Raw genomic sequence first — 57,671 nt, forward strand, 5'->3', positions numbered from 1 at the left:
CTAGTTGCAGCATAGATGCTGTGTATGTAGAATCTATGGCTGGAATAAACAATCTAGAAACGTTAGCATCTAATGTTCGCTGCATCATTTCTGCTCTATCCTCATCGAAAGCTTCACTGTATAAATGCGTGTGTGTGTCTGTAATAATCATGGTGTAAAAATAGAAAAGTCATCTTGATTAGATGACTTTTCTATTGTTAATTTCTGTTTGTATTTACTCTAATTTATCTAATAAACGCTGTGCTTCTTTATAATCGTCTGCTCCTGCTGGAATTTGTTTTAATAACATAATTGATGCATCATTACTGTTTTGTTTTAATTTACTTAAAGCCGCATACCATAATGCTCTGTTTTTATAGGCAGATTGTCCATTTATTAATGCTTTTAATTGCGTATCTGCAATTGTAAAATTATCTAATTCTATATTTGTAATAGAATAATATAATTGTAGCTCACTGTTTTCCGGGTCTTTTTCTAGTACTTGCTTTAATAAGGTGTTGGCTTTTTTGTAGTCTTTATTATTAAATGCTTTTGTGGCTTCTATTAATGTTTTTACATTACCTCTAACTACCGTCATTGGTTCATGTGTGTTGTAATCTGTATATCCTGGTTTACTAAATACTTGATTGTATATAAATAAACCTAAAAACACAGCAACACTTGCTGCTATTGCAAACTGTCCTAATCTAAAGAATTTAGATTGTTTTGGTGTTTCGGTTTTAGTTTTTGTTGTTTTAAAATGTGTGTTTGAAATGCTTTCTAAATTATTTTTAAATGCAGATGTTTCAGCTTCATTTTCAAATTTATTTTTTAAGAATAGGTTTGCTTCTTTGTAAAGGTTAAAATTTTCGGCAAACACTTTATCTGTCTTCAAACGGTTTTTAAAAGCTAAAATTTCTGTTTCAGATAATTCATTATTTATATAGCTATCGAATAAAATATAGTCTTGATCTTCCATTTTAATTAATAATTAAGTTGTTTAAAATTAGGCGACTCTTGAACCAGTTTTGTTAACTGCCCAATACATAAAGATTTCTTTTTTCGAGCGTAAGCATAAGTTATACCTAAACTGGCTGCAACTTCTTCCATAGATTTTATTTTAAAAGTTGCTTTAATTAAATCTTTACATGCAGTACCTAATTTTTGAAACATCTCGTTAAATAAGGCCTGTTTTTCGCTAAATAAAGCAGTTTCCATTGCTAATTCATGAGCACTATCTCCTTTAGATAAAACTTCTTCATTTATTGTTACCTCCTTTTTATTGTTTTTTTTAAGAGTATTTAACCACTTACGCTTACAAAGCAGAAAAAAATAAGCATCAAAAGGACAGGTAAGTTGTAGTCCTTTATTTTTTGCCTGATTGTATATGGTAACTATAGTGTCTTGAACAATATCTTGAGCTTGGTCGCTGTCTCCACTATTTTGCTTTACATAATTAATCACTTTTGGCACAAATTTATTATAGATAGCTTGTATAATAAATGAGTTATTTTCTAATAAACCTTCTATATATTTTTGGTCTTCGTGAATTTTTTTATCACTCATAATGCCTTATTTCTCGGTTAGTTTCACACCAATTTAAAAAAACTTTAGAAAATAGAGGTAACAATTTTTAAATGGTTTTGATATAAGGTTGTAAAAGGCAAAAAGCCAGAAACAATAAAACAAACTTTTAATCAATAAACATTTAGAAATTATGAGAAATTCAATTTTAATTATCGCAACAGTAGTCTTTAGTTTTTTAACTGTAAATGCTACAAACTTAAAATCACAAGCTAACACAGTAACACGTGTAAACATTCACAAAGACGAAATTATAGAGGTTTTCGATTGGACTGTAAAAACTACAACCGGTGAGTTTTCTGGAACCGCAAGTTCTTTATTTGATGCTAAAAGAAGAGCAAATATAGTAGGACAAAATGCCATAGTAATAGAACAGAAAATTACAAACTACTTTATTTTAAAAAGTGAAATGCAATCTAATAACAATCGTGTTTTCTTTTGGGAAGTTAACACTGAAAAAGGATATGCAAAAGGATTTTCAAGCAATGAATTTAATGCAAAAAAAATGATGCATTTAGTTGCCAAAGGAGACATTACATCTTATCGAATAATTGAAAACAAGAAAAAATAAAACCCATTAACAAAATTATATAACTATAAAAATTAGAAATCATGAAAATTTTAAAAACAGTATTAGCGAGTTTATGTATAACAGCATTTACATTATTTACAAGTTGTGATACAGACGATAAATTTGAAAACACAACAACAGATCCAATTGTTGCAACTGCAGCAGCATTTAAAAACATAAAGCTTCAAGCTTTAGAAAACCAAACACAGTATTTTCAATTTGATGCAAACGATGGTAACATTAGTTTAACCTCTAATAATGGAGTACAAATTAATATAAATACAAATTGTTTAACCTTAAACGGAAACGCAACAACAGGAACAATAGATTTAGAATATGTAGAATTATTTGAAAAAGGAAATATGCTTACCACAAATAAACCTACAATGGGAACATTACCAAACGGCGACAAAGCCTTGCTTATTTCTGGCGGAGAGTTTTTTATTGAAGCTACACAAAACGGTCAAGTTTTAGACACCAGTTGTAACATACAATTAGTCGTTCCTTCTAGTTTAACTGGTGGCGCAGATAATGCCATGACGCTTTGGGAAGGCAATATAGACCTAGACGATAATCTAACTTGGGATGAAAATGAAGACCCAATAGGTCAAGATGGTGTTTTTGTTGAAGGTGGAGAATACTATGCTTTTTTAGGACAATTTGGTTGGTCTAATATTGATAGGTTTTATAATGACCCAAGACCAAAAACACTAATTCAAGCTCAAGCGCCTTTAGGTTATAACTTTGACAATAGTGCTATTTATTTATCTTATGATGGTGAAGACACTGGCTTAGCACAATTAGATACTTACGATGAAAATTTAAACCTATTTAGTGAGCATTATGGACAAATACCAATTGGTTTAGAATGCCATGTAATATTTGCAACCGAAGATAATGGTGTATGGAGATATGCCGTAAAACAAGTAACCATAGTAGATAATCATATAATTACATTTAATTATAACGAAACAACTACTGCTACTGAAGCACAATTTATAAACATAATTAATGCGCTACCATAATAATTAACACCTACTTAAGCGCAAAAGGTCAGGATTTAAAATCCTGGCCTTTTTTAATATAGTAAAAAAATAGGGTAACAAAATAGAAACTGTATTGATATAAAGGTGTAGGACATTAAAACACACTATTATGAATACTACAAAAAACATAAATAAACAGGAAGAAATAAAGGAGCAAATAATCTATTTTGCAATTAGAGTTGCCGTATTACTAACATTATTAGCATCGCTTGCATAAGTTTAAGAGTTATAAAATTTCAGTTTTGTATATTTATTTATCTATAACCAACGCTATTATGAAAAATTTCTACCTAAATTATATATTCTTTTTTATAAGCGTTCTAGCTTTCAGTCAAGAAAAAACAACGCAAGATACTTTACAACGTATAGCAACAATACAATACGAAATTAAAAACGACAGCGTACAGTTTTCATCTAAAACACCACCTTTAAACCAAATAGCTGGAGCACCAAAAGCTTATTATAAACACTTTTGGGAATTTGGAGATGGCGATTATAGTAAAGACGAAGCACCTAGTAAACAATATAAAAAAAGTGGCGAATATGAAATTAAATATTGGGCAACAAATATTTACGACACAGGAAAACCACCAACCACAAGACCCAAAAAAATAAAAGTAAATCAAGATAACCCAACCGCTAAAGCATCTGCTTCTATGAGTGAGGATTTAGAACTAATTAGAAATCGAGAAGCAGTACCAAACCAAGAAATGGTTATTGTAATGCGCTATAAAAATTATAAAGATTATACTACAAACGGAACTTTACATCTGTTTTTTAATGAAACAAAATACAAAGCAGATAATTTTAAACTTATTGACACCAGACTTTATAATGCCGAAAAAATAATTAATAATGAAGATTATGTGTTTTCAAATAAAATAAATAACGAAAAAACCTTTTATGCTTCTACACAAAACAATATAAATTTACTTAAAACGAAGTATAACGATTCTACCGAAAAAGAAAACCTAGAACTCACTTTAACCGAAGCAAAAAATACATACAAAAAATCTAGTAGTATTGAGTTTGAAAATATGAAGCCCAACGAAGAACGTAACATATTTTATACCTTTAAAACCACACCCGAAATGCTAAAGGACACAAGTGCCATAATTTCGGTTAGAAGTATTTATATTCCAGACAACAATTATAAAACACACAAGGTAAAAGACATGGAAATGGAGATTGTTACTTCACACGATCCTAATAAAATGTCCTCTAATGCAACCTTTTTAAATTACCGTTTAGTTCGTTTTAAAAGGCCAAAATTTAAAATAAAATTTCAAAATAATGGCGAAGGTCCTGCAACTACAATTAAATTGGAAACCGATGTTCCCGATATGTTTGATAAAACAACAATTAAAGTAGAAGACACCTATCCCAAAGTTCCAATTTGCCCAAAAACCGAAGTACAGTACAGTTGTATCGACACAACATACACCAAAACCCAAGCTATTTTTACATTTAAAAACATTTATTTACCTGGAAGCGAGCAAAAAAACGTAAAGGATTATGACTCTACTAAAGGCTTTGTAAAATACAGCCTAAAATTTGCTGATAATTTTCACAAGAAAAAAACAAAATCTAGAACAGCAATAATATTCGATAAAAACGAACCTATAATTACCAACTACTCCACTACTAGGTTTTTACCAGGCATATCAATTGGTGCAAAAGTCGGATATAATTTTTATAACGAATTAGAAAACTCTAAAGCATATTTTATTGGTGCTACATTATCCCCATTTAAATCTTACCGTTGGTACTGGCAAATAGAGCTATTAAACAGCTTTCATAATTACACAGGAGAAACAACAATTACAGAAACACTTGGCGATTTTGGAGCAGCTGGAGAACAGTTTATTAGAAGAACCACAACTACAAATACATTTGATAATATAGATTGGGCAATACCAGTTTTAGTAAGATATAATATTAACAACTACATAGGTTTAGGTGCAGGATTACAAGGCACAATTTCATTATCTGAAAAAAAAGAAAGCAATATATTAATACAAGATTTTGAGAATACGCAACCACCACAATTTCAATTTAATGAAGAGCAAAGCATAGAAAGTTCCTCTACTGCTTTTACCAATTTTAGAACCGGACTTTTATTTGAAGCAACAGTTGGCGCAGCCAGAATAGGCCCAAGTGCAGGCGCACGATATGTATTAAATTTTAAAGAGAATTTTAATTACTTACAGCTTTATGCTATTTGGAAGTTTTAATTAAAAGGACGTATTCTATATATATGAAAAACTTCTTAGTTGTTATTTGTTTCCTTTTTATTGTAAGTGGCTTTTCTCAAAATTTAGAAAACAATATTTACAATGCTACAGAGCTATTTAATAGTGAAAAAAATAACGAAGCTTTAAAAAATTTAAATGATGCAATTTCAATATTTGAAGCCAAACTTAGTACTGAAGATGAGTACATGGCATTTATATTTTTACTAGTTAATAAAGCCTATTATCTAAAAAGTAAAAGTCAAAATACTAATGCAATAAGTACATACGAAAAAGCCTGGAAACTCTACAAAAACAAAAATATAGCATCTTTTTTTGAGTATGATATTATAGAAAATTGTTTAAAACCTTTAGGTGTTTTATACAATAAAGTTGGCGATTACACTAGTTGCGAAAACATAACAAAAAACTATATCGCATTAGCTAAAAAAACAAATAACACGACTCAGCAAATAGCAGGAACTATAAATTTATCTAGACTTTACCAAACAACCAACAGACACCAACAAGCAATAGATATTGCAACGTATGGTCTAAATATAAATGGTACTAGCAAACAACAAAAAAGTAATTTAAAAAGACTAATTTCAAGAAGCCAGATTAGATTAAATAAAAAAGTTACAATAATAGACCGTATTATTTTTAGCTCAGATTTTTTAGGTAAACTAGAGGATAAAGAACTAGCATATGAGTTAGCAATGCAAAATCAAGATTACAAAGCTGCGCTAAAAGCCTTTAAAAGCATAAAGCACTTAAAAACAAGTAATTTATCTTCTGCAAGTGAATTGGCAAAACTATATTTAGAAGAGGCTCAAATTCATTATAAATTAAACAATTTTAACGCGGCAGAAAAAAACTTAAACCATGCATTAAAAACCTTATTAAAAAACTACAATCGACATTCAATACCTACAGAAAAAGAACTTTACCCAGAAAATGCATTCATTGGAGTTTTCGATTTATTAGCAACATTAGAAAGTAATCCTAAAAAAGCATTAGACTATTATAAACTAAGTTTTTATGTAAGCGATTTATTAGCAAAAAACACAACAACACAAGATGGTAAACTTATTTTACTAAATGAAAAAAGAAGCCGAAGCGAGAAATGTTTAAACTTACTATATAAACTTCAAAATAAAAGCGAAGACACTTACTTTACTACAGAAGCTTTAAAAATTTCCGAACGTTATAAAGCGTCTGTTTTAAATGATATTCTTGACAAAAAAGACTTATTAAAAAAACATCCTAAAGACTCTCTATTATTAAAGCAACAATCGCTTTTGCAAAAACAAGAACAACTTACTAATAGGTTAATTAAGTCGCCTTACAATTCAAACCCAAACCAAAAAAATAAAATTAGAGAACAACTCTCTTTTATAAATATTGATTTAAAAAAAGTAAATCAAGACATTGAAAACAAATTTACTACGCAAAACAAACCTTTAAATATCTCAAAATTAATTACAAAATTAGAGCAGGATAAAGCAAGTCTAGTAAACTTTTTTTATGGTAAAAAAGCAATTTATCAAATTATAATTTCTAATAAAGTAACGGTTTTTAACAAAATAGAACTTAGTAAAAATAATACAAATCTCATTAAAGAATTTATTTCATATTTCGATAATTCTTCAGTTATAAATAACAATATACAAGCTTACACTAAAAAAGCACTCGAGCTTTATAACTTGTTAAACTTAAACTCTGTTAGCAACCTAAATAACATATTAATAATTCCAGATGGCTTGTTAAATTTCATTCCGTTTGATGCTTTAATTACTAATAAAACCGAAAGTAAATCGTTTAATCAAATTCCTTTTTTTGTAAAAACACACACTACAGTTTACAATGCTAACTGCGCGCTATACCTTAATAATAATCCTAATATTATAAAACCTAAAGTTTTGGGCGTATTTCCTGTTTACAAAAGCACCAAATTCGAACTTCCAAATTCTGTAACCGAAGCTAAAAAAATTGAAAACACAATTAAAACTAAAATTTTAATTAATGAAAAAGCTACAAAAAATGCATTTATAAATAATGCAAATGCATTTTCAATTTTACATCTTTCAACGCATGGCACATCTGGAGATTTTTATACACCTGCTCAAATTTCTTTTATAGATACTGCATTTTCAACTAACGAATTGTACAAACTAAACTTAACAGCCAATCTTGTTGTTTTAAGTGCTTGCGAAACTGGAGTTGGCATGTTGCACCGTGGCGAAGGCGCTATGAGTATTGCTCGTGGCTTTCAATATGCTGGTGTAGAAAATACAGTTTACTCTTTATGGCAAATTAGCGATTTATCTACATCGCAAATTATGGCTTCATTTTACAAAAATTTAAGTAAAACCAATGCTATAAATTACGCTAATAGGCAATCTAAAATAGATTACTTAAATAACAATAAAATTACAAACATTAAAAAATCTCCATTTTTTTGGAGTGCTTTTAATTACTATGGCAGTTTTAATAGTGTTAAAAAAGATTATACATATATCTGGAGTATAGTAGTTATCTCTATTGTAATTATAGTACTTTTACTATTCCTATTTAAAAAGAAAAATGGAAAACGCACTTTGGGAATTCTTACTAGAAAAAGGATATAAAAAAATAAAACTTAAGCTTACAAAAACCAATCACTTTGAAATTAAAGCTAAAGTTAACGGTGTAAAAGGATTGTTTATTTTAGATACTGGCGCGTCTAGTAGCTGTATTGGTTTTAAAGACATTGAACGCTTTAAACTTGCAGCAAAAGACTCAGACATTAAAGCTGCTGGAGCTGGAGCTACAGATATGCTTACTCAAATTGCTAGTAAAAATACGATAATGATTGGTAGGTGGAAAAAAACTAAAGTTAATCTTGTATTGTTTGATTTAACACATGTAAATACCGCTTTAACAACTCATAATGCCAAACCTGTAAATGGAATAATTGGAGCAGATATATTAAAAAAAGGCAAAGCTATTATAGATTATAACAAGAAATACTTGTATTTAAAGCCAATTTAAAGTGTATTTTCTTACTTTTATATTACTACTTAAAATAAAACTCCCTAAAAATGAAAACTACAATTGTCATTGCTGACGATCATCCACTAATGCTTAGAGGTTTGAGCGATTTTATTGCTTCAAAAGGATATGAGATTCTTGGAAAAGCTGAAGATGGCCGAGCTGCTTATGCATTAATTGTTAAGCACAAACCCGATATTGCTATTCTCGATATTAGAATGCCTTACATGACAGGTCTTGATGTTGCTGAAGCTTGTAAAAAATACAACTTAAACACCAAGGTTATCCTTATTACTTTTGATAATGAAGAAGAGCTTTTTGATAAAGCAAAAGAATTTAATGTTTATGGCTATATTTTAAAAGAATTTGCAATTGAAGAAATTGAAAACTGTATAGAACATGTTAAAAAAGGTGAAGCTTATTTTAGTGAAGAAATAGCCTCATACCTAAACTCTAAATTAAAATATTCTAAATCTCATATTACAGATTTATTAACCAGAACCGAACTTAAAATAGTACAACTACTATCTGAAAATAAAACAAACCAAGAAATATCTGAAACGTTACAAAGCTCAATTAGAACAATTGAAAAACACCGAAGTAATATTACAAAAAAATTAAAGCTACAGAAATCTCATAATGCATTAATGCTTTGGGCCAATTTAAATAAAGAGCTTTTACAAAATTAAAACTGAAAAATATTAAAAATTGCTTTTTTCGCTTTTTTTAAAATTTATGTAATAACACCTAAAAACAAACAGATTTCAACTCAAAACACTGATTAACAAAATATTAGACTGTTTTTTGTGTGATTTTATTTTTTAAAAAAATACGTATTTATACGTATTTTTTTTTTGTCTAATACTCCTTATCTTTATAATGCTATTAATCAATTATATAGAGAGGCATATATAAGCTTTACATTTTAACCAAATGTAAAGCTTCTCTTTTTTTATAAGGGTATATATTTTTATTTACCCTAACAACTACAACACTCTTTTTCAATTTCTTTAATGTAATTTTTAATTTTTTGAATAAACTGCGCTTTTTATAAAAATAAAATTTGTAGAATGAACAAAATATTTCACGTTAAAACCACATCTAAACCAGTTATAAATGGAGGTTCAAGAGTTTCTAATTCAAATAACAAGCTTAAAAAAATACGTAGTTCTACGTATTTTTTTTAAGAATAATACTACTTACCTTTATAATGCTATTAATTAGTTCTTAGGGAGAATTATTTACAGAACTCTGCATTGTAATGGTGCAGAGTTTTTTTTACCACACAAAAAAACCTACTATTATGATCGAAGAAACAGAAACACAAAACAAAGCTTTTATAGTTACTATAATTGTTTTTGCAATCGTCATTATTTCAATCAATGTATTTGTAACCTTTTTTTAGTTAGTTATTGTATTTACAAGTACCTTTTTGAAATAAAAAAAGCGCAACTAAATAAGTTGCGCTTTTTTTATTTTATAGAGTTTAGTTATTAAAGCTCTAAAGCTCTTTTTATATCGTTATCCATTAATAACTCTGTTGGATTTTCTAATGCTTCTTTTACTGCAACTAAGAATCCTACACTTTCTTTACCATCAATTATTCTATGGTCGTAAGATAATGCAACATACATTATAGGTCTAATTTCTACATGACCATCAATTGCAACAGGACGCTCTACAATATTATGCATTCCTAAAATACCACTTTGAGGTGGATTAATAATTGGAGTTGATAACATAGAACCAAATACGCCACCATTAGAAATTGTAAAAGTACCACCAGTCATTTCATCTACTGTAATTTTACCATCTCTAGCACGTAAAGCTAAACGTTTAACTTCTGCTTCAACACCTCTAAAAGATAGGTTTTCGGCATTTCTAATTACAGGAACCATTAATCCTTTTGGACCAGAAACGGCTATACTTACATCTACAAAATCGTAAGTTAACATCTCTTTTCCATCAATCATAGAGTTAACTGCAGGATATAATTTTAATGCTCTAACTACTGCTAAAGTAAAGAAAGACATAAACCCTAAACTTACACCGTGCTTAGATTTAAATGTTTCTTTATATTCTTTTCTTAAAGCAAATATTGGCGACATATCTACTTCGTTAAAAGTAGTTAACATTGCTGTTGTATTTTTAGCTTCAACTAAACGCTCTGCTACTTTTCTACGTAACATAGACATTTTACTTCTAGAAGAACCTCTGTTTCCTCCTGTTGGAGTTCCCATAGAAGGTGTTGCTTTAACAGCATCGTCTTTAGTAACACGCCCATCTTTACCTGTTCCAGTTATAGATGATGCATCCATATTTTTTTCTGCTAAAATTTTCTTTGCTGCTGGACTTGCAACTCCAGAAGCGTAAGTTTCTTTTGCAGGATTTGGTGCTTTTTCGTGATTTTCTTTATTTGGTGCTGCTTTTTGATCTTTAGCTAAGTCTTGCTCTGCATCTTCATTTCCGCCTTCATCGCCACCTTCGTAAGTTGAAGATTCTGGAGCTTTTGCAGCGGTATCAATTAAACAAACTACTTGCCCAACTGCTACTGCATCACCTTCTTCGGCTTTTAATGTAATTGTTCCACTTGCTTCAGCTGGTAATTCTAATGTTGCTTTATCACTATCTACCTCTGCTATTGCTTGGTCTTTTTCTACATAATCACCATCTTCTACTAACCATTCAGCTATTTCAACTTCTGTAATTGATTCACCTGGCGAAGGTACTTTCATTTCTAAAATCATCGTACTGTAATTTTTTACTTAATGTCTTGTTATGACTTTTTGGTTTGTTTATTGCTTTGCTGGATACATTTGTAATCCACTAATTTTATTATTTTCATCTAATAGAAAAAAAACTTCTCCTGCTCCATTCTCGAAAGTCAAGCTATAGTTATGACCTGTTCTTACAATTTCTTTTAATTCTACTGTATTAATCTTCCCTAAAGCTTCTGCATTTACATTAGTTTTAAAGAAAGTTTTTGTTTTTTCTAAAGTTAATGTCTTTTGAAAGTTTGCATTTAGCATATTATAAATTGCTTTATAATCTTGTTGATTGTAGTTTTCTTGAAACTCTGAAACAACTTTTTTATAATTTGCCTTTTCTGTTTGCGCAAAACCTACTGAAAAACTTAAAATTGCTACTATTAATACTATTGCTTTTTTCATAATATTATGATTTATGCGAATTATCGCTGGTTATTTTTACTTTTATCAAATACGTAATCTATAACTTCTTGATGACGTTTTTTAGATCTTGTACTACTTCCTGCTGCTGGTGCTCCATAAGCTCTTCGCGTTGCTGCTCTAAATGTTTTTGCCTCGTCTAAGTGCATTAACATATGGCTATAAGCTCCCATATTTCTAGGCTCTTCTTGCGCCCAAACAATTTCATCTACATTAGTATAGTTTTGTATTGTTTTTCTTATTTCTTCTACTGGTAGTGGGAATAATTGTTCTATTCTTATAAATGCAATATCATCTCTACCTTGCTTATTGCGTTCTTCATCTAAGTCGTAATAAAATTTACCGGTTAACAATACAAGTGTTTTTACTTTGCTTGCTTCTACGGCATCATCATCTATTACAGTTTTAAAGCTTCCGTTTGCAAATTCTTCTACTGTAGAAACACATTTTGGATGACGTAATAAACTTTTTGGTGTAAAAATTATTAATGGTTTTCTAAAGTTAGATTTCATTTGTCTTCTTAACAAGTGAAACATGTTTTCTGGCGTTGTACAATCTGCAACATACATATTATCTTTTGCACATAGTTGTAGGTAACGTTCCATTCTTGCTGATGAATGTTCTGCGCCTTGACCTTCATAACCATGTGGCAATAACATTACCAAACCGTTTTGAGTTTTCCATTTATCTTCTCCTGCAGATATGTACTGGTCTAACATTATTTGTGCTCCATTACTAAAGTCTCCAAATTGCGCTTCCCAAATGGTCAATGTTTTTGGGCTTGCCATTGCATAACCATAATCGAAACCTACTACTCCATACTCTGATAATAGTGAGTTATAGATATAAAATTGACCTTGCGTATCGCTAATATTATTATGTAATATTATTTCTTCTTCGCTATCTTCAACTTTAACTACTGCGTGTCTATGAGAGAATGTTCCTCTTTCTACATCTTGACCAGAAATTCTAACATTGTAGCCTTCTTCTAAAAGTGTACCGTAAGCTAAATGCTCTGCCATAGCCCAATCTAGTTTATTTTCATCAAACATTGTTTGACGAGATTGTACTAGTCTTTCTATTTTACGTATAAACTTTTTATCTTCTGGTAGGTTAGATATAACCTTAGTTATTTTTTCTAACTCTTTTTGGGACACTTTTGTGTCTACAGTTTTCATCATTTCTACTTCATCTACACGAGTAAAATCTTCCCATACAGATTCCATAAATGGCGTTATAACTGTTTTATCTTCTTTTCTTGAAGCATCTAATTTTTCTTCAAGACTGTCTTTATAATTTTTTTCTAATTGTTTAACATGATCTTTACCAATAACACCTTCTGCAATTAATTTTTCGGCATAAATGTTTCTTGGGTTTGCATGCTTAGATATTGCTTTGTATAATTTTGGTTGTGTAAAACGTGGCTCATCACCTTCGTTATGGCCATATTTTCTATACCCTAGCATATCTATAAATACGTCGCGCTTAAACTGCATTCTAAAATCTAATGCAAATAATGTAGCATGTACAACTGCTTCTGCGTCGTCTGCATTTACGTGAAGTACAGGTGATAGTGTTACTTTACCTACATCTGTACAGTATGTACTTGATCTGGCATCTAAATAATTTGTTGTAAACCCAACTTGGTTATTTACAACTATGTGTATAGTACCATTTGTTTTATATCCATCTAACTGTGCCATTTGCACAACTTCGTATACTAAACCTTGACCTGCAATTGCAGCGTCACCATGTACTACTATTGGTAAAACTTTACTAAAATCGTCGCTAAAATCTTTATCTTGTTTTGCTCTTACAATTCCTTCTACAACTGCACCAACAGTTTCTAAGTGTGATGGGTTTGGAGCGATACTTAGTTTTATATCTTTTCCAGAATCTGTGCCTCTATGGCTAGTCCAGCCTAAGTGGTATTTTACATCACCATCAAAAACTTCTTCTTCATAATCTTTACCGTCAAATTCACTAAAAATATCTTTTGCACTTTTTCCAAAGATATTTGTTAATGTAGAAAGTCGACCTCTATGTGCCATTCCCATTACAAATTCTTCTACACCTAATTCTGCTGCTTTTTCAATTACAGCGTCTAAAGCAGGAATTAATGCTTCTCCACCTTCTAAAGAAAAACGTTTTTGACCAACATATTTTGTATGTAAAAAGCTTTCAAAAGATACGGCTTCGTTAAGTTTTTTTAAGATATGCTTTTTCTCGTCTGAAGAAAATTTAGGTTGGTTATCGTTAATATTTAACTTGTCCTGAATCCATTTAATCTCTTCTGGTTTTCTAATATACATATACTCAACACCAATAGAATCGCAGTAAATACGCTCTAGGTGTTTAATAATTTCTTCTAAAGTTTGAGAACCTATACCTAGAATTTCTCCAGCATTAAAAACTGTAGACAAGTCGTTTTTGGTTAAACCAAAATTCTCAATCTCTAAAGTTGGAGCGTATTTTCTACGCTCTCTAACAGGATTAGTTTTTGTAAATAAGTGACCTCTATTACGGTAACCATCTATTAGTTTTACAACCTGAAATTCTTTTTGAACATGTTCTGGAATTTGTGTAGAAACTCCTTCTACAAGTTCTCCATCCATGCCATAGTTTTCACTACCAAAATCGTAACCTTGAAAAAAGGCTCTCCAGCTTGGTTCTATAGAATCTGGGTTCTCTAAGTATTGTTCGTATAAATCAGCAAAATATGCTGTATGTGCTGCGTTTAAAAAGGAATATTTATCCATTATTAAGTATAAGACGTGTTCGCTTCAACAAATTTCATCAAAAATACAACATTCTCTAAAAATAGCGATGCTTTTCTTATATTTATGTCAATCTTAACATCTAATTATTGTATTATGAAGCACACTGCTGTTTTCCCATTAAAAATCGTTCTTTTTCTATTTTTAAGTTTCTTTTTTACGAATTTATCAATAGGACAAGCAAAAACTAACAAAAGTGATTTCTGGGAACATGTTCGTTTTGGTGGAGGTATTGGCTTAAGTACAGGAAATAATGTTTTTAGCGCCACTTTAGCTCCAAGTGCTATATAACAATTTAACGAAACTGTAGCTTTAGGCGTTGGTTTAAGCGGCACTTATTTTAGCAGAAAAAACCTTGTTAAGTCAACAATAATTGGCGGTAGTTTAATTGGTTTAGTAAACCCTATTAATGAAATACAATTATCGGCAGAGTTTGAACAAAATAATGTTAGCCGAAATTTTGACAATCCAAATTTAATAGATGACAACTATTGGTCTCCTGCTTTATTTTTAGGTGCTGGATATCGCACTAGAAATGTAACAATTGGTATTAGATACGATTTGCTATATGATGATAATAGAAGTATTTATGCAAATGCTTGGGCGCCTTTTGTAAGAGTTTATTTTTAAAACATTTAGCTACTGTATTTGTTTCTAAACCACACTTTTTGCCATTCGCGTTTTAGTATTAAAAAAGAAACCTGTTCGGCTAAAACCAAAGTATCGTTACCGTCTAATTTTTTAATTTTAGATTCTGGAACATCAATTATATATAATAAGTTTAAATACTCTGTAAATTTTTCCTGAATTAACTTATAAACTATTTCATGAAGCATTAACTTTAAACTAGTAGGTAAAATATCTTCGTTAAAATCCAAATCTATATTAGCATATAAAAAGTCTTTGTTTAACTGGTATATTAGCTTTTTATATAAATCTAATTGGTTTGCTTCTTTTATTAAAGCTTCAAATGTTGTTGGTAGCTCCATACTTGATATTTCTGCATAAGCAGAAATTAACTTTACTTCTATTAAAGTTTATTTATTACAATATAATATAGGTAACAAAATTATACTTTTCTTGTCATTAGTGTATTACCAAATTGTTTTAAAATGGTTTTCTTTTCTTCTGAAATATTCAACGTTTCAAGAACTGCAAAAGCTTTATTTGTATAGTTTTCTATTTCTGCTTGTGTTGCTTTGGCCGCTTCGCTTTTTACAAAAAACTCTTTTACTGTCTCTATTTTATCGTCATTATCTTGTAGGTTAACAGAAAACAGTTGCTCTATTTGTTTCTTTTCTGAAGTTTCTAAATTTTCAATAGCTTTAAGATATAAGTATGTTTTTTTATTTTCTATAATATCTCCACCAACTTGTTTACCAAAAGTTTCTGGGTTTCCAAAAGCATCTAAATAATCGTCTTGCAATTGAAAAGCTATACCTAATAATCTTCCAAAATTGTATATTCCGTCTTGATCTTCATTAGAAGCTTTTGCTACAATAGCTCCCATTTTCATAGCGGCACCAACTAAAACGGCTGTTTTATACTCTATCATTTTTAAATACTCACTAATAGTAACATCGTCTCGAGTTTCAAAATCAACATCATATTGTTGTCCTTCACAAACCTCTAGAGCTGTTTTACTAAATAGTTTTGCTAAAGCTTGAAACGTTTTAGAATCGTAATTCTCAAATAACTGATATGCCATAATTAGCATAGCATCTCCAGACAAAATAGCTGTATTTACATCCCATTTTTCATGAACAGTTTGTTCTCCTCTACGCAATGGAGCATCATCCATTATATCATCATGTACTAAAGAAAAATTATGAAATACTTCTATACTTAAAGCAGCATCTAATGCTTTTTTATAATCATAATTAAAAACCTCTGCAGTCATCAATGTTAAAACAGGACGCAATCGTTTTCCTCCAAGTTTTAATATGTAATCTATTGGCTGGTATAAGTTTTTAGGTTCTCGAATTTTAGAAAACGTTTCTAAATATTCTAAAAAAGCATTTTGGTAATATAAGGTATTTTGCATCGCACAAAAATAGTGTAAAAAGCCAAAATAACTATATGCAATTTTAAGACAATGTTAAGAAATCGTTAAAACTCAGGAAACTTTTATTGTTTTTAAAGTTTCCGTAAGTATATTTGCATAAAATTATGAAAGAAAAAATTATAAATAAATCGGCAGAGCTTTTTTTAAATCTAGGATTTAAAAGCGTTACTATGGATGATATTGCTAACGAGCTAGGCATATCTAAAAAAACCATATACCAACATTTTACAAACAAAACCAAGCTAGTTGAAGAAACCACATCGCAAATGTTTGATAAAATTTGCGAAGGTATAGATTGTATTTGCAATACTTCACCCAACCCTATTGAAGAGCTTTATCAAATAAAAATGTTTGTGATGACATTTTTAAAAAACGAAAAAACATCACCTCAATTTCAATTAAAAAAATACTACCCGCAAATACATAACAATTTACACCTAAAACAATTTCAAAAAATGCATGTTTCTGTAAAAAACAGTATGCAAAAAGGCGTTGACACAGGTTTATTTAGAGAAAACATAGATGTAGATTTTATTTCTAGAATGTATTTTAATGGCATGTCTGGTATTAAAGACCAGAATATTTTCCCAACAAACATTTTTACTATGGAATATTTAATGGAAAACTACTTAGAATACCACTTAAGAGCCATTTGCACCAATAAAGGACTACAAACACTTGAAAAATTTATTAATAAAACCAACCTTAACTAATGAAAAAACTATTAATAGCATATAGTTTAATAATAACATCTATAGCTTATGCTCAAGAAACTCCAACAAGTTTCTCTCTACAAGAAGCCATAGATTATGCAATAGAAAATAACCGAGACTCTAAAAATGCTGCATTAGATATTTTGGCTGCCGAAAAGCAAAAATGGGAAACCACAGCAATAGGACTTCCGCAATTGAGTGCTACTGTAGATTACCAAAACGCATTAAAACGTAATATTTTTGTATTTGGAGACCAAATAATTCAAGTAGGAACAAAACACACTTTAACCGGTACTGCAACTTTAAGCCAGTTATTATTTGATGGCTCTTACTTAGTAGGGTTACAATCTGCAAAAGTATATTTAGAAATATCTAAAAATGCAAAAACAAAAACAGATCTAGAGGTAAGAAAAGCTGTAATAAACGCATACGGAAATGTTTTACTAGCAGAAGAAAGTATTGCTATTTTACAACGTAATATTGATGTTTTAGAAAAAAACCTAAACGATACAACTAAAATTTTTGAAAACGGATTAGAAGAAGAAGAAAGTGTTGAGCAATTAAAAATAACATTATCAAGTGTTAAAAGCAATCTTAATAACACTACACGTTTAAAAGATTTAGCATACCAAATGTTTAACTTAACTATTGGAAAACCAATAAACGAAACCACTGTTTTAACAGAAGATTTAGATGCTTTAACACTAGAAAATATTAACCTTAACCTATTAGACACAGCAAATAACGTTGAAAACACAATAGATTATAAAATTGCTAAAAACAATAAAGTATCTCAAGAGCTATTAGTAAAACTAGAGAAAAGTAAAGCCTTACCAAGTTTAAATGCATTTATAAATGGTGCATATACAGGAAATAGAGAAACATTTAGTTTTACCAATACAGATAAAAAATGGTATGGCTCTTCTATATTTGGTGTGAGTTTAAACATTCCTATTTTTAGTTCTGGTATGAGAAGTGCTGCCACACAACGTGCAGAAATTAACTTACAAAAAGCCGAAATTAGTCTTACCGAAACACAACAAATGTTAAGCCTTGAAATAGAATCTGCCAAAAGTGACTACCAATTTGCAATTGAAGATTACCAAAACAAGAAAGAAAACTTAACACTTGCTGAACGCATTGAAAACAAAAATCAAACTAAATTTTTTGAAGGTATTGGCTCTAGTTTCGAGCTACGCCAAGCACAAACTCAATTATATACAGCACAACAAGAATTGCTTCAAACGATGTTAGATGTAATTACAAAAAAAGCAGAATTAGAAACACTTTTAAACACAACCAACTAATCAAATTCACAAAACAATAATCATGAAAAATATAATAACACTTTCTTTTTTAGCTATTTTATTAGCCTCTTGTGGAGGAGATAAAAAAAATACTGTTGAAAAAGTAATAGAATCTAATAACCTAGAAAACATTCGTACCAAGAGAGCAGAATTGGTAACAGAACAAGATGCTATACAATCTAAAATAAAACAATTAGATGCAAAAATTAAAACTTTAGACACTACACAAAACGTACCTTTAATAACAACTTTTAAAGCTAAAGAAGAAGTATTTAATCACGTATTAGAACTTCAAGGTAATGTTACAACAAAAAAACTTTTAACAATTACACCAGAGTTTAGCGGTATTTTAACTAATGTCTATGTTAAAGAAGGACAAAGAGTAAGCAAAGGACAAATTTTAGCTAAAATTGATGATGGCGGTTTAAGCCAGCAGTTAGCACAAGTTAAAATACAATCTGCCTTATCTAAAACCACTTTTGAGCGTCAAGAAAGATTATGGAACCAAAAAATTGGTAGTGAGATTCAATACCTTCAAGCCAAATCTTCTTACGAAGCACAACAAGAAGCTGTTAACCAATTACAACAGCAAATAAACAAAACTACTGTTAGAGCTCCATTTTCTGGAACTATTGATGATGTCATTACAGAAAAAGGTAGTGTTGTTGGCGCTGGACAAACACCCTTAATGCAAATTGTAAACTTAAGCGATATGTATATTGAAACAGATGTACCAGAAAGCTATTTACCATTTGTAACTAAAGGTAAAGACGTAACTGTAGAGTTCCCAGTTTTAAACAAAACAATAAACACACAAATACGTCAAGCTGGAGATGTTATAAATGCAGCAAACCGTACTTTTAAAGTAGAAATAGGTGTACCAAACAAAAACAAAAGCATAAAACCTAATCTAACAGCAAAACTTAAAATTAACGATTACACTAACGAAAAAGCCATACTAATACCACAAAGCATTATTTCAGAAAATGCAGAAGGAGAACAGTATGTATATGTTGTTAAAAACAAAAAAGAAAACGACCAAGGCACAGTAAATAAAATCATTATTAAAACTGGAAAAACTCAAGGTGATGTTATAGAGGTTTTAGAAAATATTGAAAGTGGTGCAGAACTTATTCAAGAAGGAGCACGTAGTGTTAAAGATGGACAAACAGTTAAAGTTATAAACTATTAAACCAACAAATAATGACTAAAAAGAAAAAACAAGTCGATAATGAATTTGGTTTATCATCGTGGGCAATTAATAACAAAACCACAATGTATGTTTTAATTGCAGTAATTTTTTACTTAGGAATTTCTGCCTTTTTCGATATGCCAAGAGAAAATTTTCCAGAAGTAAACGAAACCAAAATATACGTTAGCTCTATATATCCTGGAAATACAGCCGAAGACATCGAGAAATTAATTTCAGACCCGTTAGAAGATAAATTAAAAACAGTTAGTAATGTTGTAGAAATTACCTCAACATCTCAAGAAGACTACTCTATGCTTATTGTAGAGTTTGATGATGGTTTAACTGTAGATCAAGCAAAACAAAAGGTAAAAGATGAAATAGACACAGAAACTTCTGGTGAAGACTGGCCAACTTTTAATGGTGCAAAAGTAGAACCTGATGTTTTTGAATTAAGCCTTTCTGAAGAAATGCCTATTCTTAACATCAATATATCTGGAGATTATCCTATTCAAAAATTAAAAGAATATGCAGAATACCTTCAAGATGAAATTGAAAACCTTCAAGAAATAAAAAAGGCAGATATTCGAGGCGCTCAAGAAAAAGAAGTTGAAGTCGCTGTAGACATCTATAAAATGATGGCCGCAAAAGTTAGCTTTAATGATATTATTGGCGCCATTAATAACGGAAACCTTACCATGTCTGCAGGTAATTTAAAAGCCAGTGGACAGCGTCGTACTATTAGAGTTTTAGGAGAAATAGAAAAACCTTCAGAATTAGAAAACTTTGTAGTAAAAGCAGAAAGCGGAAAATCTATATACCTAAAAGATATTGCTAGTGTTAGTTTTAAAGAAGAAGACAAAACAACATTTGCCAGAGAATTTGGAGAACCTGTAGTAATGTTAGACGTTAAAAAACGTGCAGGAAAAAATATGGTTGCTGCAGCAGAACAAATTCAGGTTATTGTTCAAGATGCAATAAAAAACACTTTTCCTCCAGATTTAAATGTTACTATTACTAATGATCAATCTTCAAAAACCATTGGCCAAGTAGACGATTTAGTAAACAATATTATTTTTGGTGTTATACTAGTTGTTACGGTTTTAATGTTCTTTTTAGGGTTTAAAAATGCCTTATTTGTTGGTTTTGCAATACCTATGTCTATGTTCATGTCGCTAATGATTTTACAATTATTAGGACAAAGTTTAAATACAATGGTACTTTTTGGTCTTATTATGGGACTTGGTATGTTAGTAGACAACGGTATTGTAGTTGTTGAAAACGTATACCGTTTAATGGAAGACGAAGGCATGAATAGAGTTGAAGCTGCCAAAAAAGGAATTGGAGAAATTGCATTTCCTATTATAATCTCTACAGCCACAACAGTTGCAGCTTTTATTCCTTTAGGCTTATGGCCAGGTATTATGGGTGAGTTTATGAAAATTCTACCTATCACTCTATCTGTTGTATTAGGGTCATCTTTATTTGTAGCTATCTTTTTTAATTCGGTATTAGTTTCAAAATACATGACTATAGAAGATAAAAATATGCCATTAAAGCAAATTATTAGAACATCAATTATCGTTGCTGTTTTTGGTATTCTTATTTTAATATTTGGTGGCGCATATAGAGGCTTAGGTACAGTAATGATTTTTACTGCAATTATGCTATGGGCATACCGTTTATTTATTAGAAACTGGGCAAACAGCTTCCAAAACAAAGCATTAGTTAAATTAGAAAATTGGTATGAGCGCAAACTACGCACCGCTTTATCTGGATGGAGACCTTATGTTTTAAGCATAGGAACCTTTTTACTGCTTATCGCTGCATTTGCTGCATTTGGCATCTCATTAAGTGCCAAAAGAACAAAAGTTGAGTTTTTCCCAGATAACAAACCAAACCAAATAATTGTTTATATAGAGTATCCAGAAGGTACAGCTATTGAAAAAACAAATGCTATAACTAAAGAAATTGAGCAACGTGTATTTAAAGTACTTAACCAAGACCAATACGTAGATAATGGTTACAACTATTTAGTAGAAAGCACAGTTTCTCAAGTTGGTGAAGGTGCAGGAAACCCTCAAACCGATGGTGGATCTGCAGCTGAAATGCCACATAAAGGTAAAATTACAGCCTCTATGCGTGAGTATAAATTTAGAAGAGGAGAAGACAGTGAATTACTTAGACAAAAAGTACAAACAGCTTTAGTTGGCATTTATCCAGGTGTATTAATTTCGGTTGAAAAAGATGCTAATGGTCCACCTGCAGGATCTCCAATTAATATTGAAATTGAAGGTGAAGACTATAACGAGCTTATTGTTACTGCCGAAAAAATGCGAGAATTTATTAACACTAAAAATATTGCTGGTATAGACGAGCTAAAAATAGATGTTAATAAAGACAAGCCAACTATGAAGGTTACCATAGACAGAGAAAAAGCTGGAGAATTAGGTATAAGTGCAGCACAAGTTGGACAACAACTACGTAATTCTATTTTTGGTGCAAAAGCCGGAATTTACAAAGAAGACGGTGACGATTTTGATATTTATGTGCGTTTTAATGAAGAAAATAGATACAATAAAAGTGCTCTATTTAATCAAAACATAACTTTTAGAGACAATACAGGACAATTAAAAACCATTCCGGTTTCAGCAGTAACAAAATTTGAAAATAATTCTGGTTTTAGTGCAATAAAACATAAGGACACAAGACGAGTTGTTACTGTTTATTCTGCCTTAGCTCCTGGCTATACAGATGCGGCAGCCATTGTTAGCCAAATTCAAAATGAAATGAAAAGCTACGAAGGTTTACCTAAAGGCATTAAAATTGATTACACAGGACAAATAGAAGAACAAAATAAACAAATGGCATTTTTAGTTGGAGCCTTTTTTACAGGACTTGGTTTAATATTTTTTATATTAATATTCCAATTTAACTCGGTCTCTAAACCTACTATTATCATGATTGCCATCTTCTTAAGTTTTATTGGTGTATTTGGTGGTATTGTAATTTCAGGTAGCTCATTTGTTATCATGATGACTATGGTTGGTATTATATCTCTTGCCGGAATTGTAGTAAACAATGGCGTTGTACTATTAGACTACGCACAACTACTTATAGATAGAAGAAAAGCAAAATTAGATTTAGATGAAGACGAGTACTTATCTGATGCTGATTTATTTGAAAGTATTGTAAATGCAGGAAAAGCGCGTTTAAGACCTGTTTTATTAACTGCAATTACTACTATTTTTGGATTAATACCATTAGCAATAGGTTTAAATATTAACTTCTTTACATTATTTGCAGATTTAGATGCAAACATTTACATGGGTGGAGATAATGTTGTTTTTTGGGGACCACTAGCCTGGACAGTAATTTATGGCTTACTTATAGCAACATTTTTAACTTTAATTATTGTACCAATATTATTTTTCTTGGTTACAAAATTTAAAATGTGGCTTCGTATTAAGTTTTCTTCAGAAACAAAAGAAGACATTGTTGCAACCGAAACTGTAGTAGAATCATAAAAACGCAGTTCAATAATTAAAAAAAAATCCGAAGTTTTAACTTCGGATTTTTTTTTTACAATTTATAATTTTATTCATTTTCAGATAATGGTACAGGTAATGTATTATAAATAACATCTCCTGCTCTATCAATTGGAAGTGTATTAGATAATCCAAACCTTCTTAAATCAAACATCCTATGGTTTTCACACCATAAAGAGTATCGTCTTTGGTTTAACAACTCTGTAGTTAATGAAGCATCATCCATTCCTCCGGTATAATTTGCCAATCCAGCAGCATTTCTTATTACATTTAAAGCTGTTACTGCATCTCCAGGATTACTATTTAACATACTCGCTTCTGCATACAAAAGAATTAGCTCTTCATTTCTTAAAATATCTATAGATGAAGTACTTGAAGCATATAAACGCGTTTCGTAAGCGCCAACTAAGTCATCTTGAGATACCGTTGGGTCTGGCCTAAGTGCAGTTTTATTAGCAACTCTTGTGTCTCCTGGCTCTGCATCATTAACCCAACTATCGTGAACAATAATTTGGTCTCCGTTGTTTTGATTATCAACTGTTGTAGATTGCAATTTAAACAACCCATTTAAAGCATCATTTCCTCCTGTTGCAAATAAGTGCTTTGGACCAATGTTTAAATCTCCCATAAGATCAAAATAAGAATCACCTAACGCTGTAATCGCTGCGCCGCCATCTCCAGCATAAACCGCAGCCATTGCCGCTACTGCTCTATTATATTGAGCAAAGCTTGAAGCATCATTAAACCCAGTAAAACCATCACTTAGGTTAAATAAAAATGTTGCGCCATTTAAATCTGTATTAGCTTCATTTAACATAGTTCTAATTTCTGCTAAAGCTTCATCTTTTTCTAAAATAGGTCCTAAATTATTTTCATCTGCAACATCTACTCTAGCTCTATCATAAGACTTCACCATTTGTATTAACTCATAAGCTATCATTGTTTTTGCAAAACCAATATAACCTCTTCTTTCCTCATCTATTATCGCATTAGAGTTTGTGGCTGCATTTATTAGCAAATTTGCATTTTTAACACAACGGTAACTTCCATTCCATTGCGAGGTGCTATAAAATGAATTATTATCTAAACCTATACCATTTTTCCCTAATAAATCTCCTGTATTTCTAGGGTCTGCATCAAATAAATACAATTCTCTTGCCATAGTTCCGCTTGAAGTGGTTTCAATTGCAATACCGTTTCTCGCGGCCGCTTCAACACCAATAACTAATTCATTTAATTGACCAATTGTAGCATTAGACTGAACGCCGTCTACACTTGGCCCATTAGGATCTACTTGCTCATCAAAAGTACATGACGAAAACAGTGCTGTTATTGCAATAATACCTATGTAAGGTATTTTTCTATATATATTTTTCATATTCAATTTTTATTAAAAGTTAACATTTAAGTGTAGGTAAAACTGTTTTGCACTTGGAAAAGGGGATACTTCAATACCACTTGATAATCCTGCACCACCGTTTACAGACACTTCTGGGTCGTAACTACTATAATCTGTTATTGTAAAAACATTTCTACCAGAAACACCTAGCTTAATACCTTCTATATTTCCACCTAAAAGTTTTTCTACAGTTTTAGTTGGGAATCTATAATACAAAGCAACTTCTCTAAGTCTCAAATAACCTGCATCTTCAACAAAACGTAATGCATTTGTTGGAGAATCTAAACGATCTTGACCTTCTTGGGTTTCTAAATCTGGAGTAGTTTGACCTAAATCTGTTAAAAATCTTGATAAGTTTAAGTTATCACCACCTTGTTTAAGCTGAAATAAAAACGAAAAGTCTATTTGCTTAAATAGTGTTAAATTATTACTCCATGACATTTGAAAATCTGGCTCTACATTACCTACTTGCTGTAATTCTCCATCTATATTACCTACTAATTGTGTTACAGGCTGTCCCTCTTCTATATAAAAAGTTCCTAATCCTGTACCAAATCCTGCTCCTGGCTGTGCAAATGCAGGTACATCTAACCTTGTAATTTCTGAAGTGTTTTTATAAAACTGTAATCGAGAATTCCATGTTGCATTTTCACCTCTTAATATATCACCTGAAAGCGCTAACTCAATACCTGTATTTTTTAAATCTGCAAGGTTTGTTCTTTCTTGTGTAAATCCTGAAGAACCAGGAAGCGATCTCGTTAAAATTAAGTCTTCAACTTGTTTATTATAGTAAGTTGCCTCTAAGTTAATACGATTATTTAATACACCTACATCAAAACCAATTTCAAATTCTTTTGCTGTTTCTGGTTTAATATTAGGATCTCCTTTTAACCCTGCTAATGTTTGACCAACTGGACCACCAATAGTTGTACTTGCATAACTAGTAAAAGTAGATCCAAACTGTGCTGGGTTTCCTGTCTCACCGTATGCTGTTCTAAACTTTAATTGGTTTATAGCATCTACATTCCAAAAATCCATATTAGCAATGTTAAGTGCTAAAGATGCTTTTGGGAAACCAAAAAATTCATTAGGATCTCCATTTCTTGTAGATTTATCTAAACGATACCCTAAAGTAGCAATTATTTGATCTTTATAATTACCTTCTACTTGTGCAAACATTCCAAAGTCTTTTTCTTCTGAACGTGTTTGAAAAACATTTTGTACTGCAGAATTATCTACACTGGTTTGATTTGCCAATAAACCTGCACCAGTAGTTAAAACATTATCACGGTCTTGATATAAATATGTTATACCTGCTTGAGTTGTTAATCCTAAATCCCCATTTGCTAATGCATCATTATTCCATACTGCAACAGCTTGAGAGTTAAATTGTGTAAAGTCATTATTACCTATCGCTATAAATCCTGGGTTTTCTGGATCTGGATGAGATTGGTGTGTTTCTGGCACATATACATATGTAGAGTTAGACAAGTAATCTACACCTCCACTTAAAACAAACTTTAATCTGTTTGTATCTGTATTAAGTATATTGGTTTTTAAAGTCATACCTTGTATAAATCTATTATTAGAATCTTCATTTTTGGCTTTATCTCTAACAAAAACTGAATTTCCACTATAATTTGGATTATTTGGATAATTACCATTTGCATCTGGATATAAATTAACCCAAGGACGCGTAAAAGCTAAAGCATAACCATAACTTAATCCACCTTCATTTTCATTACCGGTAAAAGATCTACTAGAATTACTTCTTACATAATTACTTGTAGAAGTAAAACTAAATGTATTTGAGATTTCATGATCAATATTACCACGAATAGAAAAACGATCGAATCCTGTATTAGCTATTATACCTTCTTCATCGCGATAACCTGCACCAATAAAGAATTTTGTTTTTTCATTACCACCACTACCACTAATACGAGTGTCTGTAATTAATCCTGTTTCACCATAAATTTCATCTTCATAGTCATACAAACTACCACGACTAGCTATTACTGCTTCATATTTAGCTCTTTCTTCAGGTCCAAAAGTATCTTCTACAGACTGTGCTGTCCAAGGACGCATACCTAATGGGTTTGCAATTGTATTAAAACCAGTATCTTGACTAAAGTTAATTTTAGTTTTTCCACGTTTTCCACGTTTAGTTGTAATAATAATAACTCCGGCATTACCTCGTTGACCATAAATAGCTGCTGCAGACGAACCTTTTAAAATCTCCATATCTTCTATATCGTTTGGATCTAAATCTGCTAATCTATTTGCTCCATTTTCTTCATTTGCTGCATTTGCTCCAGAAGCTAAACGTAATCCTGAAGGAATTTCAACATTATTAATATAAACACCATCTACAATTATTAAAGGTTGGTTATTACCATTAATAGAAGAAATACCACGCAACCTTACTGCAAAACCACCACCTGGAGCACCAGAAGATGATGTAATATTTACACCTGTAACTTTACCGTATAATGCACCATCTACAGTAGTTTGACTGGTTGTACCCACTAATTCTTTAGAAGATACAGAAGACACTGCATTTGCGAGGTTTGACCTCTTAATACTTGTTCCTAATCCTGTAATTACAACCTCATCCAAAGAGGTTGTTGACTCTTGAAGCGTAACATTAACAGTTTCTGGTTGATTAATTATTTGCTCAATAGAGGTGTAGCCCAAAGAAGAGATTTCTAATGTTGCGGGAAATCCTGCTATATCTAAGCTAAAATTTCCATCAAAATCTGTTGTAGTACCATTTGTTGTTCCTTTAACAATCACGTTTGCTCCAACCAAAGGCATACCTGATGCACCATCTGTTACTGTTCCTGTAATGTTTTGCCCTAATACTAAAAAAGGGAAAAACAACAATAAAAACATTAATGTTTTTAGAGATAATGTTTTACTCATAGTTTATAATTTATTTTGGTTTGTATCATACTAATATCTTAATAAATTTTAAATAAATCATAATTTTTTTCTAAAAAACAGTTAAAAAAAAATAGTATTACCACGTAACAACAGTTTTAAATGCATTTTTAAAAAAATAAGACGAAGTATAAATATGTATTATATAACAGATGTTAAAAAAAATAACTTCCTTAAATTTGTAGCCTAAAAAAGCACATCATGTATAGAAGTCACAATTGTGGAGAATTAACTACTAAACACATAAATACAGAAGTCACCTTATCTGGTTGGGTTCAAAAATCGAGAGACAAAGGTTTTATTGTCTGGGTAGATTTACGTGATAGATACGGTATTACACAACTTGTTTTTGATGAAGAAAGAACTTCTAAAGACATGCTTGAGAAAGCTCAAAGTTTAGGTCGCGAATTTGTTATACAAGTTAAGGGCACAGTTATAGAACGTGCATCTAAAAATCCTAATTTACCTACAGGAGATATTGAGATTTTGGTTTCAGAATTAATTATTTTAAACGAAGCGCTTCTTCCTCCTTTTACAATTGAAGACAAAACTGATGGAGGTGAAGATATTAGAATGAAATACCGCTACCTTGATATTAGACGTAATCCTGTAAAAGAAAGTTTAATTTTTAGAGCTAAAGTAACTCAAGCTGTTAGAAACTATTTATCTAATGATGGTTTTATAGAAGTTGAAACGCCATATTTAATAAAATCTACACCTGAAGGCGCAAGAGATTTTGTTGTCCCTTCTAGAATGAATGAAGGTGAATTTTACGCCTTACCGCAATCGCCTCAAACATTCAAGCAATTGCTTATGGTTGGTGGTATGGATAAATATTTTCAAATTGTAAAGTGTTTTAGAGACGAAGACTTGCGCGCAGACAGACAACCAGAATTCACACAAATAGATTGTGAAATGGCATTTGTAGAGCAAGAAGATATCTTAAATGTTTTTGAAGGTTTAACAAGACACTTACTTAAAGAAGTTAATGGTGTTGAGATTGATAAATTTCCTCGTATGCTTTATGATGATGCTATGCGTTTATATGGTAACGATAAACCAGATATTAGATTTGGGATGGAGTTTGGAGAACTAAACGAAGTTACACAACATAAAGAATTTGGTGTTTTTAATAATGCAGAATTAGTAGTTGGTATCGCTGTACCTGGAGGAAATAGTTATACACGAAAAGAAATAGACAAATTAATAGATTGGGTTAAACGTCCTCAAGTTGGCGCTTTAGGTATGGTTTATTCACGTTGTAATGACGACGGAAGCTTTAAATCTTCTGTAGATAAATTTTATGATCAAGAAGATCTAGCAAAATGGGCCGAAGTCACTAGTGCAAAACCAGGTGATTTAGTTTGTATTCTATCTGGAGACAAAAATAAAGTACGAGCACAACTTAGCGCATTACGTATGGAATTAGCAGAACGCTTAGGCTTAAGAGACCCTAAAGTATTTGCTCCTTTATGGGTAATTGATTTTCCATTATTAGAACTTGATGAAGAAACAGGACATTACCATGCAATGCATCATCCATTCACTTCTCCAAAACCAGGTCAAATAGAATTATTAGACACAAAACCAGGAGAAGTTAAAGCTAATGCTTACGATTTGGTACTTAATGGCAACGAAATTGGCGGAGGATCTATACGTATACATGATAAAGCAACACAAGCAATTATGCTTAAACACCTAGGGTTTAGTGAAAAAGAAGCCAAAGCACAATTTGGTTTCTTAATGGATGCTTTTGAGTATGGCGCACCACCACATGGCGGTTTAGCCTTTGGTCTAGATAGATTAGTTGCTATTTTAGGCGGCCAAGAAACTATTAGAGATTTTATTGCTTTTCCAAAAAACAATTCTGGTCGTGATGTAATGATAGATGCTCCTGCACCTATAGACAGTGAACAGTTAAAAGAATTAAATTTAAAACTTGATTTGTAGTTTACACCTTTAAATCAACTATTTACAAACTAATCCCGCTTTTTGCGGGATTTTTTATTAGCTTAGATTTATGAATCGAAAAAAGGTATTTAAAACAATTGGAATAGCACTTTTAACTATTATTATTTCTATAACAGCTATAACTACATACGCCTATTATACATACCAAAATAAGTTTAGTGTTGAAAACAAACCATACAAAAACTATATTGGCTATATAGACCAAAACAATAGTTTACTTAATAATAAATTTAAACTTTGCGGAGATGGTTTTATACAAAAAACATACAACGGTGCAGGCTTAGAAGCTTATTATATAAGCAAAAAACATTTTAGAGATCAGGTTGTAGAGAAGTTTAACAAAAAGAATAAATATAATGACTCTGGATATTTAAACTTTAGGTTTTTAGTCAATTGCGAAGGAAATGCAGGATGGTTTGAAATTATTGAAATGAATTTAGATTTAGTTGAATCTCCACTAAATAAAAATTTAGTAAACGAGTTATTAGCTTTTACATCTAATTCTAAACATTGGAATATTTTAAAATATAAAAAAGATAATACACCATACAATTACTATAATTACATATCATACAGAATAGAAAATGGAAAAATCACTGAAATTATACCTTAGTTTGGTTTGCCTATTGGTGGTATTTTCTTGTAATAAAACTACTAATTTAACACCTACCAAAAAAAGAGAACAAGCCGAAAAAAAATATAAAAAAGCAATACAATTTATGCAAGGCTCGACACCGTTTCAAAATGGAATTGCAGAAGCTGTTGCCATAGATTCTACCTACGAAGCTGCCGTATACGAATTATCTGTAGCAGATTTAAAAAGAGGACTACCAAACAAATGGCTACCACAATATAATAAAGCAGTAAAATTAGATTCGGCAACTAGAATTCCTTGGCGTGGCTATCTATATTTATGGTTTTACAGAGACTACAAAAAAGCCATTGCAGATTTTAATGCAAGCGACACTTTAACACCAAATTTTATAGACGCTCCACAAGGTCACAGTGTAGATTATTGGCGAGGTATTGCATATCTAGGTTTAAACGATTATAAAAAATCTAATGCTTATTTTGAAAAACACATCGCTAAAGAAACTAAAGAATTTGGAGAAGATTATGTAGATGTCACTGCATTTCTATACAATGGTATTTCTTATTTTGAAGCTAAAAACTATAACAAAGCAATTTTAAATTTCGACAAACAGTTAGAGTACTCCCGAAATTTAAGTGCAGATGCAAAATACTATAAGGCTAAAATTTATTTAGCTGAAAATAAAAAAGAAAAAGCTTTAAAAACTATAACCGAAGCAATAAATGATTTTAATCAAGGCTATAACAACAAAAGAGCTTATGTAGAAACATTAAGACAATTGTATCTCGAAGATTTAATAGAATTAAAAGAAGAAATAATTAAATTTTAAATAATTAAGCTTTATTACTCTAAAGCAAGTAATTAAACATGCCTAAAAAAACACCTTTAAAACGTTTTTTAATTTGGAGATACAAACATATCTCTGAAAAAAACTTCACCTTTATATTAAGTGCTATTGTAGGCCTTTTAGCTGGTTTAGCTGCAGTAACTTTAAAAAATATTACGTTTACAATACAAAAGGTTTTAAATAGCGCTATCATTAATTCACAAAACCAATTATACTTTATTTTACCCGTAATAGGCTTACTACTTGTCTATCTATTTGTAAAATACATTTCAAAAAAACCTCTAGAACACGCCATACCTTCAATATTATTTTCTTTATCTCGTAAAAGCGGTTTTTTAAGACGTTCAAAAATATATTTTCCATTAATAGCTGCACCACTAACTGTTGGTTTTGGTGGATCGGTTGGTCTGCTTGGCCCTGCTGTTTCTTCAGGATCTGCAATAAGTTCTAATTTAGGAAGGTTATTTCATATAAACAGAAAAACAAGAACACTACTTATTGGTTGTGCAGCGGCAGGAGCTATTTCTTCTATTTTTAAATCACCAATTGCTGCGATAATTTTTGCTGTAGAAGTTTTTAGTTTAGATTTAACATTTGTTTCCTTATTACCTCTACTTATAGCTTCGGTTTCTTCTGTCATTACATCGTATTTCTTTTTGGGAGACGATTTGCTTTTCAATTTTAATTTTTCAGATAAATTTGAAATAAATGATATTCTGTTTTACGTTGTTTTAGGTATTGGCACAGGCTTCGCGTCTATTTATTTTACAAAAATGTACTTTGCTATTTTAAAATTTTTTGATCGTTTTAAAACCGCATTTCAACGTTTAATTATTGGAGGTTTAGCTATTGGCATCATGCTTTATTTTATTCCTCCATTATATGGTGAAGGTTTTGTTTTTATAAATAATTTATTAGCAGACAAACATATTTTAGCCTTAGGCAAAACACCTTTCGACGCTTATAATGATAATATATGGGTCATTATTGCACTTCTTTTTGGAATAACTATTTTTAAAGCTGTTGCAATGACAACCACATTTGCTGCAGGCGGAGTTGGTGGTATTTTTATTCCTACTATGGTTATGGGTAGTGCACTAGGAAATGTTGTTGCCAAAGTAATTAACAACATTGGTTTAGGCTTTAATGTTAGCGAAACAAACTTTACGCTAATTGGTATGGCAGGATTAATTGCTGGCGTATTACACGCGCCATTAACAGCTATATTTTTAATTGCAGAAATTACTGGTGGTTACGAATTATTTATACCGTTAATGATTGCTGTAGGCATATCGTTTAGCATAAAAAAAAGTGCAATAGACTATACTATTTACACAAGAGAACTAACCGAAAAAGGACAGCTACTAACTCACAATAAGGACCAAAACGTTTTAACTTTAATGACTCTAGATTCTATAATTGAAAGTCATTTTGCTGTTTTACATCCTAAAATGACTTTAGGCGATATGCTGCACGAAGGTGTCGCAAAATCTACCAGAAACTTATTTCCCGTTGTAGATGAAAATAAAAAACTAGCAGGTATTATTTTGTTAGACGATGTTAGAGAAATCATGTTTGACCAATCTCTATATAATAATACTTTAGTTGAATCCTTAATGCACAATCCTCCAGATAAAATAATTTATGGAAAAGATTCTATGCAAATAGTCATGCAGAAATTTCAAGATTCTGGAGCATGGAATTTACCTGTTATTAAAGATGAAAAATATGTTGGCTTTGTATCCAAATCTAAACTTCTTACAGCTTACAGAAGACAGCTTATTAATGTTACTACTTAAATTTTAAATTGATTAATTTTGAAAAAAATTAAATAGAAATGAAATATATAATTTGGTTCTTTTTTATAGCATCTTTCTTATCTGTAATTTGTGGCTTTATGCTTGATGTCGCTTACTCTCAAAAACTTATAGGTTTTGGCGTTTTAGCATTCTTTTTTATTGTAATCCCTTTATTTTCGTGGCATAGATGGAAAGACAAAAACCCTAACGATTACTTATTAAACAAGGAAAATTTAGATAAAATGCGTGAGCGTGAAGGCGATAAACGACGTTAATTTAAATTTCGTTTTTCTATAAAAAAACGTTTCATTAAACTAGAAGCTTCTTTGGCTAATATTCCTCCTTCTAATTTTGTTTTTGGATGTAGTTTGGTTTGTAGATTTATACAACCTCTTTCTTCATCTCTTGCTCCATAAACTATTTTAGAAACCTGACTCCAATACAATGCTCCTGCACACATTTGGCATGGCTCTAAAGTGACATATAGAGTACAATTTTTCAAATATTTTCCTCCTAGAAAATTTGCTGCTGCTGTTATTGCTTGCATTTCTGCATGAGCAGTAACATCATTTAATAATTCTGTTAAATTGTGAGCTCTAGCAATAATTCTATTTTCAATTACTATCACCGCTCCAACAGGAATTTCTCCTTTATCGAAAGCAACCTCAGCTTCTTGAAGTGCTTTTTTCATAAAATAATTATCGTCGTAAGGGTTTATCATATTATAAAAATAAAAAAAAAGACTGCTTAAAAAAGCAGCCTTTCAAAAATTATTTAAAACTGATTTTAATTTTTAATTATTTTGTCATTTGTTATAATATTCTCTCCTTTAATCGTTAGAATATACATTCCTGATTGTAAAGCATCTATATTAATATTTACAAAATCTCTAAGCTCAACAGTTTGAGTTAAAACTTGTCTACCATTAATATCTGTTAGAGTTACAACTACTTCTCCAAAGTTCTTTTTAGAACTTATATTAATTTCATTGTTTGCTGGGTTTGGATATATAGAATATTGACTCTCTAAATTAAACTCATCGACACTTAATGTTGTACAGTTTTGTAATGATGGAGAAGAAGGATCTGGCATAGTAAAATCTTCAACCTGATCTGTTCTAGACGAAAAAGTTCCTTGACTTGCATTTACACCTAATCCTCTTGCTGCAAAAACCTCCCAAATTAAACATTGATCTTCACCTCCAGTAGTCGCAAAGTCTGCTGCTAATAACGCATCACGCCCATCTACAAAACCAGCACCACATACTTGCATTTTTAAACCATCTAAAACCAACTGCATAACTTTATTATTACCACCTGTACCATTATAGATATCAGAATCAAAACCATATTTATCGATATACTTCCATGTTAAATCCCATAATACTGTTCCCCAAACTGTACCTATACCATGCGGCTGAGAAATTGCTGCTGTGTTATTAGTATCTGCATAAGTCAAAGGGTTTGTAGTAGTATCTGTACTATAAGGAAAAGGCCTTATACCTTGACCATCTACAGGCTGAGTTATTGCGTAAGTTCCAATACCTCTTGCATCTGTACTCAAGTCTGTACTTGTCATTGTGATCATTAATCCAAACCAGTCTGACCAACCTTCACCCATTTGTTCTGCATTACTTAAGCAACCTGTACTTGATGGACCACCAGCTAATCTAGAAGATATGCCATGCCCATACTCATGTGCTACAATTAAATTATCTAAGCTTCCATCTCTTTGAAATGGTGGTGCCGCTACCAATGAAGCGTTAACAGTTTCGCCGTTATTTAAGGCTGCTACAATAGATTGCCCATCTGAAAAGCCAATCATTATAGAAGGTATTGAAACTTGATCTCCCACAGCTCCTCCACTCATGGTTATAGGGTCTGACAAAACATTATTTACAACTATAACACCTATAGCTCCTTCATTTTCAGCACTCAAAACTTTAAAACCGAACTCACAATTGCCTCTAAATATAACTGCTATCTTCCCTTGCAAAGCACTTCCATTAATAATTGTGTCACAAGCATCATTTGAATCTGAACTAACACCTCCAGAATTATCATCAACAACTAAGGCTAAATCTGCTGTTAATGGGTTGGGCGACAATGGCGATCCAAATGTGGAATTTGTTGCCGTATAGTTCCCTGAAACAGATGAATTATTTATAGTTAGAGGCTGACCCGCAGAGCCAACAGCAGACCACAAAAACATAGTCATTACCGGATTACCTCCATCAGGAGGTGTTCCAAATGTAGCATTATTTAAACCACTACCGTCTTGTCCATCTGCAAAAACATAATCTCCAGGAACACCTCCATTCCCATAGTTATTCTCTTGAAAATTCCCACTAACCTCATCAAAACCATATTGATACCATATATCATGCATTACATTATTTATATAAAACAAGTTTGTTAAAGACACATCTTGATACCCTAAAGGCTCCTGGTTTGGATTGAAAGGAAAATTAAAATTTAAAGTCGCTCCTCCATCAGTCGAATAACCCGTACCATCATCTCCATTAACATCTTCTTGAACATAGACATTATTTCCCCTAGTAATTGTAAATTCTGCACCTAATGCACTATCTGTATCATGCCACCCGAAAGGGGATGCTACAATATTTGACGGATCTATAACTAACTGAATATTGCCATGATTAGGACTCTCTATTGGAAGAGGAAATACATTATATTGAGAACCATCTAGCATAGAAGCAGTTTCTTGCTTAAACAAATTAATTTGCTTAGTATTTGAATGATTATGGTTTTCATGATTTGAACCTCCAAAATCACAAGATACAATCCAATTATATGTATCCAAAACTTCACCTGTAACAGCATCTACTCTTACGCTATACCAGTTTTTTCCATCATTAGTTCTAATACTTAAATTCCAAGCTAATTTTAAGCTCCCATCTTCAACTTTTTGATATACTAACTCTACTGGAATTTCGTCTTTAGAAACACCTCCATTGGTAAACAAGTGCTTATTGTTCTGACTATTAACAGCTTGTAAATTATTAACTACTCCTAAATTATACTTAACAGCAACAGATTCTATAGCTGTTTGAGGGGTAATTGAAACATTTACTGTATTAATTTTAGAATTTAAATTAGCAACAAATGCATTTGCAAAATAAAAAACTCTATTGTTTTTTATTGCTACACTAGATATCGCATTATAAATATTTACACCTTGATATGCTTGGTTTAAATACACATGATCAACCTCTGTCTTTTTAGAAAAAAATACATCACTAATATTTATATCTGAAATATCACTAACTTGTAATCCATAGTTACTTCTTTCTAGTTCTAACCAATTTTCTATAATTGACCCATATTTATTTTCGATTAACTTATTTTGTCCATATCCAAATTGCATGCATAAAAGCAAAATGAAGAAACTAAATGTACATTTGTAATCCTTTTTCATAATTTTTTTAACAAAACTTTTATAATAAGTCTCAAATATAAACATTACTTACACTTTTTATAATTAAACCTTGAAATAATTGTAGTTTTCTTGAGGAATACCCTATAATTTTAATAATTTTACATCCTTTTATTTTTATATGTCCAAGTCGATTTTAAATACTATAAATTCTATTGATTCCATAAGGCAATTGCATATTGACGACTTGCTCTTTTTAACTAAAGAATTAAGACTATTTATTATAGAAGCTGTAGCCACTAAAGCAGGACATTTAGGTGCTAGTTTAGGTGTAGCTGAACTTACAATCGCTATACATTATGTTTTTAACACTCCAAAAGACCAAGTAATTTGGGATGTTGGACACCAAGCTTACGGACATAAAATTTTAACAGGGAGAAAAAATGTATTTCACACCAATAGGCAGTTTAAAGGTATCAGTGGTTTTCCTAAACGCGATGAAAGTGAATTTGACACTTTTGGTGTAGGCCATTCATCAACATCAATATCTGCTGCACTTGGCATGGCTATAGCCGCTAAATTAAATAACGATTTAAATACCAATCATATTGCTATAATTGGAGATGCTTCAATAGCAAGCGGTATGGCTTTTGAAGGTTTAAATCACGCAGGTGTAACTAATTGCAATCTACTAGTTATTTTAAATGATAATACTATTGGTATAGACCCTAGTGTAGGTGCGTTAAAACAATATCTTACAAACGTAAAAAAAGGAACTCAAAAACAAGATAATATTTTTGAAGCATTAAATTTTAATTATTCTGGCCCTATTGATGGACATAACTTACCGCTTTTAATTTCAGAATTAGAGCGGCTAAAGCGTGTAACAGGTCCAAAATTTCTACATGTTATTACTACTAAAGGTAAAGGATTACGACAAGCAGAAGAAAACCAGATTACCTATCATGCTCCTGGAAAATTTGATGCAAAAACTGGTGATTTATATATTGAAGAAAAAACAATACAAGCTCCAAAATTTCAAGATGTATTTGGACATACAATTGTTGAGTTAGCTAACAAAAACAATAAAATTATAGGTATTACTCCTGCAATGCCAACAGGAAGCTCATTAAAATTTATGATGGAAGAAATACCCGATCGTGCTTTTGATGTAGGTATTGCAGAACAGCATGCTGTAACTTTTGCTGCCGGAATGGCTACCAAAGGCATGGTTCCTTTTTGCAATATTTACTCTACATTCCTTCAACGTGCTTATGACCAAGTTATACATGATGTTGCATTACAAAAATTACCTGTAATATTTTGCTTAGATAGAGCTGGAATTGTTGGAGAAGATGGCGCTACGCATCACGGTGTTTTTGATATAAGTTATTTACGCTGTATACCTAATCTAATTATTTTCGCTCCTCGAAATGAAATTGAATTAAGAAATATTATGTACACTGCCCAATTTAATTTAAAACAACCTATAGCAATTAGGTATCCTCGCGGACGTGGTTCTATTATTAACTGGCAAAAACCTTTTTCTAAAATTAAAATTGGAACCGGACAAACTTTAAGAGAAGGTAAAAAAGTAGCTGTCTTATCTATAGGTACTATGGCGATAAATATTGAAAAAATTATAGAAAACACTAAATCATTAAGCAGTATATCGCACTACGACATGAGATTTATTAAACCGCTAGACAAAAACTTATTGCATCAAGTTTTTAAATCACACAAAACAATTGTTACTATTGAAAACGGAACTATAAAAGGAGGTTTTGGAAGTGCGATATTAGAATTTGCAGCAGAAAATAACTATAAAAACGATATTTATGTAAAAGGAATTCCTGATATTTTTATTGAACATGGTACAGTTAGTGAATTACTTAAATCTATAGGCTTAGACAATAATTCACTAAAAGCTTTTTTAGTTAAACTACTGTCTAAAAACTAAATCCTTTAATTTTCTTGTATTGTAATATTGCTTGGCTATCACTAAGTAAAGAAATGTAATGACATACGCCTAACAAACGCTCGTATAAACTCTCTTGGTTTATTTTTATAGTTTTGGGTAAGCCTTTTAAAATAAGCTCATCATAATTAGAAGCTGTATTATTATAACAATTATTTACTGCAATAGTATATGTCTCTAACAATGTACTTAATACACCATAACCTGCAATTTCTTTATCTACAACTTCTGTAGATTTATATATTTTATCTATACTAAGCTTTATAATATCATTTATTTGGGCTTCATATTTACTCCTATCTAATAACGCTTCATTAAATACACCAGATAAAATTGCTTCTTCATGTTTCATAAACATTTCAACAGCTTCATCTATTAAAGATCCTATAGCTAAAGCTCTTAAATAACTAACACGATCTTCTTTATTTGAAAGCACTTGATATTTTTCGGTTTTAATTTTATCTCTAACCAAATTAATTAAATACTCTAAAGCAAAGGCCTCTGGTATTAAACCTAAATTAATACCGTCTTCAAAATCAATAATTGTATAACAAATATCATCTGCAGCTTCGACTAAAAAAGCTAAAGGATGTCTTGCGAAACTTATATTTTTTTCACTTCTTTTTTCTAAACCTAATTCTTGAGCAACTTCTAAAAAAGATTCTCTTTCGGTTTGAAAAAAACCATATTTTTTATCTGCTATATGGCTTGTAGGCTTTTTAGGCAAAGATTCTTTTGGGTATTTTGTAAACGCTCCTAAAGTTGCATAACTTAATCTTAAACCTCCAGCTCTCCCTTTTCTGCTTTGTGTTACAATTTTAAATCCGTTAGCATTTCCTTCAAAATCACATAAATCCTGGTACTCCTTATTATTTAAATCATTTTTAAAATCCTTTCCTTTTCCAGATTTAAAAAACTCTCCAATTGCTTTTTCTCCAGAGTGTCCAAATGGTGGATTACCAATATCGTGTGCTAATGCTGCTGCTGCAACAATAGCTCCAAAATCATGAGCTTGATAACCATGAATTTCATGCAAATGTGGATGTTTCTCTAAAATTCTTTGACCCACGCGTCTTCCTAAAGAACGCCCAACAACACTAACTTCTAAACTATGTGTTAATCTTGTGTGCACAAAATCGGTTTTAGACAAAGGAATAACTTGTGTTTTATCCTGTAGACTTCTAAATTCTGATGAAAAAATTATACGGTCGTAATCTACCTCAAACCCTAAACGTGTTTCATCTTGTTCTTTTCGTAATCTCTTATTTGTATCACCAAAACGTTTTAAAGACAATAGTTGTTCCCAGTTCATTTTTAAGTTTTAATATAAATGCAAGATATAAATTTCAATGTTAATTTAATGTTTCGAATTAACAAAAACTCTTTCTCTTTGGTAACATTACACTAACGTTTTAGTGAAAAAGGTTTAACCCTAAATTAACCTAAACTTTACAACATGTAACTTTCTTTGCACCGAGATTTTAAACTAAAACAACACACATAAAAAACAATACAATGAAAAAATTATTATTATCTGCATTAGCAGTAAGCGCTTTAGCATTCACAGGATGTATTCAAGATGACGACACTCCTATTGTTGTAGAGGAAACTACAATAATAAATAACAACAACTCAGAAGATGGTTCTAGCGATGACTGTATAGTAAAGTCTGGAGGAATTGCTATTGATGAAACTTGGACTGCAGATAAGTGCTATATATTAGATAGAAAAGTTGTTGTACAAGAAGGTGTAACTTTAACTATTATGCCGGGAACTATAATTAAAGGTAGAGCAGGTACAGGATCTTTATCTTCTGCATTAATCGTTGCTAGAGGAGGAAGATTAGTTGCAGAAGGTACTGCTACAGAGCCAATTATTTTTACTTCTGAAGCAGATAATATTGAAATAGGATCAACTTCTGGTACTAACTTAAATGAAAATAATATTGGTCTTTGGGGTGGTATAATTGTATTAGGTAGAGCTACCGGTTCTTTTCCTGGAAACGTAAATGAAGTTCAAATAGAAGGAATTCCTGCAAGTGATTCTTTTGGACTATACGGTCCTGGTGACGATCCTGCTATTGATAATGATGACTCTGGAATTTTAAGATATATTTCTATTCGTCACGGTGGTTCTTTATTAGGAGAAGGAAACGAAATTAACGGTTTAACTCTTGGATCTGTTGGTAACGGTACAGTTATAGACAATGTTGAAGTTATAGGAAACAAGGATGACGGAATCGAGTTTTTTGGTGGTACTGTTGACGCTTCTAACTTATTAGTTTGGGCTCAAGGAGATGACGCTATCGATGTTGACCAAGCTTACTCTGGAACAATTAGTAATGCTGTAGTTATATTAGGAGATAACTCTGACCATGCTTTAGAAATTGATGGACCAGAAGGATCTATTAATGGAACATGTACTTTAACAGACCTTACTTTAATTGGTAATGGTGCAATTGGATCTGAATATGCAGATTATAGAAGTAACACACAATCTATTACTAATAACGTTTACGCTTACGGATTTGGAGATTCTTCAGATGTAGAATTAGATAATGATGGAGTTGCAACTAACTATAACAATGGTTTAGTAACATTTAACAACTGGGAAATTGCTTTACCATCTGGTGTAACTGCTGTAGAAGATATTTTTGTAAATAAAGCAACAACTGTAACAGTTACAGGATTTGGATCTGAAGCTACTGCTGTAACAGAAGGTTCTCAAACTACTGGAGCAAATACAGCAAACCTTAACTGGACGTATGCAAATACTGCTGGTGGATTAGGATTCTAATAAACAAACCTTTAAAAACAGAAAATGCTGCTCATAACCTACTAATGGGTGTGAGCAGTATTTTTTTTAATTATAAACTTCAAAATGAAAAAAATAACAAAAATACTTTCATTAATCCTACTTTTTGCTACTTCTATTTCCTTTGCTCAAACTGGAAAAGTTGCAGGAAAAGTAATTGATGGTGAATTTAATGATGTGTTATCTTTTGCAAATATTCTAGTAAAAGGTACTACTACTGGTACCACTTCAGATTTTGATGGTAATTACCAATTAGAGTTAGATGCAGGAACATACACACTTGTATTCTCATTTGTTGGTTATCAAACAACCGAAATTAGCGATGTAGTAATTACTGCAGATGGTGTTACAGATTTAACTGTAACATTAAACGCTTCAGAAAATGCGTTAGACGAAGTTGTTATTACTACAACAGCGAAACGTAATACAGAAAGCGCGTTATTAAATATTCAAAAAAAATCTGTTGTAATGCTAGATGGGCTTTCTGCTCAAAGCATTAAAAAAACAGGAGCAGGAGACATTGCTGCCGCTGTAAAAAGTGTACCAGGAGTATCTGTTCAAGGCGGTAAATACGTATATGTACGTGGTCTTGGAGATCGTTACACAAAATCTATTTTAAATGGTGTTGACATTCCTGGTTTAGATCCAGATAGAAATACAATACCAATGGATATTTTTCCTACTAATATTATTGACAACGTAATTGTATTAAAATCTGCTTCTGCAGAATATCCAGCCGATTTTACTGGTGGTATTGTTAATATTGTTACCAAAGATTTCCCTACAAAAGCAGAGTATTCTCTGTCTGTTGGTGCTTCTTATAATCCAGATATGCACTTTAAAGACAACTACTTATCTTACGAAGGAAGTAATACCGATTTCTTAGGCTATGATAACGGACTTAGAAATAGAAAAATAAATCGATACCAACCAATTCCTGGTACATTTGAAAACAAACAACTATTAACTAGTTTAACAAAGCGCTTTAACTCACAATTAGGTGCAGACACAGAAACTAGTAACCCTAATTACAATTTTGGATTTACTTTAGGAAACCAATACGATGTTGGAGAAACTAACCGTATAGGTTATCAAGCCTCTTTTTCTTACAAAAACAATACTAAGTTTTATGAAGACAGAGAAGATGGTGCTTATATAAGAAACCGTTTTGATACTTCTGTAAACGAATTAGGTATAAATAGAACCGTAAAAGGATCTTCAGGTATTAATGAAGTTTTAATGAATACATTATTAGGGCTTACATTTAAAACTGAAAATTCAAAGTATAAATTAACAGGATTACACATTCAAAATGGAGAATCTACTGCTGGTAAATACGATTTAGTAATTAGTGAAGATAATGCTGGTGGTGGTTTATTAAATGCTACGGGAGATGAGCTTACTTATACTCAAAGGTCTATTACAAACTTATCATTAGCTGGTGAACACACATTAGATTCTAACTCAGGATGGAAAATGGATTGGGTATTCTCTCCGTCTTTTTCATCTGTTCAAGATAAAGATCATAGAGCTACAGCATTAAGAATTGTTGATGTTGGAGATGATATACAATATCAAATAGATCCAAGTTCTGTTGGAAACCCAACAAGAATATGGAGAAACCTATCTGAAGAAAGCTGGGTAGCAAATGCTAAACTTGAAAAGAAATACGAACTGTTTAACAGGCCTGCACAATTAAAATTTGGTGGTGGTTACACATTTAAATATCGTGATTTTAATTCTGATCAATATTTATTTGAAACAACTTCACCTAATGTTTTAAATGGTGATGTAAATACTATTTTAGCTGAAGAAAACATTTGGACTCCTGCAACAGGTACTGGAACTTACTTAGATCCTAACAATATTTTTCAACCAGAAAACTCTTATGAAGGTGAATACAATGTAGCATCAATGTTTATTTCAAATGAATTTAATGCAACTGAAGCTTTTAAAATTATTTTAGGTTTAAGAACAGAACAATTTTCATTATTCTATACAGGTGTAGTTAATGAAGAAAATGTAACTGGAATAAAAACTATAGATGAGTTTGATTTCTTTCCTTCTGGAAACTTAATTTATGCGCTTACAGAGCAATCAAACTTAAGAGCTTCATACTCTCGTACAACCGCAAGACCTTCTTTTAAAGAAGCTTCTACAGCACAAATTTTTGATCCTATTACAAATAGATTTTTTATTGGAGGTTTAAACAATAACACTTTCGATTCTGTAAGACCAACATACATTAACAACTTTGATGTGAGATATGAGTGGTTTAGAGAAAAAGGACAAATGATTGCTTTTAGTGGATTTTACAAAAGCTTTACAGACCCTATAGAATTAACGTTTTTCCCTCAAGCACCTAAACAACTTACAGTTGCTAACTTAGGAGATGCTACAGTAATTGGTGGTGAAGTAGAGTTTAGACAAAATTTAGGATTTATTTCTAATGGATTCGAAAAATTTAAATTCAATGCAAATGTTTCTATCATTAGCTCTAAGTTACAAATGACAGATCAAGAATTTAACCGTAGAGTAGCAAATGCAAGAGATGGAGAAACTATTGATGATACTAGAGATTTACAAGGTCAATCTCCATACCTAATTAATGCTGGTTTAGATTATAATGATGATGACAAAGGATTTAGAGCTGGTTTATTTTATAATGTTCAAGGAAGCACACTAGAAGTTGTTGGTACAGGAGATATTCCAGATGTATACACACAACCCTTTAACAGCTTGAACTTTACTTTAAACAAAACTTTTGGTAAAGACAATAAGTCTGCAATAGATTTAAAAGTAAATAACATTTTAGGAGATAAGAGAGAAAGTTTCTATGAATCTTTTGGTGCAGAAGATCAAATATTCTCTTCTAGAAACCCAGGAACAGAAATATCTTTAGGTTATTCGTATAAGTTTTAAAAAATAAAACTCAATTAATAAAAAAAAGCGCTTAGATATATCTAAGCGCTTTTTTTGTTTTATACAATAAGAGATTGTTAGTTATTATCTGCAACTCTATCTTTAGTTTGCCACTCACTAACATTAGCAATAGCATTATTAATATAATCTACTTCTTTTAAAGTTTCGTTATTCCAAAAAAACCATTTACCAACTTTTACTCCATTATTATAAGTACCTGAAGCAACTTTATTACCTTGAGCGTCAAAACTTGTCCAAACACCTTGTAGCTTATTATTCTTATTAAACAAACCTTTTTGAGCTACTTCTCCATTATCATGGTAAAAAGTTGCTTCGGTTTGATCACCGTTTTTCTCAAATTTAGGTTTAACTTCTTGTGCGTATGTTATAGTAAATGCCAAAAGCATTAAAACTGTTAAAATATTTCTCATCTTCTTTGGGTTTTATTAATATTATATTTACAAATATAGCTAATATTTCACAATAAATAAACATTTACGTAACATTAAATTTACATTAAACCTGTAATTAATTGATTTATAGTGTTTTAGTGTTTTAATTTTAACAAATAATTAGACACTAATTAATAAATAAACACTCCTGGTCTACGTTTGTTTGCCTTTAAAAAAATCAAAAAATGAAAAGAACATAACATTAAATTAACATCGCGTTGAATTAAAAATATGAAATTTGTTTTTCTGTAAACTAAACACATTCAATGGAAAACTTATATCTGTTTATGATAATTGCTTTAGCACTTTTAGCTATTGCAGATTTAGTAGTTGGCGTTAGTAACGACGCTGTAAACTTCTTAAATTCAGCTATTGGCTCAAAGGCAGTTTCATTTAAAACAATAATGATTGTTGCCAGTATAGGTGTTGCCGTTGGAGCCATATTTTCTAGTGGATTAATGGAAGTCGCTAGAAAAGGAATTTTTAATCCAGATCAATTTGTATTTAGTGAAATCATGGTTATTTTCATGGCCGTAATGATTACGGATATCTTACTATTAGATTTCTTTAACTCAGTTGGTATGCCAACTTCTACAACAGTATCTATTGTTTTTGAGTTATTAGGAGCCGCAGTTGCTGTTGCTTTACTAAAGGTATGGGAAGCTAACGAAAATACTTCAGATTTAATAAACTATATTAACACATCGAAAGCTACAGAAATTATTATAGGAATACTAATATCTGTCGTCATTGCTTTTTCAATAGGAGCTATAATACAATGGATTACCAGAGTTTTATTATCATATAACTTTCAAGAAAAATCGGCTTGGGTTGGTGCGCTTTTTGGAGGTGTTGCACTATCGTCTTTAACCTATTTTATTTTTATAAAAGGTATAAAAGGAACTCCTTTTGCAGACGATACTTTTAGCTTTACTCAAGGTTTAACGATTAAAGATTATTTAGAAAGTCACGTTTTAAACATTGTTGCAATTAGCTTAGTTATATGTACAGGTATTTCATTTTTATTAATGACTGTTTTAAAACAAAACATATATAAAATAATTATACTAGTTGGTACTTTTGCTCTAGCACTTGCGTTTGCTGGTAACGATTTAGTAAACTTTATAGGTGTACCAATTACTGCTTTAAAATCGTATGAAGTTTGGCTAGCCTCTGGTGTACCTGCCAATGAATTTGGTATGTCTTTTTTAGAAGGCAAAGTCTCTACACCATCATACCTTTTATTTATTGCAGGAATGATAATGGTTGCAACATTATGGTTCTCAAGTAAAGCAAAAGACGTCGTAAAAACATCTATAGATTTATCAAGCCAAAGCAGCACTAAAGAACGTTTTAAGCCTAACTTTTTATCAAGATCATTTGTTAGATTTGCTGTATTAGCCTCTCAAGCTACAGCCTATGTTTTACCAGAAAAAATCCAGGCAAAAATTGAAAAGCAATTTAAACAACCAGAACTTTTACCTTCTGAAAAAGAAGAAGCGCCTGCTTTTGATTTAGTTAGAGCAGCTGTTAATTTAATGGTTGCAGCAGTGCTAATATCTATAGCTACTTCAATGAAATTACCATTATCTACAACCTATGTCACATTTATGGTTGCAATGGGAACCTCTTTAGCAGATCGTGCTTGGGGAGCAGAAAGTGCTGTATATAGAGTTGCTGGAGTTATAAATGTTATTGGTGGCTGGTTTTTTACTGCTTTAGTTGCATTTACAGCTGCTGCTATTATTGCATTTTTGTTAAGTTGGAATGTAAAAGTAATGACTCCTATTTTATTACTATTAGCCATTATATTATTAGTAAGAAATTATATAGCACATAATAAAAAAGCTAAAGTTTTAAAAGCTGAAGACACTTTAACAAAAGCCGAAAGCAGCTCGGTACAAGGTGTAATACACGAAAGCGCATCAAATATTGCTAATGTTGTAAAAAGAGGAAATAGAATTTATTCTAACGCTATAAACGGTTTAGCAAAACAAGATTTATCATCTTTAAAAAAGAATAAAAAACAAGTATCTAAACTCTCTAATGAGGTAGATGATTTAAGAGATAACATTTTCTATTTTATTAAAAACTTAGATGAAGCTAGTGTAAGCGCAAGTAACTTTTACATAAATATATTAGGTTATCTTCAAGATATGGCACAGTCGTTAGAGTATATCTCGAACACAAGCCATAAACACATACATAACAACCACAAAAAATTAAAATTTAGCCAAATAAAAGAGCTTAAAGAAATTGATGAAGCTTTAGAAAGCTTGTTTATTGATATAAAAACAGCTTTCGATTCTCACTCTTTCGAACAAATTGGTAAAATTTTAAATAGAAAAATTGAAGTATTTAGCTTTGTAAAAGACAAAATTGCAAAACAAGTAACACGAACACGTAGCGAAGAGTCTAGCCCTAAAAACACAACTTTATATTTTGGGTTACTATTAGAAACTAAAGATTTATTAAACGCTACTATGAACCTTTTAGAAGAGTACCATAAAGCTCATGATAGCTCTGTACCGCCAGCAAAAATCTCTACAGAAGAAGAATAACCTTTTATTTATACAAAAATTAAAAGCCTCGCAATGTCGAGGCTTTTTGCATTTAAACGTTAAAATAAACATAAAGTCGACTTTAAAAAAGTCTATATAAATAGTGTAGCCGTAATTAAGTATAGATTATAAACTAAAATATCCAATATGAAAAAAATTTCAATCTTATTTGTTTCAGCAATTTTATTATCAAGCTGTGTTTCAAAAAAGAAATACGTAATGCTAGAACAAGAAAAAGGTGAAGTTGTTAGTGAACTAACAAAAACCAAAGTAGAAAAAGAAGAACTTGAATCTAAATTTCAAGCTATACAAGAACGTGTTGACAATTATAATTCTAAAATAAATTCTTTAACACAAGATATAGACGGTTTACAAAAAGATAACGATTCTAGATTTACTGTTTCTACTAGTGGCACAATGACTTCTAATCTTACAGAACGCCAAATGCAAGAAACTTTAGCTAAAGTAGACCCTAATAAATTAAGTCAAGCGAAAACACTTAAAGACTCTATGAATTTAGCTATACAGTACAACTTAAATAGAGTAATAGATACAAGCTCTTTAAATGAAGACGAAGACATCACTGTTAGTATAGACGAAACTGTAGTAATGATTTCTATAAGTGATAAAATGTTATTTAACACAGGAAGCTACAGAGTAAGTAATAAAGCTAATGATATATTACAAAAATTGGCAGATGTTATAAACTCTGAGCCAAGTATTGATGTTATGGTTGAAGGCCATACAGATTCGAGAACTATTAGTACTCCAACATTAAAAGACAACTGGGACTTAAGCGTATTAAGAGCAACATCTGTAGTAAGAAAATTACAAAATGAATACAGTGTATCTCCAGAAAAATTAATTGCATCAGGACGTAGTAGTTACCAACCACTTACTGCTAACGACACTAAAGATGGACGATCTAAAAATAGACGTACACGTATAATTCTCCTCCCTAATATTGATAAGTTTTTTGCCCTTATGGCATCAACAGATTAATATTATAGACTATATATATTTCTTTAAGCATCTCGACAGAGGTGCTTTTTTTATTTTTAGTAATTTGTAAAAAATTAAAACATGAAAAATATATTTAAAATAGCCATAGTCCTTTTTACAGGATTAAATTATGCACAAACATTAAATGGCGAGCAGCTATTAAACCAAGCTATAAAATACCACGACCCTAGCAATAAATGGGAGCATTTTAAAAGCGATTTAAATGTTACAATGAAAATGCCTAAAGGTAAAGAGCGTAATAGTAAAATAACTATTAATTTACCAGAAGAGTACTTTAAAATAATTGCTAAAAGAGACACTGTAACCTCAACATATATTATGGAAAAAGGCAAATGCATTATCTCTAATAATGATTCGATTCGTATTGCGAATTTAAAAGAAAAGCCCAAACGTTCGCATTGCGAAATGACAAGCTTATATAAAGATTATTACACCTATTTATATGGCTTGCCAATGAAGCTAAAAGATGAAGGCACAAACTTAGCAGAAACAGTAGAGAAAAAAACCTTTAAAGGTAAAACGTATTTGGTTTTAAAAGTCACTTATAATGAAACTGTTGGTAGTGACGTTTGGTATTTTTATTTTAACCCAAAAACCTATGCAATGGAAATCTATCAGTTTTTTAAAACAGACGATTCTGGCAAGTTAAAAAAAGATAGTGGAGAATATATTTTACTTACCGAAGAGGTTGAGATTAATAATATAAAATTTCCTAAAAACCGTGCTTGGTATTATAATAAAAACGATAGCTATTTAGGTACTGATTACTTATCAAACTAATTATTTTTATTCTATAAAAAAAGCATCCTTTTCAGGATGCTTTTTTCAATAACACTTATTTATAATCCTACATTGTAGGCTTATTTCTTTTTTTAAGAACCACACATTAAGCAATCGTCACCTTCAGCTTCTTTAGCTTGTGCAATTAATGCTTTCATTTCTTCTGCACTCATTGGCGTACCTTCTGCAGTTTCAGTTTCAGTAGTTTTCTTTGCAAACTTCTCAGCTGTTTTAGCTGCTGTTTGTTGCTTTTGTGCAACACCATCATTATCTACAGCTACTTCTTTTGTTACAGGCGCTGCTTTTGTAGCTCTAGAAATAGTTACTTTTTTAGCATCTACTGCACTTTTAGTACGTAAGTAATACATTCCTGTTTTTAAACCGCTTTTCCATGCATAAAAGTGCATAGATGTTAATTTAGCCATAGTTGCACCTTCCATAAACAAGTTAAGAGACTGAGATTGGTCTATAAAATAACCACGTTGTCGTGACATATCTATAATATCTTTCATAGATAGTTCCCAAACAGTTTTATAAAGATCTTTAATATCTTGAGGAATGTTTTCTACATGTTGTATAGATCCATTAGCTCTCATGATTTCATTCTTTAAATCCTCGTTCCAAAGTCCTAAATCTACTAAGTCTTCAAGTAAATGTTTGTTTACAACAATAAACTCACCAGATAATACACGACGTGTATAAATATTAGACGTGTATGGTTCAAAACATTCATTATTTCCAAGAATTTGAGATGTAGATGCTGTAGGCATTGGCGCTACTAATAACGAGTTACGCACACCATGTTTAGCTACTTGTTTACGTAATTTTTCCCAATCCCAACGACCGCTTAAAGTATCTTCTTGAATATTCCATAAATTATGCTGGAATTCGCCTTTACTCATTGGTGAACCTTCGTAAGTTTGGTATGGTCCATCTACTTGCGCTTCTTCCATACTAGCTGTTACTGCAGCATAATATAGTGTTTCAAAAATATCTTGATTTAATTGTTTTGCTGCATCACTTGTAAATGGCATACGTAATTTTATAAACGCATCTGCTAAACCTTGTACACCTAAACCAACTGGTCTATGACGAAAGTTAGAGTTTTCTGCCTCTTTTACAGGATAGTAATTTCTATCTATTACTTTATTTAAATTCTTTGTCACACGTTTTGTTATACGGAAAAGTTCTTTGTGGTCAAACTCACCATTTTTAACAAACATTGGTAATGCTATAGACGCTAAGTTACATACAGCTACTTCATCTTCTGAAGTATACTCCATTATCTCTGTACATAAATTTGAAGAACGAATAGTTCCTAAATTCTTTTGGTTAGACTTACGGTTTGCTGCATCTTTATACAACATGTAAGGCGTACCTGTTTCAATTTGAGATTCTAAAATTTTCTCCCAAAGCTCACGTGCTTTAATAGACTTTCTTCCTTTTCCTTCTGCTTCATATTTTGTATAAAGCGCTTCAAATTCTTCTGAGTGTACATCGCATAATCCAGGACATTCATTTGGGCACATTAATGTCCATTGTGCATCTTCTTGTACACGTTTCATGAATAAATCTGGCATCCACATAGCATAGAATAAATCACGAGCACGTAACTCTTCAGCACCATGGTTTTTCTTTAAATCTAGAAAGTTAAAGATATCTGCATGCCATGGCTCGATGTACATAGCAAAACTTCCTTTTCTTTTTCCTCCACCTTGATCTACATATCTTGCAGTATCGTTAAATACTTTTAACATTGGTACAATACCATTACTGGTACCATTTGTTCCTGCTATATAACTTCCTGTTGCGCGAATATTATGTATAGATAAACCTATTCCTCCAGCAGATTGTGAAATTTTTGCTGTTTGCTTTAAAGTATCGTAAATACCATCTATACTATCGTCTTTCATGGTTAATAAAAAACAAGATGACATTTGCGGTTTTGGTGTACCAGAATTAAAAAGTGTAGGTGTTGCGTGTGTAAAATACTTTTTAGACATTAACTCGTAAGTCTCTAAAGCAGCGTCTAAATCATTAATATGAATACCTATAGATACTCGCATTAACATGTGTTGTGGACGCTCTGCTATTTCTCCATTAATTTTTAAAAGGTATGAGCGTTCTAAAGTTTTAAACCCAAAATAATCGTAACCAAAATCGCGATTATAGATAATAGCAGAATCTAACTTCTCCTTATTTTCCATAATTACATTATACACCTCATCACTTAATAATGGTGCTTTTTTACCTGTACGTGGGTTTACATACTGGTATAAATCTGTCATTACATCACTAAACGTTTTTTTAGTGTTTTTGTGTAGGTTCGATACAGATATTCTTGCTGCTAAACGCGCATAATCTGGGTGTGCAGTAGTCATTGTTGCTGCTTGCTCTGCAGCTAAATTATCTAGTTCACTAGTTGTTACACCATCATACAATCCATCTATTACTCGCATTGCCACTTTAATTGGGTCTACAAGTTCGTTTAGTCCGTAACATAATTTACGTACTCTTGCCGTGATCTTATCGAACATTATCGGCTCTTTTCTTCCATCTCTTTTTAATACAAACATACTCTACACATTTTTTAGGGTTTCCTGAAAATCACCAAATTCAGGAAGGTTAATTAATTACTTAGACACTAGTAAAAAACTGATTAATAGCTAGTTAAAATTTATTACTGTTGTAATATTGAAATAAAATTGGCAGTCTTAGTTACACCTATAATACAGAAAGCATTATAGATTATTTAAAAAAACAATTCTATATATTATTTTTTGTTATTTGATTCTAGAAATCGTCTGAACCAAAATCGTATTTATTTTCTTCTTCTTCTTTGTTTAAAACACCTGCTTTTTGGTATTCAGATACACGTTTTTCAAAGAAGTTTGTTTTTCCTTGTAGCGAAATCATATCCATGAAATCGAATGGATTGGCTGTACCATATTCTTTTTCACAGCCTAAGTCTTGAAGTAAACCATCTGTTACAAACTCTAGGTATTGTGACATTAGTTTAGAATTCATTCCAATTAAACTTACAGGAAGAGACTCTGTAATAAACTCTCTTTCAATATTTAAAGCATCTACTAAAATCTCTCTAATTCGTTCTTTTGGAACTTTATTAATTAAGTGATGCTCGTGTAAGTGTACTGCAAAATCACAGTGCATACCTTCATCTCTAGAAATCAACTCGTTAGAGAATGTTAAGCCAGGCATTAAACCACGTTTTTTTAACCAAAATATTGAACAAAAAGAACCAGAAAAGAAAATACCTTCTACTGCTGCAAAAGCAATAAGGCGTTCTGCAAAACTTGGAGATTCTATCCATTTTAATGCCCATTCTGCTTTTTTCTTAATGGCAGGAAATGTTTCTATTGCATTAAAAAGCATTGCTTTTTCTTTTTCATCTTTTACGTAAGTATCAATTAAAAGTGAGTAAGTTTCACTGTGTATGTTTTCCATCATGATTTGGAAACCATAGAAAAATTTTGCTTCACTGTATTGTACTTCGTTTACAAAGTTTTCTGCTAAGTTTTCATTTACAATTCCATCACTTGCAGCAAAAAATGCTAACACGTGCTTTATAAAATAGCGTTCGTCGTCTGTTAATTTACTTGACCAATCTGTAAGATCTTGGTGCAAATCAATTTCTTCTGCAGTCCACATACTTGCTTCAGATTTTTTGTACCATTCCCACAAATCGTGATGTTGTATTGGGAAAATTACAAATCTATCTTTATTTTCTTGCAAAATTGGTTCAACAGCTTGAGACATAATATCTATTTTATTATAAAAAATTAAATGTAAATTTAGTTATTCTTGGGACTAACAAAGATTAGAATAAATCTATGATTTTAAAAGACAGAAAGCGGTAAATGTCATCAAAGTTTTTAACATCGATTGTTGAAATGTGGACTTACAAGTGACGTTTATTGACTTGAAAGCTTTTCAACAAATTAATAACTTTTTAGAGTTTTAAAAACTGAAAAAAACATCTGTTTTTTCCATTATTTTTATGTATTAGGAAATAAAAAATGGAAATTTTGTACAAACAAAAAAGGGAAAACAAAATATTGTTTACCCTTTTTAAAAGTGGTTGATTAATAGCATAATCTTTTTAAAAGTGATTCCCTTAATATCACTTTTTGATTAGAGTAAGAAATTAAAACTAACACTATAAATATACTCAAGAGCATTTTTTTATTAGACTCTAAATGTATAGTTGGTTGTAATTATTGTATAAATGGTAACAACCTAATTTATGCTTTAAAAAAAACTAATCACACAGTATTAGATACCAATTACACATAAACCATAAAAAAGTCTATATTTAGTTTTATCTTTATTATATAATACACCTAAAAATATGCTTAAAGCCGTAATAGTTGACGACGAACCTAAAGCCATTGAAGGCCTAAACTGGGAGCTTAACAATTTTAGCGATACTATTAAAGTTGTTAGAACTTTTTCTGAACCAGAAGAAGCTCTTGCTTATTTAAGTAAAAACATTCCAGATTGTTTGTTTTTAGACATACAAATGCCAACTATGGATGGTTTTCAATTTTTAGAAAAATTAAACAATACAGACATTGCAGTCATAATTACTACTGCTTATGATGAATACGCTATTAAAGCCTTAAAGCACGAAGCTTTAGATTACCTTTTAAAACCTATTGATAGTGACGACTTAGAACTAACAATTTCTAAAATAAAAAAATTTAAATCTAGGTTAATAAGTAGCGAAAAACTGGAAGATATACTTATAAACTTCACCAATAATAATAACAAGAAAAAAATAACTATTAATACAGATGGTAAACTGTTATTTTTAAGTATTGATGATATTGTTTTTGTAGAGTCTGATGGTAATTACAGTACTATCTTTTTAGAAGACAACCAAAAAGTATTAGTTACAAAAAAGCTAAAAGAAGTCTATGCCTTGCTTCCTGAAGATTCTTTTTTTAGAATTCACAACTCATACGTAATAAACCTAAGTAAAATTAAAGCATTTTTAAAAACCGAAGGTTACGTTGTAATGGAAACCAATCAAAAAATTCCTGTTGCAAGACAACGTAAGTCTAGTTTTTTAGAAAAATTATAAAATGATTTTTAAAAACCTATCACATATTACTTTTTGGATAATAGTTCTAGTTATTTGTTGTTGTACAGCACAAGTAGTCAACTCCCAGGAAAAAGAAACAGGTTTCTCTGTTTTTGCAGATAGTATAATTAAAGTAAACCATAAAAATTTTGGTGATTTAGAGTATGCTATTTACAAAAACAAAAACGACACAACTAAAATGCGAACGCTTGCTACAAAAAGCCAACAGCAAAACTATCCTCAAGGTCAAGCCTTTGCAAATATTATGCTAGGCAACCAATACCGAAACACCTCTAATTTCGACAAATCTAAAACGCTATTAAATAACGCATTAGTAATTTCTAAAGAAAACAATCTGCCAGAATTTGAAATAGTAAGTCTTAATATGCTTGGTGTTATAGACAGAAGACAAGACAACATAAAAAGCGCCTTAGATTATCACCAAAAAGCATTAGAATTAGCAGAGAAACAAACTAATAAGACTAAAAGTATAAAAAAAAGCATAGCTGTAAGCCATAATAGTATGGGTAATATTTACCTAAGCTTAAAACAGGAAGATTTAGCTTTAAAAGAATTTATAAAATCACTCACTATAGAAAAAGCTATTAAAAACAAATTAGGCTTAGCTATTAACCACCATAACATTGGCGCAATTTACGAGGCCAAAGGCGATTTAAAAAAAGCCTTAAAAAGCTACCAGAAATCTTTAGCTTATAACGAAGAAATAAACTCAGATATTGGTAGAATAATATGCAATAATAGCATTGGTGGTATTTACGTAAAACAAGAAAAACCAGAAGAAGCTCTCAAGGTTATAAAACCAACAATCGCTTTAGCTAAAGAAAAACAAGACCAATTCTACATCGCATCAGCATACATAAGGTTAGGTTGGGCACAAAACCAATTAGGCCAATTAGATCTTGCTAAAAAAAACATCACCAAAGGTTTACAGGTTGCAAAAAAATATGATTTAAAATCATTTATTGCCGAAGCAAATTTTCAACTATCTAGCGTAAGCGAGAAAAAAGGTAATAATGCTTTAGCCTTAAAACAATATAAAGAAGCTGTAGCTTTAGACCAAAGTATAAGTAACGAAAAAAACACACAGTACGTAAATAGGTTACGTTTTCAATATGAAGCAGAAAAACAAACTAACCAAATAAAGACTCTAGCTTCAGAAAAAATGATTTTAGAAAAAAGAAATGAAACTACTTTTGTTGTTCTTTTTATACTGTTAACTGCCGTTGCTGGCTTGTTTTTTTTCTATAGACACAAACAAGTAAAAAACGAAAAGCAAATTCTTACCTTAGAGCAAGACATGCTACGAAGCCAAATGAATCCTCATTTTATTTTTAATTCTTTAAATTCTATAAAGCTTTATATTATAAATAACGAAAAAGAAAATGCTGTTTATTACCTTAATAAATTTTCTAAACTCATTAGAAAAATATTAGTTGCTTCAACCGAAAAAGAAATTTCGCTTGCTGAAGAATTAGAAACAATGAATTTATATATGAATATAGAAAACATTAGATTTTCTAATCAAATAAACTATAATTACACCGTTGAAGAAAATATTAATATAGATGTTATAAAAGTTCCGTCTTTAGTGCTTCAACCTTTTTTAGAAAATGCATTATGGCATGGTTTAGCTTCAAAAAAAGACGACAAAATTATAAATGTAGATATTATTAAACGTGATCCAGACTATGTAATTATTGAAATTACCGACAACGGTATTGGCAGAAACGCTTCGTCTAAAATTAAGAAAAACAAATTATTAAATAGAAAATCTGTAGGCATACACCTAACCAAAAAGCGCCTTGAAAACTTCTCGAAACCCTTTACTACAAACTATAAATTAACTATAGAAGATTTATATAAAGATAATATTACTGCAGGAACAAAAGTTACTATTCATATACCAATAAACGAAATGTTTAAACTTAAAACAGCTTAAACTATTTCATGGTTTGCGCAACTTTCTCTAACTCTGCATACCAGTCTTCTCCAAATTTTCTAATTAAAGCTTCTTTTACAAACTTATAAACTGGTACCTGTAACTCTTTACCTAGTGAACAGGCGTCATCACAAATTTCCCATTTATCATAATTCACAGCAGAAAACTCTGTATAATCTTTAATTCGTATTGGATAAAGATGACAAGAAATTGGTTTTTTCCAAGAAATTTCTCCTTGATTATAAGCTTCTTCTATTGCGCATAATGCGGTATTTTTTTCATCAAAAATAACATAAGCACAATCTGCTCCATTAATTAATGGTGTTTCAAGATCTCCAAAAACAGTTTTTATAGATGTGCCTTGAGCCTCTATAGCCTCAATTCCTTTTGGGCGCAAAAAAGGTTTTACTTTTGGGTAAATATCTTCTAAAATTTCGGTTTCTTCCTTTGTTAATGGAGCTCCTGCATCTCCATCAATACAACAAGCACCTTTACATGCCGAGAGATTACAAACAAAATCATTTTCTATAATAGCTTCAGAAACTATTGTTTTTCCTAATTGAAACATTGCTGAGTATCAAAAATTTTACACAAATATAAGGTTAAAAGTTTCAAACTTAAACTCATGATTTTAAATAAAAATTAAACTAAATTTAACCTTGTAAAAAGTTAATTTAAAAGTACTTTTGCAAAAAATTTAAAAAACTGAAAAATGAATTTTGATTTTAAAGAAATATTTACCGTATTCATGGTACTTTTTGCCGTAATAGATATTATTGGGAATATTCCTATTATTATAGACCTTAGAAAAAAAGCAGGTCATATACAAAGTGAAAAGGCTGCCTTAATTGCCGGTGTTATATTAATTGCCTTTTTATTTTTAGGAAAAAGTATATTAAACCTTATAGGTATTGACGTAAGCTCTTTTGCTGTTGCAGGTTCGTTTATATTGTTTTTTATCGCATTAGAAATGATTTTAGGTATTACATTATATAAAGAAGATGATACCAACCCAATGACGGCTTCTGTTTTCCCTCTAGCTTTCCCGTTAATTGCCGGACCAGGTAGTTTAACAACACTACTATCTTTAAGAGCTGAATTTGCTATTGAAAATATTATTCTAGCTGTTTTATTAAATGTTCTTGTTATCTATATAGTTTTAAAAACCTCTAACAGAATAGAACGCTTTATTGGCCAAAATGGTATTAACATAATTAGAAAAGTATTTGGTGTTGTATTATTAGCGATATCAATTAAGTTATTTGCAGCCAATGTTAAGATTCTTTTTGCTTAACTTTACAATATGAAAATTTTTACACTTATTTTAAGCATATTAGCATTTGGTTTAATAATTTATAATTTTACCAAGCTCGATTTTTCTAATCTTTTTGAAGGTGAAAGCACTGTGGCTTTAATTACTATTTTTGCTTCACTTTGCGCTATTCTACTTTTACAAATTTTAAGAATTTCGAAAAAAATTGAAGAAAAAAATAAAGGAAGATAAATGATAGACACTTTAATAATTGGTGGTGGAGCTGCAGGATTATCTTGTGCACTTGTTTTAGGTTCTGGTTTACAAAAACCTTTTGCAAAAGACAAAAAAGTTGCAATTATTACACACCAAAAAACTTCTCATTTACAAAATGCTTTATTTAATAATGTTTTAGGTCTAAAACCTGGAACTTTAGGTAGTGATTTACTTGTTGAAGGCAAACAACAACTAAACGACTTATATCCAGATGTTATTCAAATTGATACAGAAAAGGTTGTAGAAATTGCTAAAACAAATAATGGCTTTATTGCCACCACAAATAAAAACGAATACGAATGCAAACGTATTGTTGTAGCTGTTGGCTACACAAGTTTGCTTTCTATAAAAGGATTAGAGCCTTATATAAA

The 57,671-nt window shown here is 31.0% G+C and carries 44 protein-coding genes (2 of these 44 only partly in view); 27 read left to right on the plus strand and 17 right to left on the minus strand.

Annotated features, from left to right (window positions below; all coding sequences use genetic code 11):
- From LACAL_RS03595 to LACAL_RS03605, 3 genes are all read right to left on the minus strand, one after another.
- Positions 1-151, minus strand: the 5' portion of a protein-coding gene (locus LACAL_RS03595) for a TatD family hydrolase (protein WP_013869340.1). The gene continues 617 nt to the left of window position 1, outside the view; the window shows 151 of its 768 coding nt (coding positions 1-151); its start codon is at positions 149-151; its stop codon lies off the left edge, out of view.
- Positions 152-214: 63 nt separating this feature from the next.
- Positions 215-958, minus strand: coding sequence for a tol-pal system YbgF family protein (locus LACAL_RS03600; protein WP_013869341.1), 744 nt, complete (start codon positions 956-958; stop codon positions 215-217).
- Positions 959-963: 5 nt separating this feature from the next.
- Positions 964-1,545 (minus strand): RNA polymerase sigma factor, encoded by a 582-nt coding sequence (locus LACAL_RS03605; RefSeq protein ID WP_013869342.1) that lies wholly within the window; start codon positions 1,543-1,545, stop codon positions 964-966.
- A 151-nt stretch (positions 1,546-1,696) separates the two neighbouring features.
- Between LACAL_RS03605 and LACAL_RS03610 the strand changes: the two genes are divergently transcribed.
- The 6 genes from LACAL_RS03610 (at position 1,697) to LACAL_RS03635 (ending at position 9,133) form a co-directional block, all read left to right on the plus strand.
- On the plus strand, positions 1,697-2,134 hold the full coding sequence (locus LACAL_RS03610) for a hypothetical protein (RefSeq protein WP_013869343.1): 438 nt from the start codon (positions 1,697-1,699) through the stop codon (positions 2,132-2,134).
- A gap of 41 nt (positions 2,135-2,175) precedes the next feature.
- Positions 2,176-3,159 carry a hypothetical protein gene (locus LACAL_RS03615; protein WP_013869344.1) on the plus strand — a complete coding sequence of 328 codons (984 nt, stop codon included), beginning with the start codon at positions 2,176-2,178 and terminating at the stop codon, positions 3,157-3,159.
- Between the two features lie 296 nt (positions 3,160-3,455).
- A complete protein-coding gene (locus LACAL_RS03620; RefSeq protein ID WP_013869346.1) occupies positions 3,456-5,414 on the plus strand; it encodes a hypothetical protein in 1,959 nt (652 codons plus the stop codon).
- 23 nt (positions 5,415-5,437) lie between these two features.
- Positions 5,438-8,041: a CHAT domain-containing protein gene (locus LACAL_RS03625; protein WP_013869347.1), complete on the plus strand. Its 2,604-nt coding sequence runs from the start codon at positions 5,438-5,440 to the stop codon at positions 8,039-8,041.
- Positions 7,998-8,444, plus strand: coding sequence for a retropepsin-like aspartic protease (locus tag LACAL_RS03630; RefSeq protein ID WP_013869348.1), 447 nt, complete (start codon positions 7,998-8,000; stop codon positions 8,442-8,444). Before LACAL_RS03625 ends, LACAL_RS03630 begins: the two co-directional genes overlap by 44 nt.
- 50 nt (positions 8,445-8,494) lie before the next feature.
- Entirely contained in the window at positions 8,495-9,133 is a 639-nt protein-coding gene (locus tag LACAL_RS03635) for a response regulator transcription factor (RefSeq protein ID WP_013869349.1), read from the plus strand.
- 804 nt (positions 9,134-9,937) lie between these two features.
- Here LACAL_RS03635 and odhB read toward each other — a convergent pair.
- Genes odhB through LACAL_RS03650 form a run of 3 tightly spaced genes read right to left on the minus strand, consistent with a single transcriptional unit; the run spans position 9,938 to position 14,391 of the window.
- Positions 9,938-11,191 carry a 2-oxoglutarate dehydrogenase complex dihydrolipoyllysine-residue succinyltransferase gene (odhB, locus tag LACAL_RS03640; RefSeq protein WP_013869351.1) on the minus strand — a complete coding sequence of 418 codons (1,254 nt, stop codon included), beginning with the start codon at positions 11,189-11,191 and terminating at the stop codon, positions 9,938-9,940.
- 48 nt (positions 11,192-11,239) lie between these two features.
- Positions 11,240-11,614: a DUF3887 domain-containing protein gene (locus LACAL_RS03645; protein WP_013869352.1), complete on the minus strand. Its 375-nt coding sequence runs from the start codon at positions 11,612-11,614 to the stop codon at positions 11,240-11,242.
- Between the two features lie 20 nt (positions 11,615-11,634).
- Complete coding sequence (locus LACAL_RS03650; RefSeq protein WP_013869353.1) at positions 11,635-14,391, minus strand: 2-oxoglutarate dehydrogenase E1 component; 2,757 nt, start codon at positions 14,389-14,391, stop codon at positions 11,635-11,637.
- 114 nt (positions 14,392-14,505) lie between these two features.
- Here LACAL_RS03650 and LACAL_RS15615 point away from each other — a divergent pair, with 114 nt between their 5' ends.
- Positions 14,506-14,700, plus strand: coding sequence for a hypothetical protein (locus tag LACAL_RS15615; RefSeq protein ID WP_371200058.1), 195 nt, complete (start codon positions 14,506-14,508; stop codon positions 14,698-14,700).
- A 344-nt stretch (positions 14,701-15,044) separates the two neighbouring features.
- On the opposite strand, the gene LACAL_RS03660 is transcribed toward LACAL_RS15615, so the two are convergent.
- Positions 15,045-15,398, minus strand: coding sequence for a hypothetical protein (locus LACAL_RS03660; RefSeq protein WP_013869354.1), 354 nt, complete (start codon positions 15,396-15,398; stop codon positions 15,045-15,047).
- Between the two features lie 80 nt (positions 15,399-15,478).
- The gene (locus tag LACAL_RS03665; protein ID WP_013869355.1) at positions 15,479-16,453 is read right to left on the minus strand and encodes a polyprenyl synthetase family protein; all 975 of its coding nucleotides are present in this window, start codon (positions 16,451-16,453) and stop codon (positions 15,479-15,481) included.
- 125 nt (positions 16,454-16,578) lie between these two features.
- Here LACAL_RS03665 and LACAL_RS03670 point away from each other — a divergent pair, with 125 nt between their 5' ends.
- Genes LACAL_RS03670 through LACAL_RS03685 form a run of 4 tightly spaced genes read left to right on the plus strand, consistent with a single transcriptional unit; the run spans position 16,579 to position 23,210 of the window.
- The gene (locus LACAL_RS03670) at positions 16,579-17,187 is read left to right on the plus strand and encodes a TetR/AcrR family transcriptional regulator (RefSeq protein ID WP_013869356.1); all 609 of its coding nucleotides are present in this window, start codon (positions 16,579-16,581) and stop codon (positions 17,185-17,187) included.
- On the plus strand, positions 17,187-18,494 hold the full coding sequence (locus LACAL_RS03675; RefSeq protein ID WP_013869357.1) for a TolC family protein: 1,308 nt from the start codon (positions 17,187-17,189) through the stop codon (positions 18,492-18,494). Before LACAL_RS03670 ends, LACAL_RS03675 begins: the two co-directional genes overlap by 1 nt.
- Before the next feature lie 22 nt (positions 18,495-18,516).
- Positions 18,517-19,686 (plus strand): efflux RND transporter periplasmic adaptor subunit, encoded by a 1,170-nt coding sequence (locus LACAL_RS03680; RefSeq protein ID WP_013869358.1) that lies wholly within the window; start codon positions 18,517-18,519, stop codon positions 19,684-19,686.
- Positions 19,687-19,697: 11 nt separating this feature from the next.
- On the plus strand, positions 19,698-23,210 hold the full coding sequence (locus LACAL_RS03685; protein ID WP_013869359.1) for an efflux RND transporter permease subunit: 3,513 nt from the start codon (positions 19,698-19,700) through the stop codon (positions 23,208-23,210).
- A gap of 70 nt (positions 23,211-23,280) precedes the next feature.
- Here the strand turns inward: LACAL_RS03685 and LACAL_RS03690 are convergent, their stop codons facing one another.
- Positions 23,281-24,609: a RagB/SusD family nutrient uptake outer membrane protein gene (locus tag LACAL_RS03690; RefSeq protein ID WP_013869360.1), complete on the minus strand. Its 1,329-nt coding sequence runs from the start codon at positions 24,607-24,609 to the stop codon at positions 23,281-23,283.
- A 12-nt stretch (positions 24,610-24,621) separates the two neighbouring features.
- Positions 24,622-27,555, minus strand: a complete 2,934-nt coding sequence (locus LACAL_RS03695) for a SusC/RagA family TonB-linked outer membrane protein (protein ID WP_013869361.1) — start codon at positions 27,553-27,555, stop codon at positions 24,622-24,624.
- 219 nt (positions 27,556-27,774) lie between these two features.
- On the opposite strand from LACAL_RS03695, the gene aspS reads away from it, so the two are divergent.
- From aspS to LACAL_RS03720, 5 genes are all read left to right on the plus strand, one after another.
- A complete protein-coding gene (gene aspS / locus LACAL_RS03700) occupies positions 27,775-29,523 on the plus strand; it encodes an aspartate--tRNA ligase (RefSeq protein WP_013869362.1) in 1,749 nt (582 codons plus the stop codon).
- Between the two features lie 70 nt (positions 29,524-29,593).
- On the plus strand, positions 29,594-30,157 hold the full coding sequence (locus LACAL_RS03705) for a hypothetical protein (RefSeq protein WP_013869363.1): 564 nt from the start codon (positions 29,594-29,596) through the stop codon (positions 30,155-30,157).
- Positions 30,129-30,965 carry a tetratricopeptide repeat protein gene (locus LACAL_RS03710; RefSeq protein ID WP_013869364.1) on the plus strand — a complete coding sequence of 279 codons (837 nt, stop codon included), beginning with the start codon at positions 30,129-30,131 and terminating at the stop codon, positions 30,963-30,965. Before LACAL_RS03705 ends, LACAL_RS03710 begins: the two co-directional genes overlap by 29 nt.
- A 38-nt stretch (positions 30,966-31,003) precedes the next feature.
- The gene (locus LACAL_RS03715; RefSeq protein WP_013869365.1) at positions 31,004-32,782 is read left to right on the plus strand and encodes a chloride channel protein; all 1,779 of its coding nucleotides are present in this window, start codon (positions 31,004-31,006) and stop codon (positions 32,780-32,782) included.
- 38 nt (positions 32,783-32,820) lie between these two features.
- Positions 32,821-33,057, plus strand: a complete 237-nt coding sequence (locus LACAL_RS03720; protein ID WP_013869366.1) for a hypothetical protein — start codon at positions 32,821-32,823, stop codon at positions 33,055-33,057.
- Here LACAL_RS03720 and LACAL_RS03725 read toward each other — a convergent pair.
- On the minus strand, positions 33,054-33,503 hold the full coding sequence (locus LACAL_RS03725) for a nucleoside deaminase (RefSeq protein WP_013869367.1): 450 nt from the start codon (positions 33,501-33,503) through the stop codon (positions 33,054-33,056). The two genes, LACAL_RS03720 and LACAL_RS03725, sit on opposite strands and share 4 nt — an antisense overlap.
- Positions 33,504-33,568: 65 nt before the next feature.
- Positions 33,569-36,220, minus strand: a complete 2,652-nt coding sequence (locus tag LACAL_RS03730; RefSeq protein ID WP_041301281.1) for a T9SS-dependent M36 family metallopeptidase — start codon at positions 36,218-36,220, stop codon at positions 33,569-33,571.
- A 139-nt stretch (positions 36,221-36,359) separates the two neighbouring features.
- On the opposite strand from LACAL_RS03730, the gene dxs reads away from it, so the two are divergent.
- On the plus strand, positions 36,360-38,138 hold the full coding sequence (gene dxs, locus LACAL_RS03735) for a 1-deoxy-D-xylulose-5-phosphate synthase (RefSeq protein WP_013869369.1): 1,779 nt from the start codon (positions 36,360-36,362) through the stop codon (positions 38,136-38,138).
- On the opposite strand, the gene LACAL_RS03740 is transcribed toward dxs, so the two are convergent.
- Positions 38,128-39,468: a deoxyguanosinetriphosphate triphosphohydrolase gene (locus LACAL_RS03740; protein ID WP_013869370.1), complete on the minus strand. Its 1,341-nt coding sequence runs from the start codon at positions 39,466-39,468 to the stop codon at positions 38,128-38,130. The two genes, dxs and LACAL_RS03740, sit on opposite strands and share 11 nt — an antisense overlap.
- Before the next feature lie 203 nt (positions 39,469-39,671).
- On the opposite strand from LACAL_RS03740, the gene LACAL_RS03745 reads away from it, so the two are divergent.
- Positions 39,672-40,952 (plus strand): hypothetical protein, encoded by a 1,281-nt coding sequence (locus LACAL_RS03745; protein ID WP_013869371.1) that lies wholly within the window; start codon positions 39,672-39,674, stop codon positions 40,950-40,952.
- An 84-nt stretch (positions 40,953-41,036) separates the two neighbouring features.
- The gene (locus tag LACAL_RS03750; RefSeq protein WP_013869372.1) at positions 41,037-43,892 is read left to right on the plus strand and encodes a TonB-dependent receptor; all 2,856 of its coding nucleotides are present in this window, start codon (positions 41,037-41,039) and stop codon (positions 43,890-43,892) included.
- A 77-nt stretch (positions 43,893-43,969) separates the two neighbouring features.
- Here the strand turns inward: LACAL_RS03750 and LACAL_RS03755 are convergent, their stop codons facing one another.
- Entirely contained in the window at positions 43,970-44,323 is a 354-nt protein-coding gene (locus LACAL_RS03755; RefSeq protein ID WP_013869373.1) for a toxin-antitoxin system YwqK family antitoxin, read from the minus strand.
- 287 nt (positions 44,324-44,610) lie between these two features.
- On the opposite strand from LACAL_RS03755, the gene LACAL_RS03760 reads away from it, so the two are divergent.
- The 3 genes from LACAL_RS03760 (at position 44,611) to LACAL_RS03770 (ending at position 48,708) form a co-directional block, all read left to right on the plus strand.
- The gene (locus tag LACAL_RS03760; protein WP_013869374.1) at positions 44,611-46,905 is read left to right on the plus strand and encodes an inorganic phosphate transporter; all 2,295 of its coding nucleotides are present in this window, start codon (positions 44,611-44,613) and stop codon (positions 46,903-46,905) included.
- 147 nt (positions 46,906-47,052) lie between these two features.
- Positions 47,053-47,907: an OmpA family protein gene (locus LACAL_RS03765; protein ID WP_013869375.1), complete on the plus strand. Its 855-nt coding sequence runs from the start codon at positions 47,053-47,055 to the stop codon at positions 47,905-47,907.
- Between the two features lie 81 nt (positions 47,908-47,988).
- Positions 47,989-48,708, plus strand: a complete 720-nt coding sequence (locus LACAL_RS03770) for a DUF6503 family protein (RefSeq protein WP_013869376.1) — start codon at positions 47,989-47,991, stop codon at positions 48,706-48,708.
- A gap of 92 nt (positions 48,709-48,800) precedes the next feature.
- Here the strand turns inward: LACAL_RS03770 and LACAL_RS03775 are convergent, their stop codons facing one another.
- Together LACAL_RS03775 and LACAL_RS03780 are read right to left on the minus strand one after the other, a co-directional pair.
- Positions 48,801-51,284, minus strand: a complete 2,484-nt coding sequence (locus LACAL_RS03775; protein ID WP_013869377.1) for a ribonucleoside-diphosphate reductase subunit alpha — start codon at positions 51,282-51,284, stop codon at positions 48,801-48,803.
- Positions 51,285-51,501: 217 nt separating this feature from the next.
- A complete protein-coding gene (locus LACAL_RS03780; RefSeq protein WP_013869378.1) occupies positions 51,502-52,485 on the minus strand; it encodes a ribonucleotide-diphosphate reductase subunit beta in 984 nt (327 codons plus the stop codon).
- A gap of 592 nt (positions 52,486-53,077) precedes the next feature.
- Here LACAL_RS03780 and LACAL_RS03785 point away from each other — a divergent pair.
- Together LACAL_RS03785 and LACAL_RS03790 are read left to right on the plus strand one after the other, a co-directional pair.
- The gene (locus LACAL_RS03785; RefSeq protein ID WP_013869379.1) at positions 53,078-53,812 is read left to right on the plus strand and encodes a LytTR family DNA-binding domain-containing protein; all 735 of its coding nucleotides are present in this window, start codon (positions 53,078-53,080) and stop codon (positions 53,810-53,812) included.
- Position 53,813: 1 nt separating this feature from the next.
- A complete protein-coding gene (locus LACAL_RS03790; RefSeq protein WP_013869380.1) occupies positions 53,814-55,772 on the plus strand; it encodes a tetratricopeptide repeat protein in 1,959 nt (652 codons plus the stop codon).
- Position 55,773: 1 nt separating this feature from the next.
- Here LACAL_RS03790 and LACAL_RS03795 read toward each other — a convergent pair whose 3' ends face one another.
- Complete coding sequence (locus tag LACAL_RS03795; RefSeq protein ID WP_013869381.1) at positions 55,774-56,340, minus strand: DUF3109 family protein; 567 nt, start codon at positions 56,338-56,340, stop codon at positions 55,774-55,776.
- 144 nt (positions 56,341-56,484) lie between these two features.
- Between LACAL_RS03795 and LACAL_RS03800 the strand changes: the two genes are divergently transcribed.
- The 3 genes in view from LACAL_RS03800 to LACAL_RS03810 are tightly spaced (at most 9 nt apart) and all read left to right on the plus strand, a layout consistent with a single transcriptional unit that may run on beyond the window.
- The gene (locus LACAL_RS03800) at positions 56,485-57,066 is read left to right on the plus strand and encodes a MarC family protein (RefSeq protein ID WP_013869382.1); all 582 of its coding nucleotides are present in this window, start codon (positions 56,485-56,487) and stop codon (positions 57,064-57,066) included.
- Between the two features lie 9 nt (positions 57,067-57,075).
- Complete coding sequence (locus tag LACAL_RS03805; protein ID WP_013869383.1) at positions 57,076-57,276, plus strand: hypothetical protein; 201 nt, start codon at positions 57,076-57,078, stop codon at positions 57,274-57,276.
- A protein-coding gene (locus tag LACAL_RS03810) for an FAD-dependent oxidoreductase (protein WP_013869384.1) crosses the window boundary here: on the plus strand, positions 57,277-57,671 show its 5' portion. It continues 217 nt past the right edge of the window; only the first 395 of its 612 coding nucleotides appear in the window; it begins with the start codon at positions 57,277-57,279; its stop codon lies beyond the right edge, outside the window.

The organism is Lacinutrix sp. 5H-3-7-4 (assembly GCF_000211855.2).
Classification (GTDB): domain Bacteria; phylum Bacteroidota; class Bacteroidia; order Flavobacteriales; family Flavobacteriaceae; genus Lacinutrix.

Excerpts from the sequence above, each read along its gene's own strand:
- LACAL_RS03600 (WP_013869341.1), bottom strand. The coding sequence starts at position 958 with ATGGAAGATCAAGACTATATTTTATTCGATAGCTATATAAATAATGAA.
- LACAL_RS03605 (WP_013869342.1), bottom strand. The coding sequence starts at position 1,545 with ATGAGTGATAAAAAAATTCACGAAGACCAAAAATATATAGAAGGTTTA.
- LACAL_RS03610 (WP_013869343.1), top strand. The coding sequence starts at position 1,697 with ATGAGAAATTCAATTTTAATTATCGCAACAGTAGTCTTTAGTTTTTTA.
- LACAL_RS03615 (WP_013869344.1), top strand. The coding sequence starts at position 2,176 with ATGAAAATTTTAAAAACAGTATTAGCGAGTTTATGTATAACAGCATTT.
- LACAL_RS03620 (WP_013869346.1), top strand. The coding sequence starts at position 3,456 with ATGAAAAATTTCTACCTAAATTATATATTCTTTTTTATAAGCGTTCTA.
- LACAL_RS03625 (WP_013869347.1), top strand. The coding sequence starts at position 5,438 with ATGAAAAACTTCTTAGTTGTTATTTGTTTCCTTTTTATTGTAAGTGGC.
- LACAL_RS03630 (WP_013869348.1), top strand. The coding sequence starts at position 7,998 with ATGGAAAACGCACTTTGGGAATTCTTACTAGAAAAAGGATATAAAAAA.
- LACAL_RS03635 (WP_013869349.1), top strand. The coding sequence starts at position 8,495 with ATGAAAACTACAATTGTCATTGCTGACGATCATCCACTAATGCTTAGA.
- odhB (WP_013869351.1), bottom strand. The coding sequence starts at position 11,191 with ATGATTTTAGAAATGAAAGTACCTTCGCCAGGTGAATCAATTACAGAA.
- LACAL_RS03645 (WP_013869352.1), bottom strand. The coding sequence starts at position 11,614 with ATGAAAAAAGCAATAGTATTAATAGTAGCAATTTTAAGTTTTTCAGTA.
- LACAL_RS03650 (WP_013869353.1), bottom strand. The coding sequence starts at position 14,391 with ATGGATAAATATTCCTTTTTAAACGCAGCACATACAGCATATTTTGCT.
- LACAL_RS15615 (WP_371200058.1), top strand. The coding sequence starts at position 14,506 with ATGAAGCACACTGCTGTTTTCCCATTAAAAATCGTTCTTTTTCTATTT.
- LACAL_RS03660 (WP_013869354.1), bottom strand. The coding sequence starts at position 15,398 with ATGGAGCTACCAACAACATTTGAAGCTTTAATAAAAGAAGCAAACCAA.
- LACAL_RS03665 (WP_013869355.1), bottom strand. The coding sequence starts at position 16,453 with ATGCAAAATACCTTATATTACCAAAATGCTTTTTTAGAATATTTAGAA.
- LACAL_RS03670 (WP_013869356.1), top strand. The coding sequence starts at position 16,579 with ATGAAAGAAAAAATTATAAATAAATCGGCAGAGCTTTTTTTAAATCTA.
- LACAL_RS03675 (WP_013869357.1), top strand. The coding sequence starts at position 17,187 with ATGAAAAAACTATTAATAGCATATAGTTTAATAATAACATCTATAGCT.
- LACAL_RS03680 (WP_013869358.1), top strand. The coding sequence starts at position 18,517 with ATGAAAAATATAATAACACTTTCTTTTTTAGCTATTTTATTAGCCTCT.
- LACAL_RS03685 (WP_013869359.1), top strand. The coding sequence starts at position 19,698 with ATGACTAAAAAGAAAAAACAAGTCGATAATGAATTTGGTTTATCATCG.
- LACAL_RS03690 (WP_013869360.1), bottom strand. The coding sequence starts at position 24,609 with ATGAAAAATATATATAGAAAAATACCTTACATAGGTATTATTGCAATA.
- LACAL_RS03695 (WP_013869361.1), bottom strand. The coding sequence starts at position 27,555 with ATGAGTAAAACATTATCTCTAAAAACATTAATGTTTTTATTGTTGTTT.
- aspS (WP_013869362.1), top strand. The coding sequence starts at position 27,775 with ATGTATAGAAGTCACAATTGTGGAGAATTAACTACTAAACACATAAAT.
- LACAL_RS03705 (WP_013869363.1), top strand. The coding sequence starts at position 29,594 with ATGAATCGAAAAAAGGTATTTAAAACAATTGGAATAGCACTTTTAACT.
- LACAL_RS03710 (WP_013869364.1), top strand. The coding sequence starts at position 30,129 with ATGGAAAAATCACTGAAATTATACCTTAGTTTGGTTTGCCTATTGGTG.
- LACAL_RS03715 (WP_013869365.1), top strand. The coding sequence starts at position 31,004 with ATGCCTAAAAAAACACCTTTAAAACGTTTTTTAATTTGGAGATACAAA.
- LACAL_RS03720 (WP_013869366.1), top strand. The coding sequence starts at position 32,821 with ATGAAATATATAATTTGGTTCTTTTTTATAGCATCTTTCTTATCTGTA.
- LACAL_RS03725 (WP_013869367.1), bottom strand. The coding sequence starts at position 33,503 with ATGATAAACCCTTACGACGATAATTATTTTATGAAAAAAGCACTTCAA.
- LACAL_RS03730 (WP_041301281.1), bottom strand. The coding sequence starts at position 36,220 with ATGAAAAAGGATTACAAATGTACATTTAGTTTCTTCATTTTGCTTTTA.
- dxs (WP_013869369.1), top strand. The coding sequence starts at position 36,360 with ATGTCCAAGTCGATTTTAAATACTATAAATTCTATTGATTCCATAAGG.
- LACAL_RS03740 (WP_013869370.1), bottom strand. The coding sequence starts at position 39,468 with ATGAACTGGGAACAACTATTGTCTTTAAAACGTTTTGGTGATACAAAT.
- LACAL_RS03745 (WP_013869371.1), top strand. The coding sequence starts at position 39,672 with ATGAAAAAATTATTATTATCTGCATTAGCAGTAAGCGCTTTAGCATTC.
- LACAL_RS03750 (WP_013869372.1), top strand. The coding sequence starts at position 41,037 with ATGAAAAAAATAACAAAAATACTTTCATTAATCCTACTTTTTGCTACT.
- LACAL_RS03755 (WP_013869373.1), bottom strand. The coding sequence starts at position 44,323 with ATGAGAAATATTTTAACAGTTTTAATGCTTTTGGCATTTACTATAACA.
- LACAL_RS03760 (WP_013869374.1), top strand. The coding sequence starts at position 44,611 with ATGGAAAACTTATATCTGTTTATGATAATTGCTTTAGCACTTTTAGCT.
- LACAL_RS03765 (WP_013869375.1), top strand. The coding sequence starts at position 47,053 with ATGAAAAAAATTTCAATCTTATTTGTTTCAGCAATTTTATTATCAAGC.
- LACAL_RS03770 (WP_013869376.1), top strand. The coding sequence starts at position 47,989 with ATGAAAAATATATTTAAAATAGCCATAGTCCTTTTTACAGGATTAAAT.
- LACAL_RS03775 (WP_013869377.1), bottom strand. The coding sequence starts at position 51,284 with ATGTTTGTATTAAAAAGAGATGGAAGAAAAGAGCCGATAATGTTCGAT.
- LACAL_RS03780 (WP_013869378.1), bottom strand. The coding sequence starts at position 52,485 with ATGTCTCAAGCTGTTGAACCAATTTTGCAAGAAAATAAAGATAGATTT.
- LACAL_RS03785 (WP_013869379.1), top strand. The coding sequence starts at position 53,078 with ATGCTTAAAGCCGTAATAGTTGACGACGAACCTAAAGCCATTGAAGGC.
- LACAL_RS03790 (WP_013869380.1), top strand. The coding sequence starts at position 53,814 with ATGATTTTTAAAAACCTATCACATATTACTTTTTGGATAATAGTTCTA.
- LACAL_RS03795 (WP_013869381.1), bottom strand. The coding sequence starts at position 56,340 with ATGTTTCAATTAGGAAAAACAATAGTTTCTGAAGCTATTATAGAAAAT.
- LACAL_RS03800 (WP_013869382.1), top strand. The coding sequence starts at position 56,485 with ATGAATTTTGATTTTAAAGAAATATTTACCGTATTCATGGTACTTTTT.
- LACAL_RS03805 (WP_013869383.1), top strand. The coding sequence starts at position 57,076 with ATGAAAATTTTTACACTTATTTTAAGCATATTAGCATTTGGTTTAATA.